Here is a 56,216-nt window from a genome sequence, read left to right on the forward strand (position 1 = left end):
TGCGCCCGCGCGGGAGCAGGGCGGCACCCGTCACGGAGCAGGCTTGCGTAGGTGGCCCCGGTATGTTCTGCCTCCTCGCCGCGGCAACCGCGCAGGCGTGTCCTCGGGGGTCGCGATCGTCTCGGCGGCCAGGTGGAGTTCCGCCCGCACTGTCGCGGACGACAGGTCGAGGGACAGTGCCCGGCCACACTTGCCCAGCCAGTCGGTGAGCGTACTCCGGCTCAGGCCCAGCTCGGAGGCAGCGGGTGCCGTGCGGCCACGGTGCTGGAGCCAACATCGAAGGGCGATACGCAGCGGCTTGTCCAGAGGTCTGAGGAGGGCGGAGGCCCAGTGATGGGCGTCGTCGGGGTCGAGTAGATCGGTGGGCAGCGGGGGGTCGGTAACAAGGCGTGCGGACGTGCTGACTCGGTGGGAAGGAGCCGGGGCTCGCAAAGCCAGCAGGAGTTGGGCCTGCACGGTGGGGTTGTCCAGTTCGGCGGCCAGGAGAGTGCCGATCCAGCGCAGGCGGGCACGAACCGTGCCTTCGGACACGTCGAGCACTGCTGCGGCGGCCTGAGCGGACCCCGACCGCAGGTATGCCTCCAGCGTCCGGTGCTGCTCGCGGTCGAGGGGCGTGAGGATCGCGGCGGACCAAAGGGCGAGTCGATCGGCGGGCACGACGCGGAGCAGCCCGTGCGAACCCAGGAAGGTCGCGGACGCCAGGCAGCCGGAAGTCGCGCCGTGCCGCGCGTTCCCCGCCTCGGCCCACGCCGTGGCGACCATGTCCAGTGGCAACGGGTCCGAGACGCCACCGGCCAGTTGATGTCGGTCTGCGATGCGCGCGACGAAGAGGCGTGCCAAGCGGCGGTCATGGTCGTCGAGGCTGTGGAGGCCGTGGAGTGCGACGACGACCAACTCGTTTCCCTCCATACACACCAGCATGCGGGGGGCGTTGGGAGACACACTGGGCTGCGCCGCTCGCCAATGCGTCTGATAGGCGGCATGCACCGACTGACCGGCCAGCCGGAACACCGTGGCGTGTGTGGCGGCGGTGCCCAGCACGTCGGTTGCCAGGTGAGACCGGCCGCTCAGCAGGAGATGCAGAACGGCGGTGTGCAGTCTCCGCTCAGCCTGGTGGGTGTCCTCCGCCCGACGGACCCGCGCCCGCATTCTGAGCAGGTCGACGCAGGTCCGTACGATCAGGTCGATGCGGGATGCGGGCGGTGCCGTGCCGGGACGGACCACGAGGACGGCACCCGCCATCTTGCGGATCGTCAGGTGCGGGTGGAGTCGGGGGTGCGCGGCGGCACGCACCCCCTCAGGTCCGGCGGTGTCCGGGGTGCTGCAGACGACGCCGCCCATGAGGTCCGCCAGGACCGCCCAGCCGTCGGCCAGGGCTGCGGCTTCGGCAATCAGCCGGGCGTCCGAGTGGGCCGCCGCACGGGTGAGCCGTCGCACCACCTGGTACCGGGTCACCTTCACGGGCAGGGCAGGCGTGCGCCCCGCACTGCCCGGCGTCATAGGATCCGCGCCACCCCGCCCCAGCCCGCGCGGTCGGTGAGAGCACCGGTGTTCGCGTCGGGGCGCCAGCGCGGCCAGCTCGTAAACCCGGGTTCGACCAGTTCGGTGCCCTCGAAGAGCTCGACGGCCACCGACGGCTCACGGAAGATGTAGGGGATCGCGCCGGAGCTGTTGTACTCGTCCTGCACCACCTGGTGTTCCTTGTCCGCGGCTGTGGAGTGGCTCAGTGACAGGTAGCTGCCCGAGGGAAGCTGCTCGACCAGTCGGCGCACAAGACCCCGGGCTTCGTCCCAGTCCACGATGTGGCCCAGCACGTCGTTGATGACCAGAGCGGTGGGCTTGGTCATGTCCAGCGTCTTGGCCGCGCCCGTTAAGACGGCGTCCGTGTCCCGCATGTCCGCCTGCACATAGGCGGTGGCGCCCTCGGGGGTGCTGGTGAGCAGCGCATGGACGTGCAGCAGCACGATCGGGTCGTGGTCTATGTAGACCACTCGGCAGTCGGGCGAGACCCGTTGTGCGACTTCATGGGTGTTGTTGCTGGTCGGCAGCCCGGCACCCAGGTCGATGAACTGCCGGATCCCCGCCTTGGCGAGGAAGGCGGTGGTACGCCGGAGGAAGTCCCGCGACTCCTTGGCGAAGGGGACGATGAGGGGGTACTTGCTGCTGTAGGCGTCGCCAGCGGCCTGGTCGGCGGGGTAGTGGTCTTTCCCGCCCAGCCAGTAGTTCCAGACGCGCGCACTGTGCGCGACGGACGTGTCGATCGGCTGGTGCGGGCGGGTCGGTTCGGTCATGTCAGTACCTCTGTCGATTCGTCGGGATGGGGTGCGATGGCGCAGGTGTGGTCCATCAACAAGTGATACGCCGACACCGCGTGCAGGCTGTTCAGGACTTCAGCGGTGCCGCGCAGATCTCCTTCACGGACTACGTGGTCGGGGATCTCCGGCACGTCGACCCGGTACAGGGTCACGGCCGGCATGCCGGTCATGGGGTGGCAAGGACCTTCCAGGGGGTGAATCTGCAAGGTCACATCGGGGCGCTCGACAGCTGCCTTGAGTGCCTGCCGCTGCTCGGCCATCACATCCTTGTCGCCTACGGAAGTGAGCAGCGCCGTGGCGGACATGATGGCCCAGATGCGTGTGTTCTGGTGACGCAACCGCTTCTGGCGTTCCATGAGCAGCTCGGTCCGCCGGTCCTTGTCCGCAGGGGACAGGTCAGGTCTGCGGACGTTGTCGACGGCGCGGGCATAGGACGGTGTACGCAGCAGGGCAGGAACAAGTGCCGGCTCCCACACGCGGATGATCCGGGCCGCGGATTCCACGCTCATGAGGTCCAGCTGCCATGGGTCCATGACGGACCGCCACGGATGCCACCACCCCGGTAGGTTGGCGGCCGCGAGTTCCCCGAGAAACCCTTCGATTTCGGCAGCGCCCGCGCCGTACGCCGTAAGCAGGGCATGGACCTGACCCTCGTCGAGGGATGTCTCGGCCTGCTCGATGCGGCGGACGGTCGCGGTGTGGGCCCCAAGTGCGTTGGCGGCCTCGCCTCGGGACATCCCCGCCGCTTCACGCAGTGTTTTGAGCCGGGTGGCGAGAACCAGGTGCGCGACGGTCCTGCCAGACCTTTCGCGAGCCACGGAATCTCCTTCCGGCACTTTCCACAACCTGCTGTTAGTGCGAACTCTGTATCTTGCAATCCTCGTTCACAACCCTTTGAGTATGTCCAACCCGCTTCAGTCGGCGCGCAGTTGCGGGTGACGGGAAGCGGCAAGATCGCGGCCGGCCGCCGAAGAGGGCTCCGTTCACATACGCGCCGTCGCTCCGGGCAGGGAGGGAGCCGGGTGCGGTCGACGCCGATGGGGGCATGACCGGGAGGACGAATGGACAGGCGTGATCGGCGGCAGTCGACTCATGGAGGGTGGTCCGTCAGCAGGAGCCTCCCGCTGCCTCCCGCCGGAAGTGACGCCACCCCGGCAGTTGCCTCCCGCCCACCCGAACACCGGATGGGCGACAGCCTCCCCCACCCGCTGACCGCTGCCCGCACCGCCCACCGGGAAGCCGCTGCCTCTCCAGCTGACCTCCACACGATGCTCAGCACCCCCGAGGTGAAAGCCTGGTCCAACGCCTTCCTCACGCCCCTGCGGTGCGACCCGCGCCTCATGCGCACCCTCCAGGCCCGGCCGGCACACGACGCCAACGTCTCGCGCACCGCCGCGGCCCTCGACGTCGCCCCCGTCACCGTCCGCACCCGACTGCGCGCGGCCGGGCCGCTCAACCGCCGCGAACCGATCCGCAGCGACCTCCGGTTCGACTCCGCGGGCGATCTGCCCGACGGCGGAGTCGGCGCCCTGGCCGGTGTCCGGTCCCCCGCCTGTGCGGTCCACGCGGCAACTGGCGGGCCGGACATGACCGTAACGAGGACTGCGGAAGCCGAGGAATCCCGCCATGACGCTGCCTGACGTGTGTCTGCTCGCCTCCGCCAGAGCCGCCTTCCCCCTCTGGGCGCGACTTGAGACCATCGGCGTGCACTCTCTGCACACCTGGGTCGTGCCCGACGGCTGCAGCGCCGAGACGGCGGCCGACCGCGCCGCCGAGGCCATGGTGTGGGAGGGGCCGCTCAGCGACGGCGGGATCGTCATCACCGCCTTCGACTCGGCGAAACTCCTGCAGTCCGTCGTCCTGCCGCACGTCGTGCCCTACCTGACCCAGGACACCGCCTGGCTGCAGATGGGCGCAGTCGCGGCCACGGACCGGCCGTTCGTCGAAGCAGCCGTGACCTTCACCGGCGTCTGCCTGATCCAGGCCCCGTTGCGCTGGACACCCGAAGGCCAGCTCCCCTCCGCCGGCACCGACGCGCCGGGCACGGAGCCGGCCGACCACGACCTCGAACCTGCCGCTGCGCTGGCGTACGCACTCTCCCTCATCGCGCCGCTGCGACCGAACTTCGGTCTCACACCGCCACAGCCCATGGACGCCGATACCGCGTATGCGCTGGCGCAGATGGAACTGGAGTTCCCCGTCCCTGACGCCGACTTCAGCCGGGGGCCTGACGTGCCGCCCGATGCCACCAGGGACAGCAGAGCGGACCGGAAAGGGCTCCAGCGCCGCCGCAGCAAGAGAACTCCACCGGACTAGTTGGCCATTGAGTGCTTCAGTCGGCCGCCTTGGTGCTCAGGGTTGTCGATCAACACCTGGCCGCACTCAGGCCTCGTCGGATCGCCACAACCAGCGGAGGGCATCGGGGAGCAGAACGCCGCCGTGGTTGGGGCTGTGACCGCCGTCGCCCAGGACCAGGCGGAAGTCGTAGCCGGCTTCCGCGAGCGCGGCCGCGACACGCAGGTTGTTGGCGAGCCAGTTCCCCTCGGGCTCGTTCCAGCGCAGGTCCCGATGGCCCGCTTGCAGGAAGATACGCAGCGGCTTGGTGGGGACGCGCGGAATGAGCTCGGGGTAGGGGTTGCCGCCGGGCATCTGCGTGAAGCTGGACAGGAACGCGGTGACCCGGCGGAACTTGTCGGGGCGCAGCCATGCTGCGGTGAACGCGCAGTTGCCGCCGCTGCTGCCACCGCAGATGCCCCACTGATCGGGGTCCTCGGCGATCGAGTAGCGCTTGCCGACCTCGGGGATGATCTCGTTCAGGAGGAAACTGACGTACCGATCGTCGAATGCGTCGTACTCGGTGTTGCGGTTCTTCGGATCCTCGGCGCCGGCGAAGATGCCGGGGTCGACGAACACGCCGATGGTGACCGGGATGTCGCCCCGGTGGACGAGGTTGTCCAGGACGGTCGCGCCGCGGACTTCCCCGTCGGGGTCGAGGTACCACCATCCGTCCTGGAACACCATGAGCGATGCTGGTTCGGCGGGGTTGTATCTCGCCGGCACGTGGACCCAGAACTTCCGGGACGTGCCGGGGTAAGTCACGCTGTCGTTCCAGTCGAACTCGATCGTCTCGCCGGCGGGCACGCCGGGCTGTGCAGCGGAGTCGGGGCCGTGGGCGTAGCGAACGTCTGACTGGTTCATCGGAAGCGGCTGGTAGGGCACCTCGATCATCATGCAGGTCAGCTCAGGTGAGGAGTTTCGCGAGCTGGGCCATCTCGGTGGGCGGGTCGATCACCGGCTGGATCAGGAGTTCGTCGACTCCGGCCTGTTCCAGGGTGGTGATGCGGGCGAGGAGATCGTCGCGGGTGCCGACCAGGGCCAGGGTGTTCATCAGCGAGGGCAGCACCAGGTCCCGGTCCTGCGGCGAGATGCGTCCGAGGTAGTTGGGGTAGAGCTTGGTGTGCCGGTCCGGCGCGGTAGCGGTGGTGCCGCGCCGGTCGAGGAGGCTCCGTACCGCTTGGCGTTCCTCGGGGCCGAGTTGGTCGGCGAAGGCGGGTGTGTCGGCGGCGGTGTCGGCGGCGAAGGCCAGCAGCGACAGGACGAGGTGGCCGGTCGCGTCCCGGGCCGCGTCGCCGTGGGGGTCCTCGTCCTCGTCGAGCAGGTGGAGCGAGGTGACCACGTAGGAGTCCGCCCGGGTGTCCGTGTGGGAGTCGGGGTCGCGGGGTGTGTCCTGGGCGGCGTGGCGGCGGGTGTCGTGCAGCGCGTGCCAGGCGGTGGGGTCCAGCAGGCCGAAGGAGATGAGGCCGGTGCCGCGGCGGCCCGCGACGGCGGCGGCCTTCGGCCCGAGCAGCGCGGCCACGACGAACTCGATCGGGTCGGCGGTGTTCACGTGCGCCCCGGCGTGCAGGAACCGGATGTCGCGGACCCGGTCACCTTCGCGGTACTCGGTCGAACGTCCGGCGCACAGGTCCTGCAGCGCGGCGGTGAAGTTCTCCAGCCTGGCCGCCGTGGTCGGCCGCATGCCCACGGTACGCCGGGCGGTGTTTCCGGTGCCGACGCCGCAGATGATCCGGCCCGGTGCCAAGGCGTTGAGGCTGGCGAGCCCGCTCGCGGCGGCCGGAGCCGAGCGCAGCGCCGGTGAGGTCACGCCGATGCCGAGCCTGATGCGGCTGGTGGCCTTCGCGCACAGGCTCAAGGCGACGAAGGGATCGCCATGGACCATCGGGGTGTCGTTGACCCAGAAGCTGTGCAAGCCCAACTCCTCGGCCCGCACGGCGAGATCCTCCACACCGGGCTGCGCGCTGACCACGATCCCTGCACGCATCACAACCTCCAAGGTGTGCGGATGGAACCGGACTTGCTCAGCATGCCAGGTCCCGGCGCAGGGCCGTTGCAAAGTCGCGTGGCCTTGTGGCGTGGTGCTTTCGGGGCTGTCGACCCTCGTCGTCGAGGGTGTGACGGACGGAGTGAGGCCATCCGGGTGTCGGCTCGGACCCGGGACACGGGCAGTTCGTGCCACGGGTCCGTGGCGGGGGCGGCGCACGCTCGCGGTTTCGTCAGTTCGGCGTGGATCTGAGGGAGCACTTTCGTGCCGAGCAGTTCGATGGCGCGCAGGAAGTCGTGCTGGGGCATACCGCCGACGTCCATTTGAAGGATCTGGCGGCTGTGGCCGAGCAGTCCGTGCAGGTGGAGGATGCGGTCGGCGACCTCATCCGGGCTGCCGACGAAGACCATGCCGTCGGGGCCGTAGGTGGTGGCGCGCTCGGCTCGTGACGGGGCGGGGCGGCCCAGTTCGGCCAGGCCCTCGGCCATCATCCGGTGCTCGTACTCCAGGTACGTCGACCGGGCCTGGGTGCCGGACTCGGCGACGAACCCGTGCACGGCGACCGCGATGTCGGCCCGCTCGGCGGGGTGGCCGGCCTCGGCCCAGGCGGCCCGGTAGGCGTGCCCGTACTGCGCCCAGTGCTCGGGAGTGCCACCGAGGACGCCGAGGAACATCGGCAGCCCCAACTCGACGGCGCGGTACACCGAATCCGGGCTGCCCCCGGTGCCCAGCCAGATCTTCAGCGGTGCCTCGGGACGAGGGAAGACGGTGACATCCTGCAGCGGCCGTTTGCGGTGCGGGCCGCGCCAGGTGACGTTCTCACCGGCGTTGACCGCCATCAGCAGGGCGAGCTTGGAGGCGTAGAGCATGTCGTAGTCGTGCTCGTCGTGGTCGAACAGCGGGAACGTGATCGTCGACGAGCCGCGTCCGGCGACCAGCTCGATGCGTCCGGGGCCAGCGACGCGGCGGTCGCGAGCTGCTGGAACACCCGGATCGGGTCGTCGGTCGACAGGACGGTGACCGCGGTGCTCAGTTTGATCCTGTGGGTGGCTGCCGCGGCGGCGTTGACCACGGAGGTGGGTGAGGACAGCGGCATCGCCCGCATGTGGTGCTCGCCCACCCCGAAGAAGTCCAGTCCCACCTCGTCGGCGAGCTTGATGGCCTCCAGCACGTCACGGAGGGCCTGGGCGGTGGGGCCGCGGCTGCCGTCGGGCAGGCGCGGGGTGTTGCCGAAGGAGTAGACGCCGAGCTCGAAGGTCATGGCGGGGTCCTGGCCTCAGTTGCTGATGGCGGGCATGGCCCGCCGGTAGCGGGCGTCGGTGAGCTGGGCGACGAGGAACGCGGCGATGTCGGCGCGGCTCATGGCGGAGCCCACCTTGTCGTGACCGAGGAAGCCGGCGCGGATGCGGCCGGTGGCGGGCTTGTCGGTGGGGTTGGTGATGCGGGCGATGGTGTAGTCGAGACCGGAACCGGTGACGGCCTCGGTCATGCCCTTCAGCTCGGCCAGCGCGTTGGGGAACATCAGCCCGGCCGCGACGGGCAGCACCTTGTGCTTCCAGTGCGGCTTGTCCCGCGGATCGGCCAGTGAGGGCGTGGCCAGGCCGATGAACCGGTCCGCCTGCTGCGCCTGCATGGCCCGCACGATGGTGCGGGTTCCGTCGGTGACCTGGGTGCCGGTCGTGGACCGTTTCAGGAAGGGGCCGAGCGCGCTGATCACCGCGTCGGCGCCACTGACGGCCTGCTCGACGGCATCGCGGTCGGACAACTGCCCGGTGACGACCGTGAGGTGGGAGTGGGTGAGCGCGAGCTTGGCGGGGGTGCGGACCAGGGCGGTGACCTGGTGGCCGTCGTCCAGGAGCCGCTGGACGACGAGGCGGCCGATGCCGCCGGTCGCGCCGAAGACGGTGACACGCATCAGGGGTGGTTCCTCGCGGTAGCGATCAGCAGGGGTCAGAAGCTGTACGGGCCGAAGCGGCCCCACACCACCAGGCCGGCCAGGATCAGCAGGACGGCGTTGAAGACGATCGCGCCGGGCTCCTTGCGGCGGGCGTGGGTGATCGCGGCCAGCACCATCACGACGACCAGGCCGGTCGCGGCCAGCGGGGTCAGCACGGGGGCGATGTCGGTCGCGGCGGGAAGTATCAGCCCGAGGGCGGCGGCGAACTCCACGACGCCGATGAAGCGGACGGTGCCCTGGGAGAAGTCAGCCGTCCAGGGCAGCTGTCCGGCCAGCTTCTCCTTGGGCTGGGTGGACTTGATGACGCCGGCCATGGCGAACATGGCGGCCAGTACGGCCTGCACGATCCACAAGAAGACGTTCACGTACGGATTCCTTCGGGGAGGGGGACGGGGTGGGGAGGGAGCGATGCCCCTCCCCACGCAGGGGGGCGACTGGCCGGCCGGTCAGGCGTTGAAGACGGCCTCGGAGCGGTCGCGGTTTTCGTGCAGGTCCCAGTACAGAGGGGCGATCTGCTCGGGTGTGGCCGTCGGGAAGCCCTCCGGGCCGCCGTCGCCGATCCACACGCCGATCGCCACGTGCGCGGCGTGCACACCGCTGCCGGCCAGCTCCTTGTCCAGGTTGATGACCCAGTTGCGCAGGGCTGCCGAGGCGGCGTTGACGTTGCCGAGCATGGGGATGGGATCCACCGAACCGCCGCCGGTGGTGAACAGCAGGGTGCCGGCGCCCACTTCGCGCATCGCGGGCAGCACCGTGCGGGCGGCGGCGATGGCGCCGTAGAGGATGTACTCGATCTGCGGCTGCAGATTGTCCACCGTGACTTCCGAGGGGGCGGCCAGGGTGTGACCGGGCACCGGCGAGTGCGGGGCGGGTGAGTACTCCAGTACGTCGATGCCGCCGAAGCGGGCCTTCACCGCGTCCAGGGCATCGGTCAGTGAGGGCCGGTCCAGCACGTCGGCCGGGAACGCCGCGGCCGTGATGCCTTCCTGGCCGAGCTGGTCGACCAGCGTTTCCAGCTTCTCCTTGGTGCGGGAGATCAGGGCGACGTCGAAGCCGCGGCTGCCGAAGGTACGGGCGATGGCCAGGCCCATACCGGGACCGGCGCCGACGATGGCAACAGTGGGCACGATGGTTCCTCTTTCTGTCGGGCGTGGGTCAGGAGCAGGAGACGGCGATCTTGCCCGGCGTGCCGGCGCCGAAGGCGGCGAACGCCTGCGTGGCCTGTTCCAGCGGGTAGGTGGCGGTGACCGGCACCCGCAGCGCACCGGAGGCGACCTGCTCGGCCAGGGAGGTCAGGATCTGGGTGTTCGGGGTGCCCATGATCGTGTGGACAGTGACGTCCTGCCCCTTGACGTCGTCCTGGGTGAGCCCGGTGGTCGAGGCGAGCTGTCCGCCCGGCCGCAGCAGAGCCGCCAACTGGGCGCCGTCGCCCGCGAGGTGCAGCACCGCGTCCACCCCCTCCGGGGCGATCGCGCGGACCTGCCCCTCCAGGTCACCGGTGAAGTCGACCACGTGGACTTCCGCGCCGGTCAGACCGGTGACGAAGTCGCTCTGCGCGCCGGGGCGGGCGGTCGCGATCACCTTCGCGCCCCGGGCGGCGGCGAGCTGCACCGCCAGCGAACCCACTCCGCCCGAGGCCCCGGAGATCAGCAGCGTCTCGCCCTCACCTAGGGCCACCGCGTCCAGACTCACCACGGCCGTGGCCCCGGCCACGCCCAGCGCGCCCGCGTCCCCCACCGTCAGACCCGCGGGGATGCGGGCGGCCCCGTGCCCGGCCGGCACGGTGACGTACTGGGCCAGCGATCCGGCGCCCACGTACGGCTTCAGCACGACACCGAAGACCGCGTCACCGACCGCGAAACCCTCCACACCCTCGCCGAGCGCCTCGACAGTACCCGCGAAGTCCTGGCCCAGGACCAGCGGGAACCGGTGCTCCATCATCTCTTGCACATAGCCGGCCGCTACGGCGATGTCGAAGCCGTTCAACGAGGCGGCCGCCACCTTGACCAGCAATTCCCCAGCCTCCGGGCGAGGAGCGTCCACCTCGGTCACGGCCGGGGCGGAAGGGACGGATTCGAGCGTCACAGCGCGCATGAAAGTACCTCTCGACTAAGTGGTCCGGGTGGACCACTTTCACTGTCGCCCACCGTATCAGCGCAAACGGCCCACCCGTTCCACTTAGGTAGAGTGGGGGCATGAGCTCCCCGCCTTCCGACCAGACACCGTGCCGGCAGCTCGGCACGGGACTGCGCGCCGACGCCGAGCGCAACCGCTGCCGCATCCTGGCCGCCGCCCGCCGCCTCTACGCCACCGAAGGGCTCGGCGTCTCCATGGCCTCCGTCGCCCGCGAGGCAGGCGTCGGCAAAGCCACCCTCGGCCGGCGCTTCGCCACCCGGGAGGAACTGATCAACGCGGTCTTCGCCGACCGCATGGACGCCTACGCCGACGCCGTAGCCGAGGCACTCGCCGACCCCGACCCCTGGCACGGCTTCACCGGCTACATCGAGGCCGTCTGCGCCATGCAGGCCGCCGACCGCGGTTTCGCCGACGTCCTGACCATGACCTTCCCCGCGGCCAAGGCCCTGGAAGCCCGCCGCACCGAGTCGTACAACGGATTCCTCGAACTCATCGCCCGCGCCCGGCGCAGCGGACACCTCCGCGAGGACTTCGTCCCGGAGGACCTCGTCATCCTGCAGATGGCCAACGCCGGCGTCCTCGCCGCCGCGGGCGACGACGCCCCCGACGCCTGGCGCCGCCTCGTCGGCCACATGCTCCGCTCCTACGCCACACCGGACGCACCGATCCCCGCGGTGCCCGAAGCCCCGAGGCCCAAGGCCCTCTACCGCGCCATGGTCCGCCTCTCACGAACCGGCCCGGGCTCCGTCGAGCACGACGGCCTTGGCCCGCGGTAGGCATTCGCGCCGTGGCGGGCTCGGGGCGGCCCATGCCCCTGAGAGATTCCTACGACGGCGAGGAGGGTGCCGGCTGGGGCCACGGACCGGCGCCGGGCCCTCGCCGACGGCAGTGACGGGCTCGCGCTCCTGGCGCCACACATGGGCCACGATGTGCGATACCTGCACCGATGCCTTCCTGCACGCCGTCGCCCTCCCAGCCCCGGCAGGAGGTTGCCGACTTCGGGCAGGCGCGCCGGTGTTGCAGTACAGGCGGATGATCACCTCGTCCCGCAGCTGGACGAACTGCTTGCCCCGGCAGGTACCGAGGACCTTCGTGGTCTCGTCGTCCCGGATGGGTGGTCTCTGGATAGTTCCCCGACCGCAGCGAGCGGTCCCAGTCGCGCAGGAATCCCGACCAGGGCGTCGACAGCCCCGCAGTGATCTTGTCCAGGTCCAGCAGCGGCATCCTCGCAAACGTCCGAGTAAAGGCGCCGATGAGCGGCGCGCTCAACCCCGAAGACCGGAAACGGCCCACACGAAAAGGGCCCTCACAGGCTCTCGCCTGCGAAGACCCTTCACACTGTCGGGACGACAGGATTTGAACCTGCGACCCCTTGACCCCCAGTCAAGTGCGCTACCAAGCTGCGCCACGTCCCGATGCGCCTCGTCGCGGTGAACCGCGTGATCGCGCGAACAGAACTTTACCCCACGCCGAGGGCTGCTTGGAAAAGGGCGGGGGCGAGGGACAATCGGGATATGAGCAGTACTTCTGACACCAGGCGGGACCGGGACACCGAGGGGCGGGCGCGTAACGCGCGGCCCCGGGACGGGCTCGGGCGGCCCCTGCCGTACGGGACCGACGGGGTGGAGCGGCAGCCCGAGGGGGTCGTACGTACGCCCGAGGAGACGGTCGTCGAGGCGCAGGCTCTGCTGGAGGACGGGAAGCCGTTCCATGCGCACGAGGTCTTCGAGGACGCGTGGAAGTCGGGGCCGGACGAGGAGCGGACGCTGTGGCGGGGGCTGGCGCAGCTCGCGGTGGGGCTCACGCATGCGGCTCGGGGGAACGTGACGGGCGGGGCTCGACTGTTGCGGCGGGGCGCCGGAGCCGTCGAGGAGTGGGGAGCGGACGCTGGACGGTCGCGGCCGTACGGGATGGAGCTGGCCGAACTGGCCGAGTGGGCCAGGCAGTTGGCGACGGCCGTGGAGGACGGCGGGGCTGCTGTGGGTGCGCGCGAGTGGGCGCCCCGGTTGCGTGGGGGCAAGACCTAGCGGTGGGCTTCTGACGGGTCTGCGCGGCGGGCGCCGTCGTCGTGAAGGGGTGCCGGACGGGTGCGGTGACCGGGTTGTCAGTGGCGTGCGGCAGACTCGGGGTGTGCGAAAGATTCATGTCATCGGTATCGGAGCGGGCGATCCCGACCAACTGACCCTGCAGGCGGTCAAGGCGCTGAAGAGCACGGACGTGTTCTTCATCCTCGACAAGGGCGAGGTGAAGTCGGACCTCGTTCAGCTGCGCCGTGACATCCTCGACGCTCACATACCGGCTGGGGCATACCGGCTGGTGGAGGCGCGTGACCCGGAGCGGGACCGGGCCGCCGGGGGCGCGGGCTACTCCCCCGCGGTCGGGGACTGGCGCAGTGCCCGCGCCGACATCTATGAGCGGCTGATCACCGAGGAGTTGGGCGAGGACGAGAGGGGGGCGTTCCTCGTGTGGGGCGACCCCTCGTTGTACGACAGCACGCTTGGCATCCTGGAGGAGATTCTCGACCGGGGTGCGGTGACCTTCGACTACGACGTCGTACCGGGTATCAGCAGCGTCTCGGCTCTGGTCGCCCGCCACCGCACGGGGCTCAACCGCGTCGCCCGGCCCGTCCAGATCACCACGGGCCGCCGTCTCGCCGAGGGCTTCCCCGACGGGGTCGACGACGTGGTCGTCATGCTCGACGCCCACCAGACGTTCCAGCGGTACGCCGACCAGGACATCGACATCTACTGGGGTGCGTACATAGGCACGCCCGACGAGATCCTGGCCTCCGGCCCCCTCGCGGAGACCGCCCCCCGGATCGCCGAACTCCGCGCGAAGGCCCGGGACCGCAAGGGCTGGATCATGGACACGTACTTGCTGCGCAGGCGGCCGCACGGATAGGCGGGGCCAGGTCACTCGGATCCCGGGTTCCGGCTCCCGGCCTCTGGCTCCGGCCCTTGGCTTCCGGCTCCAAACCCCAGCCCTGGCTCCCTGCTTCCGGCTCCGACCCGCAGCCCTGGCTCCGGGGTTCCGGCCTCTGACTCCCGGCTCGGGCTCCCGGCCCTTGGCTCTGGGCTTCCGGGCCCCGGCTCCCAACCCCAGCCCTGGCTCCCTGCTTCAGGCTCCGACCCGCGGCCCTGGCACCGAGGTTCCGGCCTCTGACTCCCGGCTCGGGCTCCCGGCCCTTGGCTCTGGGCTTCCGGGCCCCGGCTCCCAACCCCAGCCCTGGCTCCCTGCTTCAGGCTCCGACCCGCGGCCCTGGCACCGAGGTTCCGGCCTCTGACTCCCGGCTCGGGCTCCCGGCCCTTGGCTCTGGGCTTCCGGGCCCCGGCTGCCATCCCCTGACTCTCGGCTTCCGGCCCCAACCCCCAGCCCTGGCTCCCTGCTCCCGACTTCCGGCTTCCGGCTCCCAGCCCCTGGCTTCCGGGCTCCGGGCCCCGGCTTCCGGCTCCGACCCGCAGCCCTGGCGCCCGGGTCACGGCCTATGACTCCGGGCTTCGGCTTCGGCTTCGGCTCCGGCTCCGGCTCCGGCTCCGGCTCCGGCTCCGGCTCCGGCTCCGGCTCCGGCTCCGGGGACAGGGTGCCGCAGGCCGGGCTGTTCTGCCCGCCTGCGAAGCCGGTCGCGGCAGTGCGGGGTCGCCCCAGTGGGACGGGGCACGGCAGCAGCCCCGTACCCCCTCCCGGACACCCCGTCCAGCGAGGCGGGGCAGGAAAGCGCCCCCTACCGGCCTAACCGGACCTCCCTGGATCCCCCCGCCGCGAGGTCAGCGACCGACGCGGCCGAAACCGGTGGTGTCCGACTCGCCCCCGCCCCACGGCTGACGTCGCCCGCCCGGCAAAGGGACCGCACCCACTACAACCCCCGCCTCGTCCCCGTCTCGGTCCCCCGAACAGCAACCGCTCCGTTCCCCGTCGGCCGAACCGCACCACACCCCACTCCCCCAACCCCCACGGCAATAGCCCACATGCATGCCCCACCCCTCGGTGGGAAGCTGAGCGATGTGACGATCACTGACGCCGTGGAAGCACCCGCAGCCCAGCCGCCCGTACTGGACAAGCGCCGCCGCAACGTCGTCTTCGTGACGATCATGCTCGGGATGCTGCTGGCCGCGCTGGACCAGACGATCGTGGGCACCGCGCTGCCGACCATCGTGTCGGACCTGGGCGGCGCGGAGCACATGTCGTGGGTGGTGACCAGCTATCTGCTGGCGGAGACCGTCGCGACGGTGCTGGTCGGCAAGTTCGGTGACCTGTTCGGCCGCAAGGTGGTCTTCCAGGCGTCGGCGATCATCTTCATCACCGGCTCGTTCCTGTGCGGCCTGTCCACGAACATGACGCTGCTGATTGCCTGGCGGGCCCTGCAGGGCATCGGCGCGGGCGGTCTGATGGTCACCGCGATGGCCCTGATCGCGGACGTGATCCCGCTGCGGGAGCGCGGCAAGTACCAGGGCGCCATCGGCGCCGTCTTCGGCGTCGCCACCGTGATCGGTCCCCTGCTCGGCGGTCTCTTCACCGACCACCTCACCTGGCGCTGGGCCTTCTACATCAACGTCCCCATCGCGATCGCCGTCGTCGTCGCGGCCGCCCGGAACATCCCCGTGGTGAAGTCGGCGACCCGCCCCGTCATCGACTACCTCGGCATCGCGTTCGTGGCGATCGGCGCCAGCTCCCTGATCCTGGCAACGAGCTGGGGCGGCAACGAGTACGCCTGGGGCTCGCCGACGATCATCGGCCTGTTCGTCGGCGGCACCCTCTCCCTCGCACTGTTCTGCTGGGCGGAGACCCGCGCGGCCGAACCCATGCTGCCGATGCGCCTGTTCGGCAACCCGGTCTTCACGGTCTGCTCGATCCTCAGCTTCATCGTGGGCTTCGCGATGCTCGGCGCGATGACGTTCCTGCCGACGTATCTGCAGTACGTGGACGGCGACTCGGCCACGGTGTCCGGCGTACGCACCCTGCCCATGGTCATCGGTCTGCTCATCGCGTCGATCTTCAGCGGCAACGTGATCAGCAAGACCGGCCAGTACCGGATCTTCCCCATCATCGGCGCCCTCGTCATGGGCGTCGGCCTCTATCTGCTCTCCCTGATGGGCACCGACACCAACACCTGGCTCGAGTCGCTCTACATGTTCATCCTCGGCGCCGGCATCGGACTGTGCATGCAGGTCCTCACCATCGCCGTGCAGAACACCGTCGAGTACGCCGACCTGGGCACCGCCACGTCCGGCGTCACCTTCTTCCGTACGCTGGGCAGCTCGTTCGGCACCGCGGTGTTCGGCACCATCTATGCGAACACCCTCAAGCCGAACCTCTCGGACGGTGTCGCGGAGGCGGCCCGGACGGGCGGGGCGGATCCCGCCACCGTCGGCAAGGCGGCGACCAGTCCGGAAGGCCTGCACGACCTGCCGTCGGCGGCCGCAGCACCCATCATCAAGGCCTACGCCGACACGCTCCAGACCGTCTTCCTCTGGACGGTGCCGGTGGCGGCCCTCGGTTTCCTGGTCGCCCTCTTCCTCAAACAGGTGCAGCTGCGCGACAGCGCCCGGATGGGTTCCACGGACATGGGCGAGGGCTTCGCGACGCCGTCCTCGGCCGACAACCGGCAGCGGCTGGAAGCCGCCGTCGGAAAGATCATCGGCAGTACGCGTCTCGACACCATGCGCCGACTCCTCACCGAGTCCGACACCCGGCTGGACATCGCGGGCGCCTGGGCGGTGATGCAGGTCGAGCTGTTCACCCGGCTGGTCGGGCACGCCAACATCTCGCTGATCGCCGCCCGCCGGCACATGCCCCCGGAGGTCCTGGTCCCGGTCTTCCAGCGCATGGTCGAGGAGGGCTACCTCACCCGCTCCGGCACCTTCTTCTCCCACACCGAAGCGGGCGCCCGCGAGGCCCGGGTCATCAGCGAGGCCTGGGGCACCTGGCTCGCGGAGCGCGTCGAACAGGACCTCGGCCGCCCGTCGGGCGCGGAACTCCGCGCCGCCGTCGACACCATCGCCAAGCGCCTCCTCGTCGAGGACCTGAGCCACGACCTCCCCGCCCAACCCAGCCCCAAGACCCTGGTCCCGGCGACGGAGAGCTGACCGGCGGCCTCACGTACATCGAGGTTCACGGAGAAGCGAGATCCAGCCGAGCCAGTACCGCCGCCACGTCGGACTCGGCCCGGATGCCCTCGGGCAGCGGCGGACGGCGTACGACCACGACCGGCAGCCCGAGTTCCCGGGCGGCCGTGAGCTTGGCCGAGGTCGACGAGCCGCCGCTGTCCTTGGTGACCACGACCTCGATGCGGTGCTCGCGCAGGAGAGCCGTCTCGGACTCCACCGTGAACGGGCCGCGGGCCAGCAGGACTTCGGTACGGCGTGGCATCGGGGGTTCGGGGGGCTCCACCGAGCGTACGAGGAAGTGGAGTTCGGGCAGGTGGGCGAAGGCCGCGAGGCCCAGGCGGCCAGTGGTGAGGAAGATCCGCCGGCCCAGCGGCGGGAGCAGGGCGGCGGCTTCGTCGAGGGACGCCGCCGGATGCCAGCGGTCGCCGGGGCCCGGCTGCCAGCCCGGCCGGCGCAGGACGACGGCCGGGACGCCGGTGGCCGCCGCGGCCCGTGCGGCGTTCGCCGTGATGCCCGTGGCGAAGGGGTGCGTGGCATCGACGACGGCGTCCACGTGCTCGGCGCGCAGCCACTCGGCGAGGCCCTCCGCCCCGCCGAATCCCCCGATGCGTACGTCGCCTTCGAGCGCCCCCGGCCGGGACACGCGGCCCGCGAGAGACGTGGTCACGCGCACCCCGGGCCGGGCGGCAAGCGACGCGGCGAGTTCGCGGGCCTCGGTGGTGCCGCCGAGGAGCAGGACGTGCGGGGACATGGCGTCGAGCGTACGGGGCGGGTCCGGCACATCCCCCGGCCGGCCCCGCCCGTCATCCCCACCGCCGGCCCCGCCTGTAATCCCCACCGCTGGGCCCGCCTGTCACCCCAGGGCGCGGTCGAGGTTGAACGCCGCGCTGATCAGGGCGAGATGGGTGAAGGCCTGCGGGAAGTTGCCCTGCTGCTCGCCGGTGTGGCTGATCTCCTCGGCGTACAGGCCCAGGTGGTTGGCGTAGGTGAGCATCTTCTCGAAGGCCAGCCGCGCCTCGTCGAGCCGTCCGGCCCGGGTCAGGGCCTCGACGTACCAGAAGGAGCAGATCGAGAACGTGCCCTCCTCGCCGCGCAGGCCGTCGGGGCTCACGGTCGGGTCGTAGCGGTAGACCAGCGAGTCGGACACCAGCTCCTCGGTGAGCGCGTCGAGGGTGGACAGCCACTTCGGGTCGGTGGGCGAGATGAACTTGGTCAGGGGCATCATCAGCACGGATGCGTCGAGGACGTCACCGTCCTCCTGCTGGACGAACGCCTGTCGCGTGGGCGACCAGTAGCGCTTCATGATCCGCCGGTAGATCGTGTCGCGCGCCTGCAACCAGCGCGGGAGGTCCGCCGGCAGCCCGCGGCGGTTGGCCAGCCTGATGGCCCGCTCGATCGCCACCCAGCACATCAGCCGTGAGTACAGGAAGTTCTTGCGGCCGCCGCGGGTCTCCCAGACGCCCTCGTCGGGCTGGTCCCAGTGCTCGCAGACCCAGTCCACCAGCGCGCAGATGTCGTCCCACTGGTCGCTGGAGATCGGCTGGGCCCATTTGTCGTAGAGGTAGACCGAGTCGATCAGCGCCCCGTAGATGTCGAGTTGGAGCTGGTCGGCTGCCGCGTTTCCGACCCGGACCGGGGCGGAACCCTGATATCCCTCCAGGTGGGAGAGTTCTCGTTCGGGCAGGTCGGTGCGCCCGTCGATGCCGTACATGATCTGCAGCGGGCCCGAGGGGCGGCCGTCGCCCGGGCTGATGTGCTTGGCCAGGAAGGCCATGAACGACTCGGCCTCGCTCGTGAAGCCCAGCCGCAGCAGCGCGTACACGGCGAAGGCGGCGTCACGCACCCATACGTACCGGTAGTCCCAGTTGCGCTCGCCGCCGATCTGCTCCGGGAGGCTGGTCGTCGCCGCGGCCACGATCGCTCCGGTCGGCGCGTAGGTGAGCAGCTTGAGGGTCAGTGCGGAGCGGTGCACCATCTCCCGCCACCGGCCGCGGTAGTGGGAGGAGGTCAGCCACTGCCGCCAGAACGCCACTGTGGCGGCGAACGACTCCTCCGCCTCGGCGCGCGGGCAGCAGCGGGGCGGGATGTCGCCGCTGACCTGGTCGAGGGCGAACACCGCCGACTCGCCCTCCTCGAGTTTGAAGTCCGCCCTCGCGTCGAGGCCGTCGCATTCGAGCGGCACCGTGGCGGTCAGCGCGAGCGACAAGTCAGCGGACTCGAAGACCGCCATCTCGTCGTGCAGCCGTACGGTGTGCGGCTGGGCTCCGTACTCGAACCGGGGGGCCACGCGCGCGTGGAAGGGAATCGTGCCGCGTACGCACAGCACGCGCCGGATCAACCGGTGCCGGTCGGCCTCCGTTCCGTCGTCCTCCAACGGCATGAAGTCCTGGACCTCCCCCACACCGTCCTCGGTGAAGAAGCGGGTGACCAGCACGTTGGTGTCGGGAAAGTAGAACTGCTTGGTCCTGGCCGGCACGGCGGCCGCCAGCTCGAACGATCCGCCCCGGTCCGCGTCGAGGATCGAGGCGAAGACGCTGGGAGCGTCGAAGGACGGGCAGCAGTACCAGTCGATCGTGCCGTTGGTGCCCACCAGGGCCACGCTGCGCAGATCACCGATCAGGCCGTGTTCGGCGATCGGCAGGTAACGGGCGGCCCCCGGCGGGGCCTGGTGAGCGTATGCCTCGGACATGGCAACAGCCTCTCTGCCCCGGGACGCACTTCCGGCGCTTCCCCAGCCTAGGTGGGGCGGGGCACGGACGCGGCGGGACAGGAATTCCCGAATACAGCGGAGGGGCACGGCGGAGGGAGCGTGCGGCGGTCGCCCGGTCGCGATCAGCGCAGCAGCAGCTGTGCGCCGCCCACCACCGTCGCGCCGATCACCAGTTGCTCGAAGAGGCGCTGGTTGATGTGGTTCACGGCGTACTTGCCGATGACGGCACCCGGCACGACGAAGGCGGCGAGGGCCGCGTCCAGCAGCAGCGAGTGGCCGTCGATCAGGCCGAGGCCGACGCTGAAGGGGACCTTGGAGACGTTGACGATCAAGAAGAAGAAGGCGGAGGTCCCCAGGAAGCCGAGCTTGCGGAAGCCCGCCGAGAGGAGATACATCGACATCACCGGGCCGCCCGCGTTGGCGACCATCGTGGTGAAGCCGCCCAGCACACCGTACGAGCGCGCCTTGATGCGGCCGGTCGACGTGGTCACCGAGTCGGGTTCCTCCTCGGCGGCGGCCTGGCGCCGGCGCCACACTGTGACCCCGGCCATCAGCAGCAGGATCGCGCCGATCGACGTCCGTACGATCTCGTCGTCGGCCCACATCAGGAACACGGTGCCGACGACCACCCCCGCGGCGACCGCCGGGAAGAGCTTCCACAGCGTGGGCCAGTGCGCGTGCCGCCGGTAGGTGAGCACGGCGAGCACGTCCCCGACGATGAGGATGGGCAGCAGCACGCCGGTCGACGCCCGGGCCGGCAGGACGGCCGCGAAGATCGCGAGACTGACCGTGTTGGCCCCGCTCACGGCTGTCTTGGAGAAGCCGACGAGCATGGCCGCGGCGGCGAGTGCGGCGAACTCCCAGCCGGTGATGTTCCAGAGCGTCATCGTGTTCATGCGAGGACCGATGCTATGCCCACGCATCCGGCCGTGTCAGGACCGTCTCGACAGGTGGCCCCTGCCGAGAAGCCCCCGCCGAGACGGTGGACCGCAGCCAGGCTCCCTGGAAAGATCCTCCCGAACCTTCGCCGACGCCGATGGAGGAGCCATGGCCGACTCCCGCGAGCACACCCTCACGGGCACCCGGGGCAGCATCACCGCACGCGAGTGGCCACAGGAGCGGCCGCGGTACGTCGCGCTCCTTGTCCACGGTTACGGGGAGCACATCGGCCGCTACGAGCACGTGGCGGACGTACTGCACGGGCACGGCGCGGCGGTGTTCGGGCCCGACCACATGGGGCACGGCAGGTCGGCGGGCGAGCGGGTGCTGATCGAGGATTTCGAGGACGTGGTGACCGACGTCCACGCGGTCGAGCGGCTGGCCCGGGCCGCCCATCCCGGAGTGCCGGTCGTGCTGATCGGCCACTCCATGGGCGGCCTCATCGCGGCCCGCCACGCCCAAAGGTACGGGGACGGCCTGGCCGCCCTCGTCCTGTCCGGGCCGGTGATCGGCAGCTGGGAGCTGCCCGGGAAACTGCTGCCGCTCGACCCGCTGCCCGATCTGCCCATCGACCCGGCGACGCTTTCGCGCGACCCGTCGGTCGGTGAGGCGTACGCGGCGGATCCGCTCGTCTGGCACGGGCCGTTCAAGCGCCCCACGCTGGAGGCCTTCGTACGCACTCTGGAGACCATCTCCAAGAGCGGCGACGTGGGTGGCCTGCCGCTGCTGTGGCTGCACGGGGAGGACGACCGGATCGTGCCGCTGCCCGGCAGCCGGGCGGGCGTCGAGGAGCTGCGCGGCGCCGACCGGACCGAGCGCGTGTACGCGGGTGCACAGCACGAGGTGTTCAACGAGACGGACAAGGAGGCGGTCCTCGCGGACGTGACCGCCTTTGTGGAGCGGGTGCTCGTGGCCTGAAACACGGGTGTTTTCGCTGATCCGCCCTGGGCACTCGGGCCCGCATGGAGTGGTTGCGGAGCGCTGCCTGCGCGGATGAGGACCCCGAACTGTTCTTTCCCGTGGGCACAACCGGTCCGGCACGGCAGGAGATCGCCGCCGCCAAGCGGATCTGTGCCCGCTGCCCGGTGACCGGTCAGTGTCTGGCCTGGGCGCTCGCCACCGGACAGACCTCCGGCGTGTGGGGCGGTACGGGCGAGGACGAGCGCGCCGCGCTGCTCCGTGTCGTCCGCCGTCACGAAGCCTCAAGGAGAAGCGCGTCATGACCGTAGTGAAGAGCACGCTCCCCGACGCCGCACGTCAGGTGGTCGGAGACGCCCTGCAGGGCACCCTGGTGGACATGGTCGGGCTCTCGCTCATCGCCAAGCAGGCGCACTGGAACATCGTGGGCCCGCGGTTCCGCTCGATCCATTTCCAGCTCGACGAGGTCGTCGCCACGGCCCGCTCGTACTCCGACACCGTGGCCGAACGAGCCGCGGCGCTCGGCGTGCCGCCCGACGGCCGCCCCGAGACCATCGCCACGACCTGCGCCCTCCAGGGCCCGAAGGAGGGCTGGGTGCGGGACGGCGATGTCGTCGGCACGCTCGTCGACGCACTGGAGACGGCCGTCGGGCAGCTGCGGGAGCGGATCGAGGCGACCGGGGAAGCCGATCTCGTCACCCAGGACCTGCTGATCGGCCTCACGGCGGAGCTGGAGAAGCACCGCTGGATGTTCCAGGCCGAGGACTGGCCGCGGGACTGACCACTGGGCGTCCGCGCGGCGCCGAACGCGAGAGGCGCACGAACGAAAGGGACCGACGAAAGGGACACGCCATGGCCGACGCCCTCGAACTCGACGCACTGTGGGACGAGTTCCACCGTGTGGTGAACATGACCTCGCAGGAGCTGGCCACCTGGCTGCGGGTGCGCGACGCGGACGAGGAGGCCGAGCCGCTGCCGGACCAGGCGGGTTCGCCCACCGGCCAGCATGTCCTGGCCATTCTCCAGAAGCGCCGCACGGATCTCACCGACGACGACATCCGTGTGATGTACCGGGTCGTGGACTCCGTGACGGCCCAGACGGACCTGGAGAACGAGCCCGTCGCCGAGGACACCCGGCGCCGTCATCGGCTGATGACGCTGGGGCACGATCCGCTCAAGCCGTCGCCATGACCGGCCGGGCGGACCGGGTGGTCGGGACACTGGTCGCCGAGCACGGCCGGACGTTCGCCGAGGAGGCGGGCATCCGGCTGCGGAACACGCCGCAGCCGCTGTACCGCACGCTGGTCATGGCCTGTCTCCTCAGCGCGCGGATCCGCGGTTCCGTGGCCGTGGCGACCACCCGTGCCCTGTACGAGTCGGGGATGCGCGACCCGCGCCGGATGGCGGGTGCCACCTGGCAGCAGCGGGTGGACGCGCTGGGCCGGGGCGGCTACCGGCGCTACGACGAGCGCACGGCGACCCAACTCGGCGACGGAGCGGAACTTCTGACGGAACGTTGGGGCGGTGATCTGCGGCGGATGCGGGACGCGGCGGACGGCGACCTCGACGAACTGCGCGCTCTGCTGCGGGAGATACCGGGTCTCGGTCCGGCGGGCGTGGACATCTTCCTGCGCGAGGTGCAGCGGGTCTGGCCCGAGGCCGCGCCGTATCTCGACACGAAGGCACTGCAGGGCGCGGACCGGCTCGGACTGCCCACGGAGCCGGACCGGCTGGTGAAGATCGCCGGAAACACCGAACCGGCAGTGCTGGCGGCCGCGTTGGTGCGGGCGGCGCTCGACAGGAAGATCGTGGAGGAGTGTCTGCGGCACACCGGGTAAAGGGATTCGAAGAGTCGGTGAACGGTGCCACACTGCTCGCACACACTGACGAGCAGAGGAGCGCCGTATGACGGATACCGAGCCTTTCCAGCAGCGGATCGACACCAGCAGGCCGCATCCGGCACGGGTGTACGACTGGCTCCTGGGCGGCAAGGACAACTACCCGGTCGACGAGGAACTGGGCCGTCAGATGACGGTGTTGGAGCCGCACGCCAAGCACTCCGCGCTCAACAACCGCTGGTTCATGCACCGGGCCACGCGCTGGCTGACCCAGGAGGCCGGCATCCGTCAGTTCCTGGACATCGGCGCGGGCATCCCGACGGAGCCCAACCTCCACCAGATCGCGCAGTCCACGGCGCCCGACGCCCGGATTCTGTACGTCGACAACGACCCCATCGTGCTGGCGCACGCCGCGGCGCTGCTGCGCAGCACCCCCGAGGGCGTGACGGAGTACATCCAGGCGGACGCCCACGAGACGCGCAAGATCCTGGACCAGGCCGCGGCCGTACTCGACTTCGACCGGCCCATCGCGCTGTCGCTGGTCGCGCTGCTGCACTTCATCGCCGACGAGGACGGGGCGTACGAACTGGTGGGCAGCCTGGTCGAGGCGTTGCCGGCCGGCAGTTGCCTCGCGCTGTCCATGATCACCAGGGACTTCGATCCGGAGAACATGGAGCGGGCCGTGCAGTCGTACGCGGCGAGGGGTGTCACGCTCGTGGCCCGCTCGCACGCCGAAGTGACCCGGTTCTTCGGTGGACTCGAACTGGTCGACCCGGGGGTCGTCGCGCTGCCGGACTGGCATCCGGAACTCGCGCGGGGCGAGCGGCTCAAGGGCGACGCGCCGGTGCCGCTGTACGCGGGGGTGGCCTTCAAGACCACCTGAGGCCCGCGACCCGCCGCCCGTCTCCGACCCCGTCCCCACCGTCGTCGTTCATCGCAGCAGCCATCCGCCGTCCACACTGAGATCTACGCCGTTGACGGCACGGTTGCGCAGCAGGAAGTCCACCGCGTCCACGACATCCCGCATCCGCGTCAGCCGGCCCGTGGGCGTCTGCGCGCGGTAGTTCTCCAGCACCTCCCCCGGCTTGCCCGCCCAGAACGGGCTGTCGCCGACGATGCCCGGGTGGACGGCGTTGACGCGGATCGGCGCGAGCTCGCTCGCGAGGGTTCGGACCAGGCCGGTCACTCCCGCGTTCACCGTGGCGACCGTCGTGGCGCCCGGGTAGGGCCGCTCCTTGGCCTGCCCGCCGAAGATCACGACGGCGCTCTCCTCTGTCATCCGCGGCAGCAGTGTGTGCACCACCTCGGTGTAGCCGACGAGTTTGAGTGTGACGAGGTACAGCGCGGCGTCGACGTCGTACTCCGTGACGCGGTTCTGGTCGCGGGAGATGCCCGCGAGGACGAGGTGGTCGACGTGTTCGACGCCCGCCAGTGCCCGGGCGATCTCCTTCGGCCGGGAGAGGTCCAGGGCCAGCCCACGCGCGCCGATCTCCTTGGCGAGTGTGTCGGCGCGGTGGGCGTCACGGCCGGTGAGCACCACCTCGTCACCCCGCTCGGCACAGTGCCGGGCGATCTCGTGGCCGATGCCGGCCGTACCGCCGATGACCACCACACTGCTCATGGCTTCTCCTCCAGATCCACCGGTTCCTCCGGTTCCTCCAGCACCTCTCGCAGGTAGTCCCAGTCCCGGGCGAACCGGTAGGAGTGCCGGGACGGCGGCTGCGGCGCCTGGGTCTCCAGCCAACGCACCGGCCCTGCCCCGGCGTTGGTGAAGCTGTGTACGCAACCGGCGCCCGCCCAGGCCGCGTCGCCCACGCCGAGCCGGTGCCGTTCGCCGTCGAAGGTGGCATCCACGGTGCCCTCGACGATCAGATACGTCTCCTCGAAGGGGTGGTCGTGCGCGCCCGCGACGCCGTCGGCCGCGTACTGCACCATGAACATCGTGGAGGCGACCGCGCCGAGATCCGCGTCCACCATCATCTTCACGGTGATCCCGCTGTAGACGAGCAGCGCAGTGCGCATGCTGGCCGACACGGAGAGGAGGTCCTGGGACTGTTTGCCGGGGTCCATCTGGGCGGCCTCGAAGTGCCCGAACGAGCGGGTGCGCGGGTCGCGTACGTCGATCCGGAGCGGCTCGCGGGCCGGCAGCGCGGGCACCGCCCGGGTGTCGTACCCGTAGCGCGCTCTCGGTACCGGCGCGAGCATGTCCGCCCAGCGTGCGGCGGTGTCCCCGGCGCCGCGCCAGGCGTGCGACAGGCCGGTGGGGAGCAGCCCGTAGTCGCCTTCTTCGAGGAGGTACGAGCCTTCGGGCGTATCGAGGATCACCGTCCCCGCCAGCAGGTGGAAGGACTCCTCGTACGAGTGGACGTGGGCCCGGATCGCTCCGTCCGGCGCCAGCTCGCACACGCCGAAGCCCGTGTGCACGGAACCGTCGGTCTCTCCGACGACCGACCGGCGCCGGAACCCCGTGCTCTCGTACGGCGGTTGAGGCGGGGCGGTGAACGTGGCGTCCGCCGCCCGCTGGATCACGTAGTGCGTCATGCCTGTCGCTTCCTCCGCGTGAACTCCCTTATGCCTGCTGCTTCTTACGTGCCTCGACCGCCGCCATGAGGCGGTCACGGGACTCCTCGACCAGGCGCCGGGCCCGCGCGGTGTCACCGAGCAGCCTGCCGTCGCGTTTGCGGACGACACCGTCGACGATGACCGTGTCGACGTTGGACACGTCGGCACACAGCGTCACCGCGGCCACCGGGTCGATCAGTGGCGCCATGTTGAGGGCCGTGGCGTCGATCGCGACGATGTCGGCGCGCTTGCCGGGGGTCAGTGAACCGGTGCGGTGTTCAAGTCCCGCGACATGCGCGCCGTTGACCGTCGCGATCTCCAGCATCCGACGTGCCGTCAACATCGTTTCGGGGACGGCGGTGTCGGCCTGCCAGCACTCGGCGTTCACCCGTGCCCGCTCGGCGCCGAAGGCCGCGCGGATCTGGGTGAACATGTCGCCGGGCACGGTGGTGACCACGTCGATGCTCAGACTCGGCCGCAGCCCGTACTCGATCGCCTTCATCACGGGCGGCCAGCCGTGCCCCATCTGCGTCTCCACCTGGGGTGCGATGGAGACAGTGCCGCCGCTGTCGGCGACCATCCGCCACTCCTCCTCACTGAAGTAGCAGCAGTGCACGTAGGTGGTGTCGGAGCCGAGCAGCCCGAGGTCGTGCAACTGCTTGACCATCCCGAAGCGGCCGGCCAGCCGGCCCATGCCGACGTGCACGGTGAGGGGGATGTCCAGCTCGCGCGCGAGCCGCCACTCGGCCTCGACGACGTCGTTGATGCAGAAGCCTGGCCCGCGGGTGGCGAGGCCCATGGTCAACAGGCCGTCGTCGGAAGGGAAGTGACGCTCCCTCACCCGGCGTACGTCGTCCGCCGGAATGGCGATCTTGCTCTCGAACCAGTAGTCGGTCAGTGAGGTGTTGGCGCTTCCGTACGCGTACTGGGCGCGGATGCCGGTCTCGCCGAGCGCCTGTACCGCGGCGTCGGGATGCTCGGGCGTGTTGTTGATGTGCGACCAGTCGACGAGCGTGGTGATCCCGGCGTTCAGACACTCCAGCGAGCCCGCCAGGTTGCCCGCGTACACGTCCTCGGGGCCGTAGACGGGCGCGAAGGTGTCGAGGACCTCGACGAAGTAGTCGTCGAGCGTGGCGTTGGGCGCGCAGCCGCGGATGGGCGCCTCCCAGGTGTGGCGGTGGGTGTCGACGAAGCCGGGAATGACGATGCGCCCGGTCATGTCGAGCACTTCCGCGTCCGCGCTGATCTCGCGGTCGACCGCCACGATCTTCCCGTCCTCGATGAGGACGTCACCGCCGGGCAGGTCTCCAACGCCGGGATCCATCGAGACGACATGGCCCGAGCACAACAGCATCCGATGGGGCATGGCTCTTCCTCCCATGAGGTGTTCAAGAGGTGTTTCAGTACGCGGCGAGGTTCCGCACGGTCGCCACGACCTTGTCGACGGTGGGGATGACCTGTTCTTCGAGGGCGTCCGCGAAGGGCAGCGGTACGCACTCGGACGCGACCCGGCGTACGGGCGCGTCGAGGAGGCCGAATCCCTCGTCGGCGACGACCGAGACGAGCGTGCCGCCCCAGCCGCCCTGGTACGGGTTCTCCTCGACGGTCACCAGCCGCGAGGTCCCGGCGAGGGAGTCGAGCACGGTGCGCATGTCCAGCGGTATCAGGCAGCGCAGGTCGATCACTTCGGCGTCGATGCCCTCCTGGGCCAGCCGCTCGGCCGCGGTCAGCGCCACGGGCACCATCGAGGCGAGCGCCACGAGGGTGATGTCGGCGCCTTCACGGACGACGGCCGCGCGTCCCAGCTCGACGACGTGGTCCGGCGGCGCGGGCGCGCCCTTGGTCGCGAGTAGGCCCTTGTGCTCGAAGAAGACCACGGGGTCGTCGCTGCGGATGGCGGCCGCCATCATGCCGACCACGTCGGCCGGGGTGGCCGGTGCGGCGATCTTCAGTCCCGGGACGGTCAGGGCCCAGTTCTCGGTCGCCTGGGAGTGCTGCGCGCCGAAGCCGAGACCGCCACCGTTGGCCGTGCGCACCACGAGCGGCACGGTGACCTGACCGCCCGTCATGTACCGCACCTTGGGTATCTCGTTGGCGAGGTAGTCCCAGCAACAGGCCAGGAAGTCGGAGAACATGATCTCGGCGACCGGCCGCATCCCGGTCATCGCTGCGCCCATCGCCGCCCCGACGATGGCCTGTTCGGAGATCGGCGTGTCCCAGATCCGCTCGGACCCGAACTCCTCGTACAGCCCGACGGTCGTCTTGAACACCCCGCCCGCCGCGCCGATGTCCTCGCCCAGGCACACCACCGCCGGATCGCGCCGCATCTCGCGCGCGATGCCCTCGGCGACCGCCTGCCGGTAGGTGATCACGTCCGCCACGCCGCACCTCCGTCCGCCCATACGTCGGTCAGCGCCTCCCGCGGATCGGGCGCGGGCGCGTTCTTCGCCGCCTCGACTGCCTTCTGTACGAGGTCGGTCGCGCGGTCGTCGGCCTCGGTGACCGCCTCGGCCGGCACCCCGAGTTCGGCCAGGCGACCGCGCGCCACGTCGAGCGGGTCGTGCTTGAGCCAGCGCTCGACCTCCTCCGCCGGCCGGTAGGTGGCCGGGTCGGAGCGGCTGTGGCCGAAGTGCCGGTAGGTCTGCGCCTCCAGCAGGCTGGGCCCGTCTCCCGCACGGGCCCTGTCCGCGAGCCGCGCCACCGCCTCCCGGACGACGACCACGTCGTTGCCGTCGACGATCTCGCCGGGGATGCCGTAGGCGGGCGCCCGGTCGGCCGCCGGATTGGGCACCGCGGTCACGTCGGCGATCGGCGTGTACTCCATGTACAGGTTGTTCTCGCAGACGAACAGCACGGGCAGCTTCCACACGGCGGCCAGGTTGAGTGCCTCGTGGAACGCGCCGATGTTGGTCGCGCCGTCGCCGAAGAAGGCCACCGCGAGCTGCTCGGTACCGCGCAGCCGGGCCGACCAGGCGGCGCCGACCGCCATGGGCAGGTGCGCACCGACGATGGCGTACGAACCCAGCATGTTGCGCGAGGCCTTGGTGAGGTGCATCGAGCCGCCCTTGGCGCCGCACAGTCCGGTGGCGCGGCTCATCAGCTCGGCGAGGCACTCCTCGGGGGTGGCGCCGCGGGCCAGCGCGTGGTGGTGGCCCCGGTAGGTGGCGAACACGTAGTCGTCGTCGCGCAGGGCCGCGCTCGCGCCGACGGCGATGGCCTCGTGTCCGGCGGCGAGGTGGGTGGTGCCCTTGACGAGGCCGGACAGGAACAGGTCGTGGGCCGCCTTCTCCGTACGGCGGATCACGGCCATCTGCTCGTAGAGCGCGAGGAGCTGGGGCCCGTCGGTCATGTCCCGCCCCTGCCCTCGCGGGTGTTGAGGTGGGACTGGGCCTCGCGGCGGGTGTTGAGTTCGCCGCCGACGGTCCAGTACTTGCGGCCCGCGACGAGGAGTTCCTCGGCCGGGAACTTGGTGATCACCTCGCACCCGTCCGCCGTGACGACGACCTCCTCCTCGATCCGCGCCGCCGACCAGCCGTCGGCCGCCGGCCAGTAGGTCTCCAGCGCGAACACCATGCCCTCTTCGAGGACTTCGGGATGGTCGAGGGAGACGAGGCGGCTGAAGATGGGCTTCTCCCAGATGGACAGGCCCACCCCGTGGCCGTACTGCAGCGCGAACGCGGCCGTCTCGTCGGGGAAGCCGAACTCCTCGGCGCGCGGCCACACTTGGACGATGTCGGCGGTGGTGGCGCCCGGCCTCACCAGGGCGATGGCCTCGTCCATGTAGGCGCGGCAGCGGACGTACGCGTCGCGCTGTGCGGGTGAGGCGCTGCCGACGGCGAACGTGCGGTAGTAGCAGGTGCGGTAGCCGAGGTGGCTGTGCAGGATGTCGAAGAAGGCGGGGTCGCCGGGCCGGATCAGGCGGTCGCTGTAGACGTGCGGGTGCGGTGAACAGCGTTCCCCGGAGATGGCGTTGACGCCTTCGACGTACTCGCTGCCCAGGTCGTAGAGGACCTTGCTGACGAGTCCGACGCACTCGTTCTCCCGCACGCCCGGCCGCAGGTAGCCGTACAGCTCCTCGTAGGCCGCGTCGACCATCGAGCAGGCCTGGGTGAGGAGGGAGATCTCGTCGGGGGTCTTGACGCGGCGGGCCTCCAGGAAGACCTGCTGGCCGTCCACGACGTCGATACCCTGTTGCTTCAGGGCGTGGAGCACCGGCATCTCGGCGAGGTCGACGCCCAACGGCTCGCCCGCCAGGCCGTGTTCACGGAGTTCCGTCGCCACCTTCGCCGCCACGTCCGCCGCGATTCCGGCGTCCGGGTGGAAGGCGCCGCGGAGGGTGGAGATGCCCGCGCGGGCTCCGGTGGGCGGGCCTTCCTTGCCGTCGCTGTAGTCGAGCCACGGGTTGTAGAGCTGGTGGTGGCGGGCGGCGGAGCCGAAGTCCCAGACGATCGGTTCGCCGCCGCGCACGAGCAGCGCGAAGCGGATCAGCTTGTCCATCGCCCAGGTGCCGATGTGGGTGGACGACATGTAGCGGATGTTGGCGAAGTCGAAGCTGAGCAGTGCGCCCAACTCGGAGCGGTTCAGCTCCGCGTTGAGCCGGGCGAGACGTTCCGTGCGCAGCCGGTTCAGGTCGATGCGCTGTTCCCAGTCGACGGCGTTCGGTCCGAATGTGCGGATTGCCATGCGACCACCATCCTCACCGTAACCCTCATCCGGAGTGAACGACCGTCCGGGGAAAGTGTCAAGGCATACTGAACACGAACCACACTCCGACGGCCGGTTCGTCGCCGTCGTTGCGATAGCGGTGCGGGGTCGTCGACTCGAAGCTCACCGCGTCTCCGGGCCGGATCGCGTACTCCTCGAAACCGAGTGTGAGGACCAGTTCACCGGAGGTGAGATAGCCGTACTCGGTGCCCGGGTGCCGCATGAGCCCGCCGGTGCTTGAGGACGATCCGCCGGGCCGGTACGTCACCAGCAGGAAGTCGACCTCCATGCCGGGAACATGGCCGAGCCGCTCCCACACGACACCCGAGTCGAGTTCGAGCACCTCCCGCTCGGCGCCGCCGACCAGCGGCCCGATCCTGCGGCCGGGGTCGGCGGCGAAGGAGGCGAGTGCCCGCAGGACCGTGTCGGGCGGCGCGCCCACGGTCGCCGCCGCCGGAGACCGGGCCGGGTCGCTCTCCGCGTCGAAGAGCGACTCGACCGGGATGGCGAGCGCGGTGGTGATCGCGTACAGCGTGCTGACCGAGGGCTGGCTCTTGCCGGTCTCGATCTGGGAGATCAGGCTCGCGGACACCCCGATCTCCCGCGCCAGGCCGCGCAGGCTGATCCCCCGCGCCGTACGCGCCTGCCGGATACGCGCGCCGACGGGCGGCACGACCACAGGGGACACGGCGGCTCCTTTCGCAGGGAACGTTCATCCCCATTGAACAGCGCGGCCGCTCGGCACGGAGGAGTTGCCCGGAAAAGGGGCGGTCCCGGAACGGAAGTGACGGGCTAGGAGGCGGCGGGGGTCCAGTCGCCCAGCCAGTCGGCGATCTCCTGGCCGGTGGCCTGGGCGTCGGTCAGCTGCGGGCGGTCGCCGCTCGCGGAGCCGGCACCCGCGCCGGTGTTCTTGTACTCCGCGAAGCGGTCGTCCTTCCAGGAGAAGCCGCTCATGTCGGTCCACGGAGCAGGCCTGATCGCGCTGCTCAAGGACGTGTTGCGGACGGTGGTCTGCGGGTCGAGGGTCGCGTCACCGCCGGCGTGCCAGGGGCGGCCGAGGTAGAAGGTGGACGCGGAGACATCGCCGTTGACCGTGCTGTTGATGACCAGGAAGCCCTTGCGGTTGGCCGCCGTGCTGGGCGCCGTGACATAGCCCGCCGAGGTGCCGTTCCAGCGCTTCTTCAGCGTGATCACCGACTTGTTGATCACCGCGCTGGCCCGGCCGAAGATGAAGTCGACGTTCCCGACGATGTAGGAGTTGTTGACGTAGACGCGGCCGAGCTTGTCCTTGGCGGCCGTGTCGAGGAGCAGGGTGTCCTGGTCGCCGGTGACGATGACGCTGTCGAGGACGACCTTGTCGGCGGCGGTGCGCAGGGCCACGGCCTGGTGCCCGTTCAGGCTCTGGTTGTTCGCCTCGTCGAAGTCGTTGTCGAAGGTGAGGTTGCGGGCCTGGAAGTCGTCGGCCTCCACGGCGACGGTGGCGCTGCCGCCGGTGCCGTAGTTCCCCGACCCGTCCGGCTTCGGCGTGCCGGAGGCGTTGTTGAAGACGATGACGGTGTCCTTGCGGCTGGCTCCCGTGCCCTGGAAGGTCACATGCGGCTTGTCGCGCGGGACCTTGACGAGCTCGCGGTAGGTGCCCGGCTTGATGGAGATGACGACCCGTGAGGTGTTGTTCGCCGGAACGGCGTTGACGGCGGCCTGGACACTCCTGAACTGACCGGAGCCGTCCTTCGCCACCGTGAGGGTGGTCGCGGCCGCGGCCTTGGTGCTCGCCGCGGTGCCGGTCGTGCCGATCGAAGTACGCGGTCCGGTACCGGACTTGAGCAGCGCGGGTACGTCGGCCGTCTTGTCGAGGGTGTAGCTGTAGTACGTCTTCGGGTCGAACGCCGTGCCACCGCTCTCGTTGCGGCCGCTGGTGCCGGAGAAGACGTTGCCGCGCTGGACGAGGGCGGCGGTGCTGTCCTTGGTGACCGGGTTCTTCATGCCCTGGAAGTAGCTGTTCTCCAGGACCATCTTCGTCCTGCCGCGGGCGTAGTTGCCGTAGGAGGAGTTGATGGCCGTGCCCGCGTCGTCCTGGAGGTAGTTGTTGTAGAGGTGCGCGTGGGCCACGTTGTCGGTGGACGGGTTGCGCTGCTCGGTCTCGCGGAGCCAGTTGTGGTGGATCGTCAGGTCCGCGGTGGTGTTCTCGGTCCAGCCGATGCCGAAGGTCTTGTTGTTGTCGCTCAGCTTGTTCCAGGACACCGTCACATAGGTGGTGTCCTTGCGGCTGTCGATGAGCCCGTCGGCCATGTGGCGCAGGTCGTTGTGGTCGATCCACACGTGGTGCGCGCCGTCCATCTGGATCGCGTCGAAGTCGTGCTCCTTGTCGTTCCAGGTGCCCTGGTAGGAGTCACGGATCGTCAGGTTGCGGATGACGACGTTGTGCACGCCCTGCCCGAGGAAGAAGCCGCCGCCGACGATCTGACCCGAGGTGCCCGAGCCCACGATCGTCTTGTCCGAGGCGACCTTGATCTCCTTGCCGACCGGGTTCATCTTGATCGTCGCGGCCACGACGATCACGTACGGCTCCGCGGCGGTCGCGTACTTCTCCAGGTCGGCGAGGGTCTTCACCGTGACGGTCTTGCCGTCCCGTCCGCCGTAAGTCCCCTTCTGGCCCAACGCGTTGACCGAGGCGAACCCGTCGGCGACGTCGTTCGTCCACGCCGCGGCCGAGGTCGATGCCGCCGTCGCCGCCGAGGCCTTCGGCTGCGCGTCCTCGCCGAACACCCCGAACGACGTGCCGTACGCCATACCGGCCGCGACCGCCGTCGCCGTGGGGAGCCCGACCGTCAGACCGAGCCTGCGCCTGCGGTGCCGCGCCTTGTGCTGGATGGTTTCCATCGTCATATCCGCCCTGGTGACTGATCTCCGAAGCATTGCGCCAGGCAGTCGCCACCGGGGGCGGGATGGGTTGCCGATGTCTCAGATCTCGAAAATTTCGAGGTCGACGGCGGGGCCTCGCATCGCGCCTCTTCGGGCCGAGGGGTCCCGGCGCCTCGTGCGTAAACAGAGACGACGCCGCCGACGACACCTGAGAACCGAGGACCAAGGAGCAGGGGACGACATGAGATTCCTGGAGCGCGAGCGCGCGGCCCTCACGAAGCAACTGCCGGGCCTCGACGACAGTGCCGACCGCACGCTCACCCCGCAACAGCGCGTCGCGGGCCCCTCCGACGCCGGTGCGGCCGGATGGGACGCCCTGCGGGACGGGCCCGGCCCCGACGCGGTCCGCTGTCTCGGTCTCTACGCCAAACTCTCGGCCGGTGTCACCGTCGTCACCGCCCTGGACGCGGGCGGCTGTCCGACCGGGATGACGGTGTCCGCCCTGACGCCCCTGTCGGCCCGGCCGCCGCTGATCCTCGCCTGCCTGCGGAGCGGTTCGGGCACCCTGGCCGCCCTGCGTGACCAAGGCGCCTTCGCGGTCAGCCTGTTGACGACACGTCAGAAACAGGTGGCCAAGGCCTTCGGGGACCCTTCCCTGTCACCCGCGAGCCGGTTCTCCGGCGTCCCCGTGCGGCAGGTGCTCGGGCTGCCGGTGCTCGCCGACGCGCTCGCGTGGTCGGTGTGCCTGGTCGAGGACATACGTCCGTACGGGGATCATCACGCGGTCGTCGGACGCGTGATGGCGGTCGACGTGAACGGCGGACGACCGCTGCTCTGGCACGACCGGGCGTTCCACACCCTCACCGCGCCGTGCGCCGGCTGACGAGCGCACGCGGCTGCGCCGGACGCCCGGCCGGGACTTCCCGGCCGGGCGTCTCGCGTGCACGGTCAGGGCCGCCGCGTGCCCGGCTCAGCACATGCTCAGGTGCACATGCTCAGGTGCCCTTCCCCGCCACCGGCGCCCGGCCACCGCCGGTCACCGCACCGGCGATGCCCTGGACGTTCTCCAGCACGCCCAGCAGGGTGGCGACGAGCTGGGAGAGCTGGGCGGTCTGTTGCCGCAAGGCCGCCAGCCCCTCCGCCAAGTCCGCCGCTCCCGGCCGGGCGGTCCCGGCCACGGGTTCGGCCGCGCCGCCCGGCGTCGGCACGGGGCCGACCGTCCTCGGTGCGCCGCCCGGCAGCCCGGTCAGCGCCTGATACGGGTTCACCGGGGTGAGCCAGTCCGCGGAATGCAGGTCATCGCTTTTCCGGTCGAGAATGTCGCCGAATGTGTTCTTCGCGCTGTCGGCGGTATCGCCGAAGAAATCCTTGACTGTGTTCTGGGTGTTCTGGGTATCCTTCTTGCCCACGGTCACTTTCCTTTCCCTCTCGCCTGCGCCCCCGGAGTCCGGGAGCCGTTCCGATGCCCGCGCCGCTGTGCCGTACGCGGGAAGAAGGCGGAAATCCGCTAGGCCGCCGCGCCGTCCAGCGCGTTGGCACAGGCGAGCCGCAACCGTGCCCGACCGCGCGTGAAGGCACCCTCGGCCGCCTTGACCGAGATCTGGTGGATGCGGGCGAATTCCAGCGTGGAGATGCCATGGGCGCGGGCGAGAACGACCTGCCGCTCCCGGCCCCGCAGGAGGTACACCTGCCGGAGCAGCCAGCGCCCGAAGTCCCTGTCACACACGCCCTCGTCCGGCGTCTCGGGCGTACGCACGTCCGCGGCACGGCGCAGCAGCCGTCGGCTCCGCTCCAGCTCGCGGTAGTGGTCGACGCAGAGCCGCAGGGCGACCGTGGTCAGAAAGGGACCGATCCGGTCCCGGTCGAGACCGCCGTACGCGGCAGCCCTCAGCATCGCTTCCTGTACGCAGTCCTCCGCGTCCTGCGCGGTCGGAAGCCGTCGGCGGACCAGCCGCATCAGCCTGTCCCGATGACCGGCGATCACATCCCAGGATAATTCTCTGCACCATTCTTCCCGGGATTCAGGAATTACTCGACCGACGACATCGAGCACATGTGAGCTGTCTACTGAATTCCTGTGAACCATGGCCCCGAAACAATTTCTCGGTGCGAACTCGAATATTCGCACGAACTATCCCCATCAGACGCGAAGTTACTTTCCGAGCCGGGATAGCCGCAAACCAGGACCATTGCCGTCCACTCATCCGCATGTAAAACGGATGATCATGTTCCGGTGCGCTCCGAAGCGTGCTACACCACCCCTCAGGGCTCCTCGGTGAGGCGGGCGAAGTCGGTGACGACGGGTACGAGTTCGCCGCGCAGCCACAGGGGAAGCTGGTCCCGCTGGTGCTCGTCGCCCGGGATGCCGCGGGCGCCCAGCGGGACGACCCAGAGGCTGTTCTCGCGGCGGTCGAGGTCCCAGACGTACCTGGCGGAGGGGCCGCGGTTGCTCAGGTCGGTGACGCCGGGCGTACTGGAGGTGGCCAGCACACAGTCGTGGTCACCGGCGAGGCCCGGCCACTGCTCCTCCTCGGCGGCGGGAAGGGTCCGGGCGGGGGCGAAGCGGTGCAGCGCGCCCCAGGTCACCGGTTCCGCGCAGGCGGCCTCCTCCAGAGCGGCCCGGACGATATCCGTGCCGTCGAGCTCCGGGAGCAGATCGGTGGTCAGCAGCTTCTCCAGCGCGAAGGCGACCTTCGCGGTGAGGTTCAGCCAGGTCTCGAACACGGCGGGATACGGCAGCGAGGGCACGGCGAGGCTCTTCAGCTCCGGGGCCGCCGCGACCCGTCGTACGACGGCCGAGCGCAGCCGCGCGAAGTCCGCGGCGGCGATGCTGTCGGCCGCCATGTGCCGGTTCCAGGCCAGCAGCCGGTCCCTCAGCAGGAGGGCTTCCGGGCCGAGGCCGTCGAGCCGCGCCACCCGTTCGAGGAGGGGTGCGGCGGCCGCGAGGTAGGTGTCCATGTGGATGTCCGCCATCGCTCGGGGCGTCCAGTCCCGCGACCTCCGCAGCAGGGCGCCGATGCGGTCGGCTCGGTACGGCGGGGCGAACTCCGTACCGAGGGGTGCGGCGAGGCCCCGCTCGTTCGCCATCACGGCGATGCCGTCCACCTCGGCGCGGGGAGTGTCGTGACGGCCCCGCCAGCCGTGCCCCCGCTGCCAGGCGGGCACGATCCTCAGCTGGTTGTCCCGGTGGCGTACGGGCACGTATCCGGCCACCCGGTGCAGCAGTCCCCCGGAGGTGTCCGCGGCGTGCACGACGTTCACCGGCTCGATCCAGCGGTCGAGGGCCCGGTCCACGTCGTCGACCGTACGGGCGCGGAGGAGGGCGGGGAGCACGTCGAAACCCAGGTCGGCGGTGACGCGGGGCGGGTAGCGGAGGCTGATGCCGCCGCGGAGCCCGTCGCCGGTGTCCTCGACGATGAGCGGGCCCCGGTCCGTCTCGGTCACGTCGATCTCGACCGGTTCGCCTCCCGCGACCCGAATGGTCTCGCGGTGGTGGAGGACGGGCCGCCATCCGTCGGGCCCCAACGCCTCGGTCCCGCCGCCCTGTTCACGCAGGCGCTCCCGGTACAGGTCGTGGTAGTCGGACATGGCGTTGGTGATGGCCCAGGCCACGGTCCCGGTGTGGCCGAAGTGGGCGATGCCGGGAACGCCGGGGACGGCGAAGCCGACGACGTCGTACTCCGGGCACGACAGATGGATCTGCTGATAGAACCCCGGATTCTGAATGAACCGGTGGGGGTCGCCCGCGATGAGCGGGGCCCCGGTGGCGGTGCGGTCGCCCGAGACCATCCAGCCGTTCGAGCCCGCGGTGCCGGGATCATCCGCGGCGAAGAGTTCCAGCGCCTCGGCGCCGAACCGGCGGGCCACCTCCTCGCGCCACAGCTTGGTCGGGAACCCGGCGAACAGGATGTGATGGGCGAGCCAGACGCCGAGCGGTGTCCAGCTCTCCCAGGGCTCAGGGACAAGCCCGGTGGCCGCGAACTCGGGCGCCTTCGCCGCTCCCCGCTCCAGTCCGGCGTTCACTCCGTCCACGTACGCCGACACCCAGGCCGCGGTCTCCTCCTCCAGCGCGTCGAAGCAGCGCCGAGCCGTGTCGTCGAGCCGCGCCTGGCGGGCGAACCGGTCCCAGGGAACGGCGGTCGCGCCGAGGAACGAGGCCGTGGTGCCCTGCGAGCGGTGCCGCTCCACCTCGATCTGCCAGGCCCGGTCGTGTGCGGCGTTCCTTCCCTGAGCGAAGGCCAGCCGCGTCGGGCCGGACGCACGGAGATGCGGAATTCCCCAGGCGTCCCGGTACGTACCACTGCTCGCCGCTGTCCGCACTTCTCGGCACTCCTCAGTACTCGATCCAACAGGGAAGTTAGCTTAGGCTAAGCTAACTTCCCTCAGTCGGACTCGGCGCACAGGCCAGTAGGGAGGAGTCCGCCCATGGGCTTACCGGTCATCCACTCCTATCCCATGCCCGACCGTTCCGCGGTTCCCCCGTCGGGCCCGCCGTGGACGATCGATCCGGCACGGGCCGCGCTGCTGATCCACGACATGCAGAACCACTTCGTCCAGGCGTTCCCGCCGGACTGCTCCCCCGTCATGGAACTCATCGACAACATCGCCACCCTGCGCGAACTCGCGGGCACCCTCGGCATGCCGGTCGTCTTCAGCGCCGAACCGGCCGCCCAACGCCCCGGCCAGCGTGGGCTGATGACCGACATATGGGGTCCCGGCATCAGCCAGGAGCCCGACGGCGACGCGGCGATCGTCCCGCAGCTCACTCCGCGGGTCGGCGAGAACCTGCTGGTCAACGTCCGCCACAACGCCTTCCTTCGCAGCCATCTCGGCAGGCTGCTGCGCTCCACGGGCCGGGACCAGCTGATCCTCTGCGGGGTGCGGGCACATCTCGGCATCCTGCTGACGGCGGCCGATGCCTTCATGCACGACATCCAGCCCTTCGTCGTCGCCGACGCCGTCGCCGACTTCTCCGCGGAGGACCACTCCATGGCCCTGCGCTGGATCGCACGCACCAGCGTCGTGTGCACCACCAACCAACTGCTGCGCCAACTCCTGCACGGCAAGGCCGCCCAGAGCATGTGAGCGGGGCAGGCGAGAGGCCCCTACCAACTCATGCGGTCGTTTACCGACCCATGGGGTCGTTCACGCGCTCATGCGCAGGGACGGCCCGGATAGTCGTCGCCCTCCGGTACGCCCGCCTCGCGCATCCGGCGCAGCACCTCCCGCCGGACCGCCTCGTCGTCGATGTCCACAAGGCAGTTGACATCCCTGTCGAACACCAGGACATCCCCGGGGACGTCCCAGATCACCCACCGGTGCGGCCGGGGCGACCTCTCCCACAGGGATGCGTACCGCTCGACGCCGTCCGTCCTCGTACCACTCGTGCTCGTCGTGCTCACAGTGCGGCCTCCTCGGTCTCGCGGCCGTCGACGAATGTCGCGACCACGTCGATGTCGCCGATGCGCGAGGCGTCGACCGTCCTCGGGTCGTCGCCCAGGACGACCAGGTCGGCGCGTTTCCCCGGGGTGAGGCTGCCCGCGCTGTCCTCCCAGTGGCAGGCGTAGGCCCCGCCGACCGTGTAGGCACGCAGGGCCTCGTCGACCGTGATGCCCTCCTCCGGACCGATCACCTGTCCCGACGTGGAGGCACGCTCGACCATGAACTGCACGGCCCTGAGCGGTGATCCGTCCGTGACGGGCCGGTCGGAGCTGCCCACCAGGGTGATGCCGTGCTCCAGGAACCCCCTCCCCCGGTACAGCCACGGCGCCCGCTCGTCCCCCATGATCGCCGCGTAGTCGTCGCCGAAGTAGCGCAGGAAGTTCGGCTGCACCACGGCCGCCACGCCGAGTCGCGCGAAGCGGGGCAGCTGGTCGGGCCGGATGAGGCCCGCGTGTTCGATGCGGTGCCGTGCGTCCGGGCGCGGCCGGATGCGCTGCGCCCGCTCCAGGGCATCGAGGGCGATGTCGGCCGCCCGGTCTCCGATGGCGTGGACGGCGAGCTGCCAGCCTGCGAGATGGCCGTCCACGATGGTGTCCGTGAGCGCCTGCGGGTCGGCCTGCAACTGGCCCGCGTGGTCGAGCCCTTGGTACGGGCCGGTGAGTGCCGCGGTCCGGGCCATCATGCCGCCGTCGGTGTAGATCTTCAGCGCGCCCACGGAGAGCCGGTCGCCGCCGAACCCGGTGCGCAGGCCGAGATCGAGGGCGCGGGGGATGCCGTCGTCCTCGTGCGCGGTGACCGGGCGCAGTCGGTCCGCGGCCACCATGAGCTGTACCCGCAGCGGCAACTCGCCTTGTTCCTGGGCCAGTTGGTACGCGCCGAGCTCGACCGGGCTGTGGCCGAACAGGGCGCCGCCGATGCCCGCCTCGGCACAGGCCGTCACCCCCTCGGCCAGACAGGTCCTGGCGGCGCGCCCGATCGCGTCCGCGAGCTCCTGCTGGGAGTGGGGCAGCCGCAGTGCCCGTGCGGCACCCATGGCACCCTCGGCCAGGAAGCCCTCCTCGTGCGGGAGTCCGGCGGGCAGCAGTTCCAGGACGGCGGTGTTGACCATGCAGCCGTGTCCTGAGTCGTGCATCAGGAACACCTTGCGCCCGGCACTGACCTTGTCCAGTTCGGCGGCGGTCAGATGGCGCCCCAGGGCCCGCTGGTCGTACCCCGCCAGGTTCACCCAGCCGCCGTCGGGCGTGCGTGCCGCGGTCTCGGCCACCACGGCGAGCACGTCCTCGACCGAAGCGCACGGTGCAACGCTGGGCGTGGCCGCCTTGAAACCGGTCCAGGCCAGGTGCACATGGCTGTCGATGAACCCGGGCAGCACGGTGGCACCCTGGAGGTCGACCACCCGGCGGGCCGGCAGGGACGTCACCTCCTCGTCCAGGCCCACGATCCGGCCCCGCCAGATGCCCAGGTCGCGGGCGACGGGACGGTCCGGGTCCATGGTGAGGATGTGCGCGTTCGTCAGTCTCGTACAGAGCATCGACGGAGTCCTCAACCTTTCTCAGGTGTTTCGACCGCAGGTCATACTAAGGTAAGGGTTACCTAACCATAAGACCGGCGGTCGATGGGTTCCGCGCACCCTCATACGATTAAGGCCTGCCTAACCTAAGGGAGTTGGCCGTTGGAGACCGCAAGGTGACGCGGGGCAGGAGATTTCACCCCGTCCTGCTCGTGACACTGCTCGGCGCCGTCCTGGCCGTACTCTGCGTGCTGTCGCTGGCCCTGGGCGCGGCCAACATCCCGCCGGACCAGGTGGTGCGGGCGCTGTTCGGCGACGCGCCGAGCCGGTTCGTGGAGAACATCGTCTGGTCGGCGCGGGTGCCGCGGACCGCGCTTGCGCTCACGGCGGGCGCGGCCCTCGGGCTGTCCGGTGCGCTGATGCAGGCCCTGACGCGCAATCCGCTCGCGGACCCCGGAATCCTCGGCGTCAGCGCGGGTGCCTCCTTCGCCATCGTGGTGGCCGTCGGGGTGCTCGGGATCAACTCGCTGTACGGATATGTGTGGTTCGCGTTCGCGGGGGCCCTGACAGCCACCGTGGCCGTCTATCTGCTGGGCGGCCTCGGGCGGTCCGGGATGACACCGGTGAAGCTGGCGCTCGCCGGAGTGGCGGTCACCTCACTGCTGTGGTCGTTCACCCAGGCCATCGTGCTCACCGACGCGGACGCGCTGGACCGGTTCCGGTTCTGGTCCGCCGGGTCGCTCGCGGACGCGGACGAGGGGATGGTGTGGCGGGTGCTGCCCTTCTTGGCCGTGGGCGCGGTGCTGGCCATGGCCGCCGCCCCGGCCCTCAACAGTCTGGCCCTCGGCGACGACGTGGCGGCCTCACTCGGCCGGCGCCTCGGCCTGGTCCGGGTCCAGGGCGTCGCCGCGATCACCCTGCTGACCGGTGCGGCGGTCGCGGTGATCGGCCCGGTCGTCTTCATCGGGCTCGTGGTCCCCCATGTCGCCCGCGCTCTGGCCCAGTTGGCGGGCATCGGCCCCGACCAGCGCTGGCTGCTGCCGCTGTCCGCCGTACTCGCCCCCAGCCTGCTGCTCGCCGCCGACATCCTCGGACGCCTCGTCGCGCGGCCCACCGAGATCCAGGCCGGTGTCCTGGTGGCCTTCATCGGCGGGCCGTTCTTCATCGCCATGGTCCGCCGGCGCAATCTGGCGGAGGTGTGAGCATGACGGACCCCGGAGCCGCCCTGAAGAACCCGAAGAGCCGGAAGCCCGCGAAGGCCCCGAAGGCCCCGAAGTCCCTGAAATCCCGTCTGGAATACGGCAGTTCACCCGGCGTCGGCACCCGCTTCCGTACCTACCGGCTGACCGTGCCGCCCGTCTCCGGCGTCTTCCGTCCCCGGCTGGTGGCCCTGTGCGCGCTACTCGCCGCGGCTGCCTTCCTGCTGTTCTGCTGGGGCCTGACCATGGGCGACTACCCGATCGGCTTCAGCGAAGTCGTACGGGCCCTGACGGGCTCCGGCGACCCCGGCACCGTACTCGTGGTCCAGGAGCTGCGGCTGCCCCGCGCCCTGGTCGGACTGCTGGCCGGGATCGCCTTCGGCGTCTCCGGCGCGCTGTTCCAGACCATGACCCGCAATCCGCTGGCCAGCCCCGACATGATCGGCCTCACCCAGGGCGCGGGCGCGGCGGTGGTGGCGGGCATCGTCCTGGGCTGGGACGGCGGTCTGGGCACCCAGGGCCTCGGGCTGCTCGGGGCGCTGGCCACGGCCCTGACCGTGTACCTGCTGGCGTGGCGGCGCGGCACCACCGGATACCGGATCATCCTGGTCGGCATCGGGGTGGCCTGGATCTGCACCAGCGCCACCGACTACCTGGTGGCCAAGGGCGGCCGGTTCCAGGCGCAGGCGGCCCTCGGCTGGCTGGTCGGCAACCTCAACGGCCGTACGTGGGACCAGGTCGGCCCGCTCGCGATCGCGGTGGCCGTGCTGCTGCCGACGGCCCTGCTGCTCGGCCGGCTGCTGCGCACCCTGCAACTCGGCGACGACGTGGCCACCGGCCTCGGCACCCGCGTGCAGCCCGTACGCCTCGCCATCCTGCTCACCGGGGTCGGGCTGATCGCCTTCGCCACCGCCTCCGCCGGACCCGTCGCCTTCGTGGCGCTGGCCGCACCGCAGATCGCCCAGCGGCTGGCCGGCAGCGCCTGGCCGCCCACCGTCGCCGCCGGACTGACCGGGGCGCTGGTCGTGCTCGGCGGCGACCTCATCGCCCGTACGCTCGTCTCCGGCATGGAACTGCCGGTCGGAATCGTCACCGGCGTGCTCGGCGCTCCGGTCCTGCTCTGGTTGCTCGTCCGCGCCAACCGCGCGGGTTCAGGAGGTTGATCCCATGCCGGCCGATCCCCCGTCGACCGACCGCGCGACGGCTGACTCCCCGTCGACCGAGTTGTCGTCCGACCGCGTACCGGCCCCCGACCCGGATCTGCGGGCGAGCGGTCTGCGGCTGGCTTACGACAACCGCCTGGTCGTGGACGGCCTCGACCTGGCCGTGCCGCCCGGCCGGATCACGGCCGTCGTCGGCGCCAACGCGTGCGGCAAGTCCACCCTGCTGCGCGCCCTCGCCCGGCTGCTCGCGCCCCGCGAGGGCGCCGTCCACCTCGACGGCCGGGCGCTGCACTCCATACCGACCAGGGAGCTGGCCCAGCGCCTCGGCATCCTGCCGCAGAGCCCGCTCGCACCCGAGGGGCTGACCGTCATCGACCTGGTCAACCGCGGCCGTTCACCGCACCAGACCTGGTGGCGGCAGTGGTCGAAGGCCGACGAGGAGGCCGTGCGCGAGGCCCTGGACGCCACCGCCATGACCGACCTCGCGGACCGGCCCGTCGACGAGCTCTCCGGCGGCCAGCGCCAGCGCGCCTGGATCGCCATGGCGGTCGCCCAGGGCACCCCCGTACTGCTCCTCGACGAGCCGACGACGTACCTGGACCTGGCGCACCAGGTCGATGTCCTGGATCTGATCATCGACCTCAACCGGCGGGAGCACCGCACCGTCGTGATGGTGCTGCACGACCTCAACCAGGCCTGCCGGTACGCCGATCACCTGGTCGCCATGAAGTCCGGGAAGATCGTCGCCGAGGGGAGCCCGGCCGAGGTCATCACCGCCGAGACCGTCGAGGACGTCTTCGGCCTGAGCTGCCGGATCACCATGGACCCGGTCAGCGGCACGCCGCTGGTCATTCCGATGGGGCGCCACCACGGGGCCCCACCGCTGGAACCGGCGGCGGCGCGGACGGCCGACTGAGGACGGACGGCAGCCGTGTGGCCGCCCCGCCCCACGCCGGCAGAGCGGGGCGGGACGGGGCGGCCACACGGCAGGGCCGGTGCCGGTTATCCGGCGGTGTCCGGCACGATCGTCGTCCCGGTGCCGACGGCATCGGTCAGCCCGTCGAGCAGCGCGTGCGGCGCGCGCCCGTCCAGCACCCGAGCCGTGCGCACCCCGGCCGTGACGGCCCGCAGACAGGCCTCCATCTTGGGCCCCATACCGCCGTTCAGCTCCGGCAGCAGCCGCGCCAGCTCCCCCGCGCCGATCCGGTCGACGACCCGTTCGCTCTCCGGCCAGTCCGCGTAGAGGCCGGGCACGTCGGTGAGGACGACCAGGACCCGTGCCCCGAGCGCGGCGGCCAGTGCCCCGGCCGCCGTGTCCGCGTTGACGTTGTAGACCTGTCCGTCCTCGCCCCGGCCCACGGGCGAGACCACCGGGATGTGGCCGCTGTCCAGCAGGAGGCGCAGGACCGCGGTGTTCACCCGCGCCACGTCCCCGACCAGCCCGATGTCCACGCGCTCCCCGGCCACCTCGGCGTACCGCCGCACGGCGGTCAGGGTGTGCCCGTCCTCGCCGCTGAGCCCGACGGCGTACGGACCGTGCTCGTTCAGCAGTCCGACGAGCTCCTTCTGGACCTTGCCGGTGAGCACCATCCGTACGACTTCCATGGTCTCCGGCGTGGTGACCCGAAGCCCGTTCAGAAAGGCGGACTTGAGCCCCAGCCGGTCCAGGTGGGCGCCGATCTGCGGGCCGCCGCCGTGTACGACGACCGGCCTGACGCCGGCCCGCCGCAGCGCGATCACGTCGTCGGCGAAGGCCCGCCGGAGCGTGTCGTCGGTCATCGCGTTGCCGCCGTACTTGACGAGGACCGTGCACCCGCGCAGCGACTCCAGCGCTGCGAGCCGATCGGCGTTGATGTCCTCGGAGGGACCGGCGGGCGCCGTCGTGCCGCTCACGGGCGAGCGGTCAGGTAGCCGCCCATCGTGCGGAAATAGTCGGTCGCCGCGTGCTCGGTACCGTCCTCGGTACGCACCCGCCTGACGAGCAGCCCGCGCAGCCGGCCGCTCCTCGCCTCGGCGCCCGCGACGATGACCACTCCGTCGCCCTCGCGGATGAAGATCCGCCCCGGGGTGCCGCCGTAGCAGGCCCCCGACACCGCGGCCTCGACGATCCGGAGCCGCTCCCCGCGGTGGTGGGTGAAGGCGTTGGGGTACGGGTCGCACTGGGCGCGCACGAGCCGCTCGATGTCCTCGGCGGGCCAGGTCCAGTCGATCCGGCTGTCTTCGAGGGACCGCTTGTGGAAGAAGCTCGCCCGGCTGCGGTCCTGCGGTGTCCAGCGCGCCCGGCCGGCGGCGATCAGGTCGAGCGACTCGGTGACGACCGGCGCGATCAGGTCGACCGTGCGGTGGAACAGGTCGGTGACGGTGTCCGTCGGACCCACCGGGACGGCACGCTGCAACAGGACGTCGCCCGCGTCGAGTTCGGCGTTCATCCGGTGCGCGGTGACACCGACTTCGCGCTCGCCGTTGATGAGCGCCCAGATCAGCGGGGAGAAACCCGCGTAGGCAGGCAGCAGCGAGTCGTGCACGTTGAGCGTGCCGTGCGGCGGCAGGTCGAAGACCTCCGGGGGCAGCACGGTGCGCCAGTTGTTGGCGACGATGATGTCCGGCGCCGCGTCCTTCAGGGCGGCGAGGAGTTCCGGGTCGTCGGGCCGGTTGCGCAGCAGGACCGGGATGTCGTGCTTCTCGGCCAGCTCGGCCACCGAGTCGTCCCAGATCTTCTCGTATACGTGGTCGCTCTTGGGGTGGGTCACGGCCATGACCACCTCGTGGTCGGACTCCAGCAGAGCCTGGAGCGTGCGATGCCCCCAGGTCTGATAGCCGAACATGACGACCCGCATTGTCGATCCTCTCTTTGGACACACCATTGCAAGGTAAGGCTAACCTTATTTAACATCGGGGGCGCCTAGGGGAAGGAAAGTTGCGGTGAACGCACTGCACGACGAACCGGACGCCGTTCTCGATGTGCTCGGAATAGGTTTCGGGCCGTCAAATCTCGCACTGGCCATCGCTGTTGAGGAACACAACGCCCGAGTCGCTCCCGAGAAGCGGATCCGCGCCGGATTCCTGGAGCGTCAGCCGTCGTTCGGCTGGCACCGGGGAATGCTCATCGAAGACGCCACGATGCAGGTGTCCTTTCTCAAGGACCTGGTCACCATGCGCAATCCGACCAGCGACTTCAGCTTCCTGTGCTTCCTGCGGGAGCGGGGCAGGATGGTGGATTTTCTCAACGCGAAGACGCTGTTCCCGTTGCGGATCGAGTTCCACGAGTACTTCGAGTGGGCGGCGGCCCGGGTCGCGCACCTGGTCGACTACTCCGACGAGGTGGTGTCCGTGGAACCGGTGACGGGACCGGACGGCGAGGTTCGCTGGCTGGACGTCGTCAGCCGGGTGCCCGGTGACCCCGAGCGGACCGTCGTCCGCAGGGCCCGCAACATCTCGGTGGCCGTCGGCCTGGAGCCCCATCTGCCGCCCGACACGACCCTGTCGGACCGCATCTGGCACAACAGTCAACTCGTCCCGCACGTCCGCGAGTTGAGCGGTTCCGGCACGCCGGTGGGTCGCGTCCTGGTGCTCGGCGCCGGCCAGAGCGCCGCCGAGGCGGTCGACTACCTGCACCAGTCCTTCCCCGAGTCGGAGATCTGCGCGGTCTTCGCCAAGTACGGGTACACGCCCGCCGACGACAGCCCGTTCGCCAACCGGATCTTCGACCCGGAGGCCGTGGACGTGTACTTCCAGTCGAAACCGGAGGTGAAGCAGTCCCTGGTCGACTACCACCGCAGCACCAACTACTCGGTGGTCGACATGGATCTGATCGAGTCGCTGTACGCGACGATGTACCGCGAGAAGGTCCAGGGCAAGGAGCGCCTGCGGCTGCGCAACGTGTCCCGCATCCGGGACGTACGCAGCTTCGACGACCACCTGGAGGTCACCGTCGAGTACCTCCCCACCGGGGAGCGGGAGGTGCTCTCCGCGGACCTGCTCGTCCACGCGACCGGCTACCGGCCGAGGGATCTCGACGCGCTCCTGGGCAGGACCGCGAAACTCTGCCTGCGGGACGACAAGGACGCCGTACGCGTCGGGCGCGACCACCGCGTGGAGCTGCTGCCCGAAGTCTCGGCCGGCATCTATCTGCAGGGCGCGACCGAGCACACGCACGGTCTCACCTCGACCCTGCTGTCCACCACCGCCGTGCGCTCCGGCGAGATCCTCGACTCCCTGCTCATCCACCGCGCGGACGACTCCACCGCGCCGACCGACTCCGCCTGAGGCTCCGCCGCCGTGTGTGACGGTGCGCGTCCGCGTGCCGTCACGCCCCTTACCGCCACCCTGAAGGACAACTGATGCTCGGCTCTTCCAGAGGCACCCGCCTCGCCGCGGCGCTCACCTCCGCGATCCTCCTCCTCGCCACCGCCGCCTGCGGCTCCGACGACGACTCCGGGGCGGGCGCGGACAAGCCCGCGGCCGCGAGCGGCGCCTTCCCGGTGACCCTCGCGCACAAGTACGGCAGCACCACCGTCAAGGCCGAGCCGAAGCGGATCGTCACGGTCGGGCTGACCGACCAGGACGCCGTGCTCGCCCTGGGCAAGGTGCCCGTCGGGACCACCGAGTGGCTCGGCGGCTACAAGGGCGCCATCGGGCCCTGGGCCGCCGACAAGCTCGGCGGCGCGAAGGCCCCGGCCGTGCTGAAGGACACCGGCACCGGCCCGCAGACCGAGAAGATCGCCGCGCTCCGGCCCGACCTGATCCTCGCGGTCTACGGGGGCCTCACGAAGGCCCAGTACGACACCCTGTCGAAGTTCGCCCCCGTGGTGGCCCAGCCCAAGGAGTACAACGACTTCGGGGTGCCGTGGCAGCGGCAGACCGAGATCATCGGCAAGGCGCTCGGCCAGGACGCCGAGGCCGGGGAACTGGTAGACGGCGTCGAGGCGGACTTCAGGGCCGCGGCCGGCAAGAACCCCGCCTTCGCGAAGTCCACCGCCGTGATGGCCACCCCGTACGACGGCATCTTCGTCTTCGGCAGCCAGGACCCGCGCTCGCGTGTCCTCACCGACCTCGGCTTCAAGCTGCCGGCCGGGCTTGACAAGGTCATCGGTGACGAGTTCGGGGCCAACATCAGCAAGGAGCGCACCGACCTGCTGGACACCGACGCGATCGTGTGGATCGTCACCGACACGGCCGAGGACGAGGTCAAGCTCCACAAGAACGCCCTCTACGCCGACCTGGACGTGGCGAAGGAGCAGCGTGAGGTCTACGTCAAGGAGGCCGGCGACTACGGCAACTCCGTCTCCTTCGTGTCGGTACTGAGCCTGCCGTACATGCTCGACCGCCTGGTTCCGCAGCTGACCGCGGCCGTCGACGGCGACACCGCGACGAAGGTGACCGAGCCGACGTCCTGACGAGGGCCCGTGGTGACCCCGGTCTCAGGCCGCGCACGACGGCATCCATGGAAAGTATGATCAAAAAATGTCTGATACGACTGAACTCACGCCCGGCTGGCTGACGACCGACGAGCTCGAAATGGCGCGCGCACGCATGCCGATCCTCTACGTCGAGGCCGTACCGGTGCGAGTCGATGACAACGGCGAGGTCACCAGCATCGGACTGCTGCTGCGCATAGGGCAGGAAGGGACGGTCAGCCGCTCCCTCGTCTCCGGCCGGGTGCTGCACCACGAACGGGTCCGGGACGCCCTCCTGCGCAATCTGGAGAAGGACCTCGGCCCGGTGGCGCTGCCCCGGATCCCGACCTCCCTGCAGCCCTTCACCGTCGCCGAGTACTTCCCCACGCAAGGGGTCACGCCGTTCCACGACCCCCGCCAGCACGCGGTGTCGCTCGCCTACATCGTCCCGGTGAACGGTGACTGCCGCCCCCGGCAGGACGCCCTCGACCTGGTCTGGTTCAGCCCCGAGGAGGCCTCCTCGCCCATGGTCCAGAACGAGATGCCGGGCGGCCACGGAGTCCTCCTCAAGCAGGCCCTCGCCCATGTGGGCTGCATTTCCTGAACCAGGGGGGCGGTCACCGGCAGGTCTTGACGGCGGGAACCAAGAGGCGCAAAGTCGTACATATACGTCGTAAACGTACGGCGTTGGACGTCATATCGCACTCAGGAGTGTCGTGCCATGACCGCCGCCGGACACACTCCGTCGACGGTCCTCGTCACCGGCGGAGCCGGTTTCATCGGCAGCCACGCCTGCGTCGAACTGCTCGACCACGGCTACGAGTTGATCGTGGTCGACGACTACTCCAACAGCACACCGCAGGTCCTGGCCCGGGTGGAACGGATCGCCGGCCGTTTCGTCGGCGCCGTCTACGAGCTGGACATCCGTGATCGACGCGCCCTCTCGGCCGTCTTCGACCGACACTCAGTGGACGCCGTCGTGCACTTTGCCGCGCACAAGGCCGTGGGCGAGTCGGCACGGATGCCCGTCGAGTACTACGACACCAACGTCGGCGGCACGACCTCCCTGCTCCGGACGATGCACGAGCACGGGGTGCACCAGCTCGTCTTCTCCTCCTCCTGCTCGGTCTACGGCGACGCCGGACACGGCCCGCTCGACGAGGCCACCCCGGCCCGGCCCGCCAGTCCGTACGCGGCCTCCAAGTGGATCTGCGAGCAGATCCTCGCCGACGTCTGCCGCCGCTGCCCCGAGTACACCGTGCTGTGCCTGCGGTACTTCAACCCGGCCGGCGCCCACCCCAGCGGACTGCTCGGCGAGGACCCCCACGGCCCGCCCGGCAACCTGATGCCGTACGTGGCGCAGGTGGCCGCCGGCCGACGGGCACGGCTCAGCGTGTTCGGCACCGACTACCCCACGCCCGACGGGACCGCGATCCGCGACTACCTCCACGTCATGGACACCGTGGAGGCCCACCGCGTCGCGCTCGACCACCTCACCGACGGACCGGGCCTGCGGGTGTACAACCTGGGTGCCGGCAAGGGAAGCTCGGTCCTCGACGTCGTCGCCGCGTTCTCCGAGGCGTGCGGCAGGCCCATTCCGTACGAGGTCGCGCCCCGCCGCCCCGGGGACGTGACCGAGCTCGTCGCGGACGCGACCGCCGTGGCGCGCGCCTGGGGCTGGCGCCCCACCCGGGACCTCGCCGACATGTGCCGGGACGCCTGGCGGTTCCAGCGGCTCAACCCCCGCGGTTACGCGGGCTCCGCCCGGCGGCCGAACGCCAAGGGGTGAGGGCCTCCGGGTGCAGGCCTTCGCGTGAGGGCTTCCGGGCGAGGAGATGCGGCCGAGCACCTGCCGTGCCTACGATTTGTATCTGAATGCCCGCGTTTGACGCCTTGTTCGCGACCCGGTGTCCTCGAACTCGGGGAGGCGCTTGCCCTTGCTGCCGGCCCACCGGTTGATGGCCGTGTATATCGCGTCGGTCGGGACTCTCACCGCCCTGTACATGACCATCCCGGAGACCCGCACGCCGTTCTGGGCCGTGATCGGGCTGGGCGGTGCCGCCGCCGTACTCACCGGCGTGCACATGCACCGGCCCGCGCACCGCTGGCCCTGGTTGCTGCTCGCCGCCGGACTGCTGACCTTCGCCGCGGGTGACACGTACTACAACGTGCTGGAGGGGTACTTCGACGCGTCCAACCCGTTCCCCTCTCCGGCGGACGCGTGTTACCTCGCCACCTATCCGCTCTTCGCCGCGGGCCTGTTCGGCCTCGTCCGGTACCGCTGGGTGGACCGCGACCTGCCCAGCCTGCTGGACGCGCTGATCATCACCGCGGGACTCGCCCTGCCGGTCTGGGTCCACCTGGTGCAGCCGCTGACCCGGCTGGAGGGCCTGACCTGGCAGCAGCGCGCCATCAGCATCGCCTATCCGCTGGGCGACGTACTGGTGCTGGCGATGCTGGTCCGGCTGCTCGCCCCCGGCCCCAGGTCCGGCCGCAATCGCGCCGTTCGACTGCTCGTCCTCGGCACCCTCACGCTGCTCTGCTTCGACATCGCCTACGGGATCCTCCAGCTCAACGGAATGTGGCAGGCCGGCACTCTGCTGGACGCCGGCTGGATCGTCTTCTACACGGCCTGGGGACTGGCCGCACTGCATCCCTCGATGGCGGAACTGACCGCGTCGGAGGCCCAGCCGCAGTCCCTGCTCCCGCCCTGGCGCCGGCTCCTGCTGCTCACCGCGGCCACCCTGGTCGCGCCCGCCATCCTGCTCTACGAGGGGCTTGCGGGCAGCTTCCGCGACCCGACGGTGTTCGCCGCCTTCTCCACCGTCCTGTTCCTGCTGGTGATCCTCCGCCTCGCGGGCATGGTCGCGGCACACCGCAAGGCCGTGGCGCGCGAGCAGGCGCTGCGGGTGGCCACCGCCTCGCTGGTGGCCGCGGAAAAGCCCCAGGAGATCGCACGGTCCTGCGACACGGCGGTCACCGCGCTGTTCGGACCGAAGATCCGGCACGCGACCGTGCTGCTCTCGGCCGAACACGCCCAGGACCTGTACGCCCTCCTGGCGAACGGTCCGGCCCGCCTCGCCCTCCACCGCACCCTCCTGGTCCCCGTCGCCGGGCTGGGGCCACACCTGGCCGCCGCACTCGGCGGCCTGCCGACCGCCCTGGTGTGTCCCATGGTCCAGCCCGACCGTCCGGCGGGCGGCGAGCTGCCGGGCGCACTCCTGGCGGCCGGGCCCGAGCGTCAACTCGCCGAGATGCGCGGGTCGTTGGAGATCCTGGCCTCACACGTGGGACTGGCGACGGAGCGCATCGCGCTCCGGCAGGAGATCACCAGGCAGGAGAGCGAGGCGTACTTCCGCACCCTGGTGCGCAACGCCTCGGACGTCATCCTCATCGTCGACGACGACACGTCCGTCCGCTACGCCAGTCCGTCCGCGGAAGCCGTGTTCGGCAGCGCCCGCCTGATCGGAACGGCACTGCGGGAACTGGTGGACCCGCAGGACCGCGAGCGGGCGGACCGGACACTGGCGGGGCTGCGGAACAACGCCCGGCAGGAGGCCCACGACCACTGGTGGGTGCTGCGTGACACCGGCCGTATCGAAGTCGAGGTGCGCTGCCGTGACCTGCGCCAGGACAAGACCGTCGGCGGACTGGTCGTCACCCTGCGGGACGTGACCGAACAGCGTCAGCTGGAGCACGAGCTCACGCAGCGGGCCTTTCACGACTCGCTGACCGGTCTGCCCAACCGGACGCTGCTGCTGGAGCGGACCGAGCGCGCGCTGCTGCGCGGCCGCCGGGAGTCGACGGTCACCTGCCTGCTCTTCATCGACCTGGACGACTTCAAGATCGTCAACGACACGCTGGGCCACTCCGTCGGCGACCGGCTCCTCGGCGCCGTGGGAGAGCGGCTGTCGGAGACACTGCGCCGCACCGACACCGCGGCGCGACTGGGGGGTGACGAGTTCGCGGTGCTGATGGAGGACGCGAAGCAGCCCCTCGACGGCGAACTCCTGGCCGCACAGGTGATCCAGACCCTCAACCGGCCCTTCCAGCTGCACGAGGACTCGGTGAGCGTCTCCGCCAGCGTGGGGGTGGCCACGGCGATGGACAGCACGGGCGCCGAGGAGCTGCTGACCCACGCCGATCTGGCCCTGTACGCGGCCAAGGCAGCCGGGAAGCGCCAGTGGCGCCGCTTCCGGCCCCAGCTGCGCGTCCGTATGGCGGAGCGGCACGACCTCCAGGCGCATCTGGACCGTGCGATCGCCAAAGAGGAGTTCGCGCTGCGCTACCAGCCGGTCGTGGACATCACGGTGGGCGAGGTCGTCGGCTTCGAGGCACTGGTGCGCTGGCCGCACGCCCGACGCGGTCTGGTCCCACCGCGGCAGTTCATCCCGCTCGCGGAGGAGACCGGACACATCACCCCGCTGGGCGCCTGGATCCTGCGGAAGGCCACGGCCGACATCGCCCGGCTGCAGCACCGGGCACGGCCGTCCACACCGCCGTACCTCAGCGTCAACGTGTCCGCCCGCCAGTGGCGCGACACGGGCTTCCTGGACGAGGTGTGCAAGGCCCTCGACACCCCCGGCCTCGTCCCGGGCTCGCTGCAGCTGGAGCTCACCGAGTCGGTGCTGATGCGGCGGGACGCGCAGATCGACGCCCTGATACGGGCGCTGAAGAACCTCGGCGTACGGATCGCCGTGGACGACTTCGGCACCGGATTCTCCTCGCTGCGCTATCTCCGGGAGTTCCCCATCGACGTACTCAAGATCGACAAGACGTTCATCGACGACATCCCGCGGGACCCCCGCCAGGTCGCGCTCGTCGAGGGGATCGTCCACATCGCCGACACCCTCGGCCTCCAGGTGATCGCCGAGGGCATCGAGGAGCCGACCCAGCGAGAACTGCTGGCCGGTATCGGCTGCCGGTTCGGGCAGGGGTATCTGTTCGCCCGGCCGATGACGGTGGAGCAGGGCGAGACCGTCCTGGGGCAGCCCGGCGGGTACCGGTCACCGCCACGGCGCATCGGGGCGACGGAACGGGTGCCGATCGGCACCCGGCCGAAGGCGGCACCGGGCAGCCCCCGGGCCGCCGGCGACGGTACGCGATCCATCAGGGGCGGGACGGCCACGGAAAAGGAGCACACCATGCCCGAAACCGCTGCCGCGCCGCCGGGAGTACGGCGTGATCCACGCTGGGGCGACCTCGAACGCCTGCGCCGGACGAGCCCCATGAGCGACGCGGTCCTGGACGAGGTGCGCGGCCGGCACATCCGCAGCGGAGATCACTGGCTGATCGACTTCGCCTCCTGCAACTACCTGGGCTTCGACTGCGATCCCGAGATCATCGACGCGATCGAGCCCGCCGTACGGCAGTGGGGAACACACCCCAGCTGGTCGCGGCTGCTCGGCAGCCCGCGGCTCTACCCCGAGATCGAGGAGCGGCTCGCCGGGCTGCTCGGAGCACCGGACACGCTGCTCCTGCCGACCGCCACGCTGATCCATGCCTCGGTGATTCCCGCACTCGCCGGCCAGGGGCACGTCTTCGTCGAGGCCAGGGCGCACCGGACCGTGTACGACGGATGCGTGTCGGCCCGGGGCCAGGGCGCCACGCTGGAACGGTTCCGCGCCGACCGGCCCGACGAGCTCGACGCCCTGTTGCGTGCCGTGCCGTCCGGCCGGTCCCGGCTCGTCTGTCTGGACGGCGTCGACAGCATGAGCGGGAACATCCCCGACCTGCCCGAGCTGGCCGGCGTCTGCCGGGACCGGGACGCGACGCTGTACATCGACGACACGCACGGTTTCGGTGTCATCGGGGAGCGGCACGCGGAGGAGCTGTGCCCGTACGGGTCCCGTGGCAACGGTGTGGTCCGGCACACGGGCGAGACCTACGACGGCATCGTGCTCGTCGGCGGGTTCTCCAAGGCGTACTCGTCGCTGCTGGCCTTCATCGCGCTGCCCTCCTGGCTCAAGGACCATCTGAAGACCGCCGCGGCCCCCTATCTGTACTCCGGGCCCTCGCCGACGGCGTCCCTCGCCACGGCGCTCGCCGGTCTGGAGGTCAACGACCGCCGGGGCGACGCGATCCGCGCCGATCTGCACCGCAAGACCGCCCGGGTGTCCGACCACGTCCACGGCCTCGGTCTGGACACGCCGGGCATCCATGAGCTGCCGATCGTGGAGATCCCCCTCGTCAACGCCTCGGACCTCGAAGCGGTGGCGGGTTTCCTGTGGGACCACGGCATCTACGTGACCCTCGCGGCGTACCCGCTCGTCCCGCACGACCGGGTCGGCTTCCGCGTCCAGATCACGGCGCTCAACTCCGACGAGGACATCGACCGGCTCAACGACACCCTGAGCAGGCTCGCCGAACGCTTCGCCCTGCGCGAGAGGAGCTGAGGCCCGCATGCCCGAGCCCGCGGCAGCCGGTACCGCGCCGACCCGCAACGACGATGTGGACTGGGACAGTTGGCCCGTGCAGGACTACCTCGCCGAGAACTACCGCGAGCTGCACCCGTCCGACGCCGCGGTCATCGCCCACCACTGCGCGTTCTACCGCCCGTTCACACCGGGGAGCCTCGCACGGTCCGTGGAGTTCGGGGCCGGGCCGAACCTGTATCCGCTCATGCTCGCCGCCGCCGCGAGCCGCCGTGTCGACGCCGTGGAGGCCGGCGCGGCGAACGTCGCCTACCTGACCCGGCAGCTGCGGCGTGGCCCCGACGACAGTTGGCAGCCGTTCTACGCGCTGTGCCGACGGCTCGACCCGAACCTTCCGCAGACCCTGTCGGAGGCGCTCGCACGCGTGCATGTCGTCCACGGCGACGTCCGGGCCGTTCCGCCGGGGCGTTACGACCTCGCGTCGATGCACTTCGTGGCCGAGGGCGTGACCGAGGACTTCGAGGAGTTCACGGAGTTCTGCCGCCGCTTCGCGCACTCCGTCGTCCCCGGCGGGCGGCTGGTCGCGGCGTTCATGGAGAACATGCCGACGTACCGCATCGGTCCCGCCTCCCGGTGGCCCGGCTGCCCCGTGGACCCGGGCGTCGTCAGGAAGGTGTTCGCGCCTCTGACCGACCGGCTCGCGGTGACCCGGATCGGTGTCGATCCGACGCTGCCGGACTACGGCGACTCGGGGATGGTGCTGATGACAGGGCGAACGCCGTCTCGACCAGGGCGATATGGCTGAACGCCTGTGGTGCGTTGCCCAGTTGGCGGCCCGCGTCCGGATCCCACTGCTCCGCGAGCAGACCGACGTCGTTGCGGACGGCGAGGACTCGTTCGAAGGCCTCCCGGGCCCGTTCCGCGTGACCGGTCGCGGCGAGGGCGTCGGCGTACCACAGGGAGCACGCCACGAACGCGCCCTCGGAACCACGCATGCCGTCCACGCCGTGCACACCCCGGCCGCCCGGCGCGTACCGCCGTATGAACCCTGCGTGGTTCAGCCCCCGCATCGCCCGGACGGTGCCGCGCACCCGCTCGTCCCGGGCCGGCAGGAAGCCCAGCCGGGGAATCAGCAGGGCCGAGGCGTCCAGGACCGGTGAGCCGTAGGACTGCACGAAGGATCCCTGCTCCCCGTCCCACCCCTCCCGGCACACCTGCCGGTGCACCTCGTCCCGCATGGCCCGCCACTCGCCCGACGATCCGTTCCTGCCCAGCAACTCCCCCATCCGCAGGGCGCGGTCGGCGGCCACCCAGGCCAGGACCTTGGAGTGGACGAACTGCCGGGCCGGGCCGCGGACCTGCCACAGCCCCTTGTCGGGCTCACGCCAGTGCCGGAGGAGGTGGCCCATCAACGCCTCCACCAGACTCCACACGTGGGCCGGCATGGGGATGCCCGCCCGCAGTGACAGATGGAGTGTGTCCAGGACTTCGCCGTACACGTCCAGCTGGAACTGGCTGACCGCGGAGTTCCCGAACCGGACCGGCCGCGATCCCTCGTAGCCGGCCAGCCACGGCGCCTCGGTCTCGGGCAGGAGCCGCTGCCCGCCGACGCCGTACACGGTCTGCAGGTCGGCGGGGTCGCCCGCGATGGCCCGCACCAGCCAGTCCAGCCAGGCCGCCGCCTCGTCCCGGTAGCCGCTGCGCAGCAGGCAGGACAGGGTCAGGGTGGAGTCGCGCAGCCAGCAGAACCGGTGGTCCCAGTTGCG

The 56,216-nt window shown here is 70.5% G+C and carries 50 protein-coding genes, 1 tRNA gene and 2 pseudogenes (1 of these 53 running past the window's edge); 23 read left to right on the forward strand and 30 right to left on the reverse strand.

Annotated features, from left to right (window positions below):
• Positions 1-30: 30 nt before the first annotated feature.
• The 3 genes from AB0I18_RS08985 to AB0I18_RS08995 are packed head-to-tail and all read right to left on the reverse strand — an operon-like array spanning position 31 to position 3,133.
• On the reverse strand, positions 31-1,500 hold the full coding sequence (locus AB0I18_RS08985) for a helix-turn-helix domain-containing protein (protein ID WP_363104724.1): 1,470 nt from the start codon (positions 1,498-1,500) through the stop codon (positions 31-33).
• The gene (locus AB0I18_RS08990; protein WP_363104725.1) at positions 1,497-2,291 is read right to left on the reverse strand and encodes an SAM-dependent methyltransferase; all 795 of its coding nucleotides are present in this window, start codon (positions 2,289-2,291) and stop codon (positions 1,497-1,499) included. The genes AB0I18_RS08985 and AB0I18_RS08990 overlap by 4 nt, the downstream gene beginning before the upstream one ends.
• Positions 2,288-3,133, reverse strand: coding sequence for a helix-turn-helix transcriptional regulator (locus AB0I18_RS08995; protein WP_363104726.1), 846 nt, complete (start codon positions 3,131-3,133; stop codon positions 2,288-2,290). The genes AB0I18_RS08990 and AB0I18_RS08995 overlap by 4 nt, the downstream gene beginning before the upstream one ends.
• Positions 3,134-3,583: 450 nt before the next feature.
• Between AB0I18_RS08995 and AB0I18_RS09000 the strand changes: the two genes are divergently transcribed.
• Together AB0I18_RS09000 and AB0I18_RS09005 are read left to right on the forward strand one after the other, a co-directional pair.
• A complete protein-coding gene (locus AB0I18_RS09000) occupies positions 3,584-3,955 on the forward strand; it encodes a hypothetical protein (RefSeq protein ID WP_363104727.1) in 372 nt (123 codons plus the stop codon).
• Positions 3,942-4,631 carry a hypothetical protein gene (locus tag AB0I18_RS09005; RefSeq protein ID WP_363104728.1) on the forward strand — a complete coding sequence of 230 codons (690 nt, stop codon included), beginning with the start codon at positions 3,942-3,944 and terminating at the stop codon, positions 4,629-4,631. Before AB0I18_RS09000 ends, AB0I18_RS09005 begins: the two co-directional genes overlap by 14 nt.
• 66 nt (positions 4,632-4,697) lie before the next feature.
• Here the strand turns inward: AB0I18_RS09005 and AB0I18_RS09010 are convergent, their stop codons facing one another.
• From AB0I18_RS09010 to AB0I18_RS09040, 7 genes and pseudogenes are all read right to left on the reverse strand, one after another.
• On the reverse strand, positions 4,698-5,513 hold the full coding sequence (locus AB0I18_RS09010; RefSeq protein ID WP_363104729.1) for an alpha/beta hydrolase-fold protein: 816 nt from the start codon (positions 5,511-5,513) through the stop codon (positions 4,698-4,700).
• A 43-nt stretch (positions 5,514-5,556) separates the two neighbouring features.
• Complete coding sequence (locus AB0I18_RS09015) at positions 5,557-6,636, reverse strand: LLM class flavin-dependent oxidoreductase (RefSeq protein ID WP_363104730.1); 1,080 nt, start codon at positions 6,634-6,636, stop codon at positions 5,557-5,559.
• Positions 6,636-7,897 (reverse strand): annotated as a pseudogene (locus tag AB0I18_RS09020) (LLM class flavin-dependent oxidoreductase). Before AB0I18_RS09020 ends, AB0I18_RS09015 begins: the two are co-directional and overlap by 1 nt.
• A gap of 15 nt (positions 7,898-7,912) precedes the next feature.
• The gene (locus AB0I18_RS09025) at positions 7,913-8,551 is read right to left on the reverse strand and encodes an NAD(P)H-binding protein (RefSeq protein WP_363104731.1); all 639 of its coding nucleotides are present in this window, start codon (positions 8,549-8,551) and stop codon (positions 7,913-7,915) included.
• 35 nt (positions 8,552-8,586) lie between these two features.
• Entirely contained in the window at positions 8,587-8,958 is a 372-nt protein-coding gene (locus AB0I18_RS09030) for a DoxX family protein (RefSeq protein ID WP_363104732.1), read from the reverse strand.
• Between the two features lie 81 nt (positions 8,959-9,039).
• Positions 9,040-9,720, reverse strand: coding sequence for an SDR family NAD(P)-dependent oxidoreductase (locus AB0I18_RS09035; protein ID WP_363104733.1), 681 nt, complete (start codon positions 9,718-9,720; stop codon positions 9,040-9,042).
• A gap of 28 nt (positions 9,721-9,748) precedes the next feature.
• Positions 9,749-10,687, reverse strand: coding sequence for an NADP-dependent oxidoreductase (locus tag AB0I18_RS09040; protein ID WP_363104734.1), 939 nt, complete (start codon positions 10,685-10,687; stop codon positions 9,749-9,751).
• A 101-nt stretch (positions 10,688-10,788) separates the two neighbouring features.
• On the opposite strand from AB0I18_RS09040, the gene AB0I18_RS09045 reads away from it, so the two are divergent.
• Positions 10,789-11,505, forward strand: coding sequence for a helix-turn-helix domain-containing protein (locus tag AB0I18_RS09045; RefSeq protein WP_363104735.1), 717 nt, complete (start codon positions 10,789-10,791; stop codon positions 11,503-11,505).
• Positions 11,506-12,070: 565 nt separating this feature from the next.
• Here the strand turns inward: AB0I18_RS09045 and AB0I18_RS09050 are convergent.
• A tRNA-Pro gene (locus AB0I18_RS09050) sits at positions 12,071-12,144 on the reverse strand.
• A gap of 99 nt (positions 12,145-12,243) precedes the next feature.
• On the opposite strand from AB0I18_RS09050, the gene AB0I18_RS09055 reads away from it, so the two are divergent.
• The 3 genes from AB0I18_RS09055 (at position 12,244) to AB0I18_RS09065 (ending at position 16,812) form a co-directional block, all read left to right on the forward strand.
• Entirely contained in the window at positions 12,244-12,756 is a 513-nt protein-coding gene (locus AB0I18_RS09055) for a DUF309 domain-containing protein (protein WP_363104736.1), read from the forward strand.
• A 103-nt stretch (positions 12,757-12,859) separates the two neighbouring features.
• Entirely contained in the window at positions 12,860-13,630 is a 771-nt protein-coding gene (gene cobF / locus AB0I18_RS09060; RefSeq protein ID WP_363104737.1) for a precorrin-6A synthase (deacetylating), read from the forward strand.
• A 1,106-nt stretch (positions 13,631-14,736) separates the two neighbouring features.
• Positions 14,737-16,812 (forward strand): MDR family MFS transporter, encoded by a 2,076-nt coding sequence (locus AB0I18_RS09065; protein ID WP_363104841.1) that lies wholly within the window; start codon positions 14,737-14,739, stop codon positions 16,810-16,812.
• Positions 16,813-16,837: 25 nt separating this feature from the next.
• Here the strand turns inward: AB0I18_RS09065 and AB0I18_RS09070 are convergent, their stop codons facing one another.
• From AB0I18_RS09070 to AB0I18_RS09080, 3 genes are all read right to left on the reverse strand, one after another.
• On the reverse strand, positions 16,838-17,584 hold the full coding sequence (locus AB0I18_RS09070; protein WP_363104738.1) for a cobalt-precorrin-6A reductase: 747 nt from the start codon (positions 17,582-17,584) through the stop codon (positions 16,838-16,840).
• 102 nt (positions 17,585-17,686) lie between these two features.
• Positions 17,687-19,522, reverse strand: coding sequence for a glycoside hydrolase family 15 protein (locus AB0I18_RS09075; protein ID WP_363104739.1), 1,836 nt, complete (start codon positions 19,520-19,522; stop codon positions 17,687-17,689).
• A gap of 143 nt (positions 19,523-19,665) precedes the next feature.
• Positions 19,666-20,439 (reverse strand): sulfite exporter TauE/SafE family protein, encoded by a 774-nt coding sequence (locus AB0I18_RS09080; protein WP_363104740.1) that lies wholly within the window; start codon positions 20,437-20,439, stop codon positions 19,666-19,668.
• A 151-nt stretch (positions 20,440-20,590) separates the two neighbouring features.
• Here AB0I18_RS09080 and AB0I18_RS09085 point away from each other — a divergent pair, with 151 nt between their 5' ends.
• The 6 genes from AB0I18_RS09085 to AB0I18_RS09110 all read left to right on the forward strand — a co-directional run bounded on the left by AB0I18_RS09085 (position 20,591) and on the right by AB0I18_RS09110 (position 24,121).
• Positions 20,591-21,400, forward strand: coding sequence for a lysophospholipase (locus AB0I18_RS09085; protein WP_363104741.1), 810 nt, complete (start codon positions 20,591-20,593; stop codon positions 21,398-21,400).
• A 44-nt stretch (positions 21,401-21,444) separates the two neighbouring features.
• Positions 21,445-21,705 carry a WhiB family transcriptional regulator gene (locus AB0I18_RS09090; protein ID WP_363104742.1) on the forward strand — a complete coding sequence of 87 codons (261 nt, stop codon included), beginning with the start codon at positions 21,445-21,447 and terminating at the stop codon, positions 21,703-21,705.
• On the forward strand, positions 21,702-22,181 hold the full coding sequence (locus tag AB0I18_RS09095) for a DNA starvation/stationary phase protection protein (RefSeq protein ID WP_363104743.1): 480 nt from the start codon (positions 21,702-21,704) through the stop codon (positions 22,179-22,181). Before AB0I18_RS09090 ends, AB0I18_RS09095 begins: the two co-directional genes overlap by 4 nt.
• Positions 22,182-22,252: 71 nt before the next feature.
• Positions 22,253-22,591 carry a DUF3140 domain-containing protein gene (locus AB0I18_RS09100; protein ID WP_363104744.1) on the forward strand — a complete coding sequence of 113 codons (339 nt, stop codon included), beginning with the start codon at positions 22,253-22,255 and terminating at the stop codon, positions 22,589-22,591.
• Positions 22,588-23,238 carry an endonuclease gene (locus AB0I18_RS09105; protein WP_363104745.1) on the forward strand — a complete coding sequence of 217 codons (651 nt, stop codon included), beginning with the start codon at positions 22,588-22,590 and terminating at the stop codon, positions 23,236-23,238. Before AB0I18_RS09100 ends, AB0I18_RS09105 begins: the two co-directional genes overlap by 4 nt.
• A gap of 67 nt (positions 23,239-23,305) precedes the next feature.
• Positions 23,306-24,121 carry an SAM-dependent methyltransferase gene (locus AB0I18_RS09110; protein WP_363104746.1) on the forward strand — a complete coding sequence of 272 codons (816 nt, stop codon included), beginning with the start codon at positions 23,306-23,308 and terminating at the stop codon, positions 24,119-24,121.
• A gap of 48 nt (positions 24,122-24,169) precedes the next feature.
• On the opposite strand, the gene AB0I18_RS09115 is transcribed toward AB0I18_RS09110, so the two are convergent.
• From AB0I18_RS09115 to AB0I18_RS09150, 8 genes are all read right to left on the reverse strand, one after another.
• Positions 24,170-24,859 carry an SDR family oxidoreductase gene (locus AB0I18_RS09115; RefSeq protein ID WP_363104747.1) on the reverse strand — a complete coding sequence of 230 codons (690 nt, stop codon included), beginning with the start codon at positions 24,857-24,859 and terminating at the stop codon, positions 24,170-24,172.
• Positions 24,856-25,779 (reverse strand): cupin domain-containing protein, encoded by a 924-nt coding sequence (locus AB0I18_RS09120; protein ID WP_363104748.1) that lies wholly within the window; start codon positions 25,777-25,779, stop codon positions 24,856-24,858. Before AB0I18_RS09120 ends, AB0I18_RS09115 begins: the two co-directional genes overlap by 4 nt.
• Positions 25,780-25,807: 28 nt before the next feature.
• Positions 25,808-27,166: an amidohydrolase family protein gene (locus tag AB0I18_RS09125; protein WP_363104749.1), complete on the reverse strand. Its 1,359-nt coding sequence runs from the start codon at positions 27,164-27,166 to the stop codon at positions 25,808-25,810.
• Positions 27,167-27,200: 34 nt separating this feature from the next.
• Complete coding sequence (locus tag AB0I18_RS09130; RefSeq protein WP_363104750.1) at positions 27,201-28,181, reverse strand: alpha-ketoacid dehydrogenase subunit beta; 981 nt, start codon at positions 28,179-28,181, stop codon at positions 27,201-27,203.
• Complete coding sequence (locus AB0I18_RS09135; protein WP_363104751.1) at positions 28,169-29,149, reverse strand: thiamine pyrophosphate-dependent dehydrogenase E1 component subunit alpha; 981 nt, start codon at positions 29,147-29,149, stop codon at positions 28,169-28,171. The genes AB0I18_RS09130 and AB0I18_RS09135 overlap by 13 nt, the downstream gene beginning before the upstream one ends.
• The gene (locus tag AB0I18_RS09140) at positions 29,146-30,483 is read right to left on the reverse strand and encodes a Xaa-Pro peptidase family protein (RefSeq protein WP_363104752.1); all 1,338 of its coding nucleotides are present in this window, start codon (positions 30,481-30,483) and stop codon (positions 29,146-29,148) included. Before AB0I18_RS09140 ends, AB0I18_RS09135 begins: the two co-directional genes overlap by 4 nt.
• Before the next feature lie 58 nt (positions 30,484-30,541).
• Positions 30,542-31,192, reverse strand: a complete 651-nt coding sequence (locus tag AB0I18_RS09145) for an XRE family transcriptional regulator (RefSeq protein ID WP_363104753.1) — start codon at positions 31,190-31,192, stop codon at positions 30,542-30,544.
• 104 nt (positions 31,193-31,296) lie between these two features.
• Entirely contained in the window at positions 31,297-33,384 is a 2,088-nt protein-coding gene (locus AB0I18_RS09150) for a pectinesterase family protein (protein WP_363104842.1), read from the reverse strand.
• 223 nt (positions 33,385-33,607) lie between these two features.
• On the opposite strand from AB0I18_RS09150, the gene AB0I18_RS09155 reads away from it, so the two are divergent.
• Complete coding sequence (locus AB0I18_RS09155) at positions 33,608-34,249, forward strand: flavin reductase family protein (protein WP_363104754.1); 642 nt, start codon at positions 33,608-33,610, stop codon at positions 34,247-34,249.
• A 112-nt stretch (positions 34,250-34,361) separates the two neighbouring features.
• On the opposite strand, the gene AB0I18_RS09160 is transcribed toward AB0I18_RS09155, so the two are convergent.
• From AB0I18_RS09160 to AB0I18_RS09170, 3 genes are all read right to left on the reverse strand, one after another.
• Complete coding sequence (locus AB0I18_RS09160) at positions 34,362-34,775, reverse strand: hypothetical protein (protein ID WP_363104755.1); 414 nt, start codon at positions 34,773-34,775, stop codon at positions 34,362-34,364.
• Positions 34,776-34,873: 98 nt separating this feature from the next.
• Positions 34,874-35,419, reverse strand: a complete 546-nt coding sequence (locus tag AB0I18_RS09165) for a sigma-70 family RNA polymerase sigma factor (protein ID WP_363104756.1) — start codon at positions 35,417-35,419, stop codon at positions 34,874-34,876.
• Between the two features lie 209 nt (positions 35,420-35,628).
• A complete protein-coding gene (locus AB0I18_RS09170; protein WP_363104757.1) occupies positions 35,629-37,686 on the reverse strand; it encodes a penicillin acylase family protein in 2,058 nt (685 codons plus the stop codon).
• A 105-nt stretch (positions 37,687-37,791) separates the two neighbouring features.
• Between AB0I18_RS09170 and AB0I18_RS09175 the strand changes: the two genes are divergently transcribed.
• A complete protein-coding gene (locus AB0I18_RS09175; RefSeq protein WP_363104758.1) occupies positions 37,792-38,451 on the forward strand; it encodes an isochorismatase family protein in 660 nt (219 codons plus the stop codon).
• 68 nt (positions 38,452-38,519) lie between these two features.
• On the opposite strand, the gene AB0I18_RS09180 is transcribed toward AB0I18_RS09175, so the two are convergent.
• Positions 38,520-38,768: a hypothetical protein gene (locus AB0I18_RS09180; RefSeq protein ID WP_363104759.1), complete on the reverse strand. Its 249-nt coding sequence runs from the start codon at positions 38,766-38,768 to the stop codon at positions 38,520-38,522.
• Entirely contained in the window at positions 38,765-40,339 is a 1,575-nt protein-coding gene (locus AB0I18_RS09185) for an amidohydrolase (RefSeq protein ID WP_363104760.1), read from the reverse strand. Before AB0I18_RS09185 ends, AB0I18_RS09180 begins: the two co-directional genes overlap by 4 nt.
• Positions 40,340-40,524: 185 nt before the next feature.
• Between AB0I18_RS09185 and AB0I18_RS09190 the strand changes: the two genes are divergently transcribed.
• From AB0I18_RS09190 to AB0I18_RS09200, 3 genes are read left to right on the forward strand one after another with little or no spacing between them, the layout of a single operon-like run.
• The gene (locus AB0I18_RS09190) at positions 40,525-41,520 is read left to right on the forward strand and encodes an iron chelate uptake ABC transporter family permease subunit (protein WP_363104843.1); all 996 of its coding nucleotides are present in this window, start codon (positions 40,525-40,527) and stop codon (positions 41,518-41,520) included.
• A gap of 2 nt (positions 41,521-41,522) precedes the next feature.
• Positions 41,523-42,680 carry an iron chelate uptake ABC transporter family permease subunit gene (locus AB0I18_RS09195; protein ID WP_363104761.1) on the forward strand — a complete coding sequence of 386 codons (1,158 nt, stop codon included), beginning with the start codon at positions 41,523-41,525 and terminating at the stop codon, positions 42,678-42,680.
• Between the two features lie 4 nt (positions 42,681-42,684).
• Positions 42,685-43,596, forward strand: a complete 912-nt coding sequence (locus tag AB0I18_RS09200) for an ABC transporter ATP-binding protein (RefSeq protein WP_363104762.1) — start codon at positions 42,685-42,687, stop codon at positions 43,594-43,596.
• A gap of 86 nt (positions 43,597-43,682) precedes the next feature.
• Here AB0I18_RS09200 and argB read toward each other — a convergent pair whose 3' ends face one another.
• Entirely contained in the window at positions 43,683-44,534 is an 852-nt protein-coding gene (gene argB / locus AB0I18_RS09205; protein WP_363104844.1) for an acetylglutamate kinase, read from the reverse strand.
• Between the two features lie 35 nt (positions 44,535-44,569).
• On the reverse strand, positions 44,570-45,517 hold the full coding sequence (locus AB0I18_RS09210) for a methionyl-tRNA formyltransferase (protein WP_363104763.1): 948 nt from the start codon (positions 45,515-45,517) through the stop codon (positions 44,570-44,572).
• 85 nt (positions 45,518-45,602) lie between these two features.
• On the opposite strand from AB0I18_RS09210, the gene AB0I18_RS09215 reads away from it, so the two are divergent.
• The 6 genes and pseudogenes from AB0I18_RS09215 to AB0I18_RS09240 all read left to right on the forward strand — a co-directional run.
• Positions 45,603-46,946 (forward strand): SidA/IucD/PvdA family monooxygenase, encoded by a 1,344-nt coding sequence (locus AB0I18_RS09215; RefSeq protein WP_363104764.1) that lies wholly within the window; start codon positions 45,603-45,605, stop codon positions 46,944-46,946.
• Between the two features lie 74 nt (positions 46,947-47,020).
• Entirely contained in the window at positions 47,021-48,076 is a 1,056-nt protein-coding gene (locus AB0I18_RS09220) for an iron-siderophore ABC transporter substrate-binding protein (RefSeq protein ID WP_363104765.1), read from the forward strand.
• Positions 48,077-48,143: 67 nt separating this feature from the next.
• Positions 48,144-48,680 (forward strand): NUDIX hydrolase family protein, encoded by a 537-nt coding sequence (locus AB0I18_RS09225; RefSeq protein WP_363104766.1) that lies wholly within the window; start codon positions 48,144-48,146, stop codon positions 48,678-48,680.
• 117 nt (positions 48,681-48,797) lie between these two features.
• Positions 48,798-49,865 (forward strand): UDP-glucose 4-epimerase GalE, encoded by a 1,068-nt coding sequence (galE, locus tag AB0I18_RS09230; protein WP_363104767.1) that lies wholly within the window; start codon positions 48,798-48,800, stop codon positions 49,863-49,865.
• A 169-nt stretch (positions 49,866-50,034) separates the two neighbouring features.
• A complete protein-coding gene (locus AB0I18_RS09235; RefSeq protein WP_363104845.1) occupies positions 50,035-54,471 on the forward strand; it encodes an aminotransferase class I/II-fold pyridoxal phosphate-dependent enzyme in 4,437 nt (1,478 codons plus the stop codon).
• Positions 54,472-54,478: 7 nt separating this feature from the next.
• Positions 54,479-55,222 (forward strand): annotated as a pseudogene (locus AB0I18_RS09240) (class I SAM-dependent methyltransferase); the annotation flags it as partial.
• On the opposite strand, the gene AB0I18_RS09245 reads toward AB0I18_RS09240, so the two are convergent.
• Positions 55,116-56,216, reverse strand: the 3' portion of a protein-coding gene (locus tag AB0I18_RS09245; protein ID WP_363104768.1) for a glycoside hydrolase family 15 protein. It continues 849 nt past the right edge of the window; only the last 1,101 of its 1,950 coding nucleotides appear in the window; its start codon lies beyond the right edge, outside the window; its stop codon occupies positions 55,116-55,118. The pseudogene AB0I18_RS09240 and the gene AB0I18_RS09245 sit on opposite strands and share 107 nt — an antisense overlap.

Origin of the sequence: Streptomyces sp. NPDC050704 (genome assembly GCF_040654355.1) — a bacterium.
GTDB lineage: Bacteria > Actinomycetota > Actinomycetes > Streptomycetales > Streptomycetaceae > Streptomyces.

Excerpts from the sequence above, each read along its gene's own strand:
- AB0I18_RS09110 (WP_363104746.1), top strand. The coding sequence starts at position 23,306 with ATGACGGATACCGAGCCTTTCCAGCAGCGGATCGACACCAGCAGGCCG.
- AB0I18_RS09095 (WP_363104743.1), top strand. The coding sequence starts at position 21,702 with ATGACCGTAGTGAAGAGCACGCTCCCCGACGCCGCACGTCAGGTGGTC.
- AB0I18_RS09200 (WP_363104762.1), top strand. The coding sequence starts at position 42,685 with ATGCCGGCCGATCCCCCGTCGACCGACCGCGCGACGGCTGACTCCCCG.
- galE (WP_363104767.1), top strand. The coding sequence starts at position 48,798 with ATGACCGCCGCCGGACACACTCCGTCGACGGTCCTCGTCACCGGCGGA.
- AB0I18_RS09040 (WP_363104734.1), bottom strand. The coding sequence starts at position 10,687 with ATGCGCGCTGTGACGCTCGAATCCGTCCCTTCCGCCCCGGCCGTGACC.
- AB0I18_RS09225 (WP_363104766.1), top strand. The coding sequence starts at position 48,144 with ATGTCTGATACGACTGAACTCACGCCCGGCTGGCTGACGACCGACGAG.
- AB0I18_RS09010 (WP_363104729.1), bottom strand. The coding sequence starts at position 5,513 with ATGAACCAGTCAGACGTTCGCTACGCCCACGGCCCCGACTCCGCTGCA.
- AB0I18_RS09140 (WP_363104752.1), bottom strand. The coding sequence starts at position 30,483 with ATGGCAATCCGCACATTCGGACCGAACGCCGTCGACTGGGAACAGCGC.
- AB0I18_RS09150 (WP_363104842.1), bottom strand. The coding sequence starts at position 33,384 with ATGGAAACCATCCAGCACAAGGCGCGGCACCGCAGGCGCAGGCTCGGT.
- AB0I18_RS09075 (WP_363104739.1), bottom strand. The coding sequence starts at position 19,522 with ATGTCCGAGGCATACGCTCACCAGGCCCCGCCGGGGGCCGCCCGTTAC.
- AB0I18_RS09055 (WP_363104736.1), top strand. The coding sequence starts at position 12,244 with ATGAGCAGTACTTCTGACACCAGGCGGGACCGGGACACCGAGGGGCGG.
- AB0I18_RS09085 (WP_363104741.1), top strand. The coding sequence starts at position 20,591 with ATGGCCGACTCCCGCGAGCACACCCTCACGGGCACCCGGGGCAGCATC.
- AB0I18_RS09045 (WP_363104735.1), top strand. The coding sequence starts at position 10,789 with ATGAGCTCCCCGCCTTCCGACCAGACACCGTGCCGGCAGCTCGGCACG.
- AB0I18_RS08990 (WP_363104725.1), bottom strand. The coding sequence starts at position 2,291 with ATGACCGAACCGACCCGCCCGCACCAGCCGATCGACACGTCCGTCGCG.
- AB0I18_RS09125 (WP_363104749.1), bottom strand. The coding sequence starts at position 27,166 with ATGCCCCATCGGATGCTGTTGTGCTCGGGCCATGTCGTCTCGATGGAT.
- AB0I18_RS09220 (WP_363104765.1), top strand. The coding sequence starts at position 47,021 with ATGCTCGGCTCTTCCAGAGGCACCCGCCTCGCCGCGGCGCTCACCTCC.
- AB0I18_RS09235 (WP_363104845.1), top strand. The coding sequence starts at position 50,035 with ATGGCCGTGTATATCGCGTCGGTCGGGACTCTCACCGCCCTGTACATG.
- AB0I18_RS09105 (WP_363104745.1), top strand. The coding sequence starts at position 22,588 with ATGACCGGCCGGGCGGACCGGGTGGTCGGGACACTGGTCGCCGAGCAC.
- AB0I18_RS09155 (WP_363104754.1), top strand. The coding sequence starts at position 33,608 with ATGAGATTCCTGGAGCGCGAGCGCGCGGCCCTCACGAAGCAACTGCCG.
- AB0I18_RS09185 (WP_363104760.1), bottom strand. The coding sequence starts at position 40,339 with ATGCTCTGTACGAGACTGACGAACGCGCACATCCTCACCATGGACCCG.
- AB0I18_RS09015 (WP_363104730.1), bottom strand. The coding sequence starts at position 6,636 with ATGCGTGCAGGGATCGTGGTCAGCGCGCAGCCCGGTGTGGAGGATCTC.
- AB0I18_RS09175 (WP_363104758.1), top strand. The coding sequence starts at position 37,792 with ATGGGCTTACCGGTCATCCACTCCTATCCCATGCCCGACCGTTCCGCG.
- AB0I18_RS08985 (WP_363104724.1), bottom strand. The coding sequence starts at position 1,500 with ATGACGCCGGGCAGTGCGGGGCGCACGCCTGCCCTGCCCGTGAAGGTG.
- AB0I18_RS09080 (WP_363104740.1), bottom strand. The coding sequence starts at position 20,439 with ATGAACACGATGACGCTCTGGAACATCACCGGCTGGGAGTTCGCCGCA.
- AB0I18_RS09210 (WP_363104763.1), bottom strand. The coding sequence starts at position 45,517 with ATGCGGGTCGTCATGTTCGGCTATCAGACCTGGGGGCATCGCACGCTC.
- AB0I18_RS09070 (WP_363104738.1), bottom strand. The coding sequence starts at position 17,584 with ATGTCCCCGCACGTCCTGCTCCTCGGCGGCACCACCGAGGCCCGCGAA.
- AB0I18_RS09025 (WP_363104731.1), bottom strand. The coding sequence starts at position 8,551 with ATGCGTGTCACCGTCTTCGGCGCGACCGGCGGCATCGGCCGCCTCGTC.
- AB0I18_RS09090 (WP_363104742.1), top strand. The coding sequence starts at position 21,445 with ATGGAGTGGTTGCGGAGCGCTGCCTGCGCGGATGAGGACCCCGAACTG.
- AB0I18_RS09120 (WP_363104748.1), bottom strand. The coding sequence starts at position 25,779 with ATGACGCACTACGTGATCCAGCGGGCGGCGGACGCCACGTTCACCGCC.
- AB0I18_RS09100 (WP_363104744.1), top strand. The coding sequence starts at position 22,253 with ATGGCCGACGCCCTCGAACTCGACGCACTGTGGGACGAGTTCCACCGT.
- AB0I18_RS09135 (WP_363104751.1), bottom strand. The coding sequence starts at position 29,149 with ATGACCGACGGGCCCCAGCTCCTCGCGCTCTACGAGCAGATGGCCGTG.
- AB0I18_RS09115 (WP_363104747.1), bottom strand. The coding sequence starts at position 24,859 with ATGAGCAGTGTGGTGGTCATCGGCGGTACGGCCGGCATCGGCCACGAG.
- AB0I18_RS09195 (WP_363104761.1), top strand. The coding sequence starts at position 41,523 with ATGACGGACCCCGGAGCCGCCCTGAAGAACCCGAAGAGCCGGAAGCCC.
- AB0I18_RS09005 (WP_363104728.1), top strand. The coding sequence starts at position 3,942 with ATGACGCTGCCTGACGTGTGTCTGCTCGCCTCCGCCAGAGCCGCCTTC.
- AB0I18_RS09000 (WP_363104727.1), top strand. The coding sequence starts at position 3,584 with ATGCTCAGCACCCCCGAGGTGAAAGCCTGGTCCAACGCCTTCCTCACG.